Here is a 49,578-nt window from a genome sequence, read left to right as displayed (position 1 = left end):
CGTCGAGTTCCGGAGCGGCGCCGGCGGCCAGGGCGGGGACGAGCAGGGGCGGGCAGGGGCACACGGCCGCGGATACGAGCATGCTGCGCAGACTAGGTCACGGCCGCGCGCCGCCTCACACCACCGAGCAGCCGCCCGTCGCGGCGGGCAGCGGCGGCGGGACGCCGATCGACGGCAGGCCGAGCAGCACCCCGGCGGGCGCGGGCGGGGCCGCGTTGCGCCGCTCCCACGCGTCGCCGGCGCGGGTGCGCCGTATCCGCGTCGTCGGTCCCTCGGCGAGCAGATGGTGCGGAGCCGCGTACGTGATGTCGACGGTGACGACGTCGCCGGGCCGCACCTCCTGGTCGGGCGCGGTGAAGTGCACCAGCCGGTTGTCGGGCGCGCGGCCGGAGAGCCGCCGGGTGGCACCGTCCTTGCGGCCCTCGCCTTCGGCGACCATGACGTCGAGGGTGCGGCCGACCTGTGTCTTGTTCTCGTCCCAGGAGATCTCCTCCTGAAGAGCGACGAGGCGCAGATAGCGCTCCTGCACGACCTCCTTGGGGATCTGCCCGTCCATGTCGGCGGCGGGCGTTCCGGGGCGCTTGGAGTACTGGAAGGTGAAGGCGTTCGCGAAGCGCGCCTCGCGCACCGTGTGCAGCGTCTGCTGGAAGTCCTCCTCGGTCTCGCCGGGGAAGCCCACGATGATGTCGGTGGAGATGGCGGCGTGCGGGATGGCGGCGCGCACCTTGTCGATGATCCCGAGGAAGCGCTCCTGCCGGTACGAGCGGCGCATGGCCTTCAGGACGGTGTCCGAGCCGGACTGGAGCGGCATGTGCAGCTGCGGCATGACGTTGGGTGTCTCGGCCATCGCGGCGATGACGTCGTCCGTGAAGTCGCGGGGGTGCGGTGAGGTGAAGCGGACGCGCTCCAGGCCCTCGATCTTCCCGCAGGCCCGCAGGAGCTTGGAGAATGCCTCGCGGTCGCCGATGTCGGAGCCGTACGCGTTGACGTTCTGGCCGAGCAGCGTGATCTCCGAGACGCCTTCGGCGACGAGTGCCTCGATCTCGGCGAGGATGTCGCCGGGGCGGCGGTCCTTCTCCTTGCCGCGCAGGGCCGGGACGATGCAGAAGGTGCAGGTGTTGTTGCACCCGACGGAGATGGACACCCAGGCGGCATAGGCGGACTCGCGGCGCGTCGGCAGCGTGGAGGGGAATGCCTCCAGCGACTCGGCGATCTCGATCTGCGCCTCTTCCTGTACGCGGGCACGCTCCAGCAGTACGGGGAGCTTGCCGATGTTGTGCGTACCGAAGACGACGTCGACCCACGGCGCCCTCTTGACGATGGTGTCGCGGTCCTTCTGGGCCAGGCAGCCGCCGACGGCGATCTGCATGCCGGGGCGCCGGGTCTTCATCGGGGCGAGTCGGCCGAGGTTGCCGTACAGCTTGTTGTCGGCGTTCTCGCGTACGGCGCAGGTGTTGAAGACGACGACGTCGGCGTCGCCGTCGGCGTCCTCGGGGGCCCGGACATAGCCCGCGTCCTCCAGCAGACCGGACAATCGCTCGGAATCGTGGACGTTCATCTGGCACCCGTAGGTGCGCACCTCGTAGGTCCGGTCAACGCCCACTTCGTCCACTGCTCCGGCCCGGTCACTGCTCATGGTCACCCGTCAAGGGTAAGGGCGCGCCCGAGGGGGTCTGCCGACGGAGTGTCGAGGCGGGGGTGGGGCCGGCCGGTCGGCTGCGATTGCCCCATCGATTCGGCCGCCGAATGCACCCTTCACGCGGTCACTCGTGACCGTAGATTCGTCGTCATGAACACCGAGGACATCCAGAACACCCAGAACACGACGACCGACCCGGCGATCCGCACCCACCAGCCGCTCGTCACCCGTGGCGCCACCGCCGAGGCTCTGACCGACGCTCCCGGCAGCCTGATCACTCTGTTCGCCGACTCGGACACGACGGGGGGCGCGCTGACCGTGAACACGGCGCGCTTCGAGAAGGGCGCGGCCGGGGCGCCGGTGCACTTCCACACCCGCGCGACCGAGTTCTTCTTCGTCGTGGACGGCACGCTCCAGGTACTGGTCGGCGAGGAGGTGCTGACGCTGGAGAAGGGCGACTTCGTCGCCGTACCGCCGCACACGCCGCACGCTTTCGCGCCCGCACCGGACGCGACGGCCGAGGTCCTGGTCGGTTTCACGCCGGGCATGGACCGGTTCGACTACTACCGGCTGCTCGGCCGGGTGCATGACGGCGGGGCGACGGTGCAGGACATCAAGGATTCCTCGGCGACGTACGACAACCACTACGCGCGCAGCAGGGCCTGGGAGGAGCGCGCCTGACACCGGCGCCGGTCACCGGGAATCCGGGCCGTCGGTCCGGGCCCCGAAGGCAAGGCCTGGCCATTACGCCGAGTGAGCTGGCAGGATCACCGCATGTTCCCCCTTCCGCCCCGTATGAGCCGTCGCACCGCCTTCGTAGGAGGCGTGGCCGCCCTGGTGGTGGCCGGGCTGCTCTCGTGGTGGCTGGTGCCGTGGGGGGAGAAGACACCGAGCGGGTCCGTCAAGTTCAGTACGGGTGTGACGAGCGGCGTCTACCAGCGCTACGGGGACCTCCTTAAAGAGGATCTCGCCAAGGATCTGCCCGATGTGTCCATAGAGCTGCTGACCAGCGAGGGCTCGCAGGAGAACATCTCGCGCGTGGCCACCGGGAAGGCGGACTTCACCATCGCCACGGCGGACGCGGTCGCGAAGTACCAGCGCGACAACGGGCCCGGCGCCGACCGGCTGCGCGGCTGCGCGCGCCTCTACGACGACTACGTCCAGCTGATCGCGGCGAAGGACTCGGACATCACGTCCGTGCAGGACCTGCGGGACAAGCGGGTGGGCGTGGGGCAGGAGGGCTCGGGGGTGCGGCTGATCGCGGACCAGGTGCTGGCCGCCGCCGGGCTGCATCCTCAGAAGGACGTCACGGCGGTGTCGGCGGGCATCGACACCATGCCCAGCCGTCTGGAGTCGGCCGACCTCGACGCGTTCTTCTGGTCCGGCGGGCTGCCCACCGCCTCCATACAGGAGTTGTCGAAGCGCTTCGACATACGGCTGGTGCCCCTCGACGACGCCCTCGTCGACACGCTGCACCACACGGCCAAGGTCGCGACCCGCTACTACCGCTCCGCGGTGATGCCCGCGGACGCGTACAAGAAGGCGCAGGACGGTACGGCGGTGCCGACCGTGGCCGTGGCGAATCTGCTGGTCACCACGGACCGGATGGACGCCGAGCTGACCGAGGGCTTCACCCGCACCGTGATCAGGAGCCGCGACCGGATCGGCAAGAAGGTCCACCCGGCCCAGCTCGTGGATCTGCGGACGGCGATCTACACCGATCCGTTGCGCCTGCACGAGGGCGCGCTGCGCTACTACCGCTCGGTCAAGCCGTAGCGGGACGTCTCTTCAGGAGCGGGCCCCCTTCGCTTCGGGAGCGGGCCGCCTCTTCAGGAGGAGGCCGGTGAGGACCTCGGGACGGTGAGCGTCACGCGCAGCCCGCGCGGTTCCGCGTGTTCGTACGCGATCGTCCCGCCACCCGCCGCGAGCAGTGCCCGCGAGATGGACAGACCCAGCCCCGACCCCTTGACGTTCTGGTGGCGGTTGCTGCGCCAGAAGCGGTCGCCGATGCGCTCCATCTCGTCGTCGGAGAGTCCGGGCCCGCCGTCGGTGACCGTGATGGTGGTGCGGTCGCTGGCGCCGCGCGCCACCCGTACGTCCACCTCGCCGCCCTCCGGCGTGAACTTCAGGGCGTTGTCCACGACCGCGTCGAGCGCGCTGGAGAGTGCGACCGGGTCGGCCCAGCCGGTGACGGCGCCGGTGCTTCCGGTCAGCCGTACGCCCTTCTCCTCCGCGTACGCCCGCCAGGCCGCGACCCGCTCGGAGGCCAGCGCCCCGACGTCCGTGAGCCGGAGATCGGCGGGGGCGTGTTCGGCCAGCGCCAGGTCCAGGAGGTCGTCGAGCACCTGCCCGAGCCGCTTGCCCTCCGTACGTACGCTGGCGATCTCCTCGTTCCCGGCGGGCAGTTCGAGGGCGAGGAGTTCGATCCGCAGCAGCAGGGCGGCCAGCGGATTGCGCAGTTGGTGGGAGGCGTCGGCGACGAAGGCACGCTGCTGTTCGAGGACGTCCTCGACGTTGTCGGCCATCTCGTTGAAGGAGTGGGCGAGCCTTCTGAGTTCCGGCGGACCCCCGGCGGCGGCCACGCGGGATTTCATCCGGCCGGTGGCGATGTCGTGCGTGGCCGCGTCCAGTACGCGTACCGGACGCAGCACCCAGCCCGTCAGCCGGACCGCGGCCCCCACGGCGAGGAGCATGGCGGCGGCCTCGCCCGCGGCGATGTACAGCCAGCCTTCGAGGATCCGCGAGCGCATCTGCCCGGTGGGTGAGTCGGTCACGACGACGGCGACGACGTCGCCGTCCCGTACGACGGGGGACGCGACGATCAGCCGGCCGTGCGCCTGCCAGGGCCACACCTGCTGGGGGTCGTCGCTCCGGCGCCCCAGGAGGGCCTCCTGGAAGGCCTGGCGCCCCTCCCCCGTCCGGGGCACCTTCCAACCCTTCGGGGCCCGTGCCATGGCCTCTCCGTCGCGGTAGAAGACACCCGCCCGGATGCCGTAGACCTCGAAGTAGCGGGCGAGCTCCTCCTCCAGCATGGATCCGCGTTCGTCGGACCCGTTGCCCGCGCCGGAGCCCGCGGCCCCCGCCTCGCCCTCGCTGACGAACTGCGCGAGCGCGGCGACGCGTGCCGTGTCGTCGATCCGGTCGACGACGACGTCCTGCTGCTGGGCGGAGGCGAGACTCACGGCGAGCGGGAAGCCGAGCGCGAGGAGCACACCCGCCATGAGGACGATGAGCAGGGGGAGAAGTCGGGTACTCACCGGGTACTACGGTCCTTGGTGTGCGGCGGGGGCGACGAGGCGGTAGCCGACGCCGCGCACGGTCTCGATCAGCGCCGGCATGCGGAGTTTGGAGCGCAGGGACGCCACATGCACTTCGAGTGTGCGGCCGGTCCCCTCCCAACTGGTGCGCCATACCTCGCTGATGATCTGCTCCCGCCGGAAGACGACGCCCGGACGCTGCGCGAGGAGGGCGAGCAGGTCGAACTCCTTGCGGGTCAGCTGGACGGGGGCGTCGTCCACGGTGACGCGGCGCGTGGAGAGTTCGATGGTGACCGGTCCCAGGCGCAGCGAGTCGCCGCCGACCGTGCCGGCCTCCTCGCCGCCGACGCTGCGCCGGCTGACCGCGTGGATCCGGGCGAGCAACTCCCCGGTGTCGTACGGCTTGGTGACGTAGTCGTCGGCGCCGAGGTTCAGCCCGTGGATCCGGGAACGGACATCGGCGCGCGCCGTCACCATGATCACCGGGGTCGAGCAGAGTTTCCGGATCTTGCCGCAGACCGCGTAGCCGTCCTGGTCGGGCAGTCCGAGGTCGAGGAGTACGACTCCGTAAGGAGACTTCGTCCCGTCGGTCACCGGGAGCAGCGCCTGGAGTGCCTCTTCGCCGCTGCGCGCGTGTGTGACATCGAACCCGTGCCTCTTCAGAACCGCGGCGAGGGCGGCTGCGACGTGGTCGTCGTCCTCGACGAGCAGCAGCCTCATGGCCCTCCTCCGTGGTGTGGCGGTCACAGTACGTACCAGGGCATCCACGCCCATGGCTGCCGCACCAGTCAAGTCACTTCCCGTTAAGCGGGGGTTTCCGTTACCCACCCGGTACGCCGAACCGGGCCCTCTTCACACGGTGTGTCCGGTTGCGGCCGGATCGTTATGCTCAATTTCCCCTCAGATGTAATGACGCTGGTCGCAGTGCGTGACTAGGGTCCTCCCCAACCGAGGAGGACGGAGCAAGAAGCCGATGAGCGGAGTTTCAGTGACCAAGGAAACCGACGACGCCAGGCCGGCGTCGGGCGACCTGGTCGTGCTGAGCAACGTCAACAAGCACTTCGGCGCGCTGCATGTGCTCCAGGACATCGACCTGACCATCGCCCGTGGCGAGGTCGTCGTCGTGATCGGGCCCTCCGGGTCCGGCAAGTCCACACTGTGCCGCGCCATCAACCGTCTGGAGCCGATCGACTCCGGCAGTATTTCGCTCGACGGGAAGCCGCTGCCCGCCGAAGGCAAGGAACTGGCCCGGCTGCGCGCCGATGTCGGGATGGTCTTCCAGTCCTTCAACCTCTTCGCGCACAAGACGGTCCTGGAGAACGTCACTCTGGGGCAGATCAAGGTCCGCAAGAAGGACAAGGCTCTCGCCGACGAGTTCGCGCGGACCCTGCTCGACCGCGTCGGTGTGGCCAACCAGGCGGACAAGTACCCCGCACAGCTCTCCGGTGGCCAGCAGCAGCGCGTCGCGATCGCCCGCGCGCTGGCGATGGAGCCGAAGGTCATGCTCTTCGACGAGCCGACCTCCGCGCTCGACCCGGAGATGATCAACGAGGTGCTCGAAGTCATGCAGCAGCTCGCACGTGACGGTATGACCATGGTCGTCGTGACCCACGAGATGGGCTTCGCACGGTCCGCCGCGAATCGGGTCGTCTTCATGGCGGACGGCCAGATCGTCGAAGAGGCGACGCCGGAGCAGTTCTTCACCAACCCTCGCAGCGACCGGGCCAAGGACTTCCTGTCCAAGATCCTGCACCACTGAGCTGCCCGTAACTTTCGAGACACAGAAGGATGTTGACCATGAATCTCCGTAAAGCAAGCGCTGCTGCCGCGACCGTACTGGCCCTTTCCCTGACCGCGACCGCCTGTGGTTCCGGCGACAGCGACTCGTCGAGCGAGGGTGACAGCGGGGGCAAGAAGATCACCATCGGTATCAAGTTCGACCAGCCCGGTATCGGTCTGAAGACCCCGGACGGTTCCTTCACCGGATTCGACGTCGACGTCGCGACGTACGTGGCCAAGGAGCTCGGCTACGACGCGAAGGACATCGAGTGGCGGGAAACCCCGAGCGCCGACCGTGAGACCGCGCTTGAGCGCGGCGACGTGAAGTTCATCGCGGCCTCCTACTCGATCAACGACGAGCGCAAGGAGAAGGTCGACTTCGCCGGCCCGTATCTGCTCGCCCACCAGGACCTGCTGATCCGCGCCGACGACAACATCACCAAGGGCGCGGACCTCAACGGCAAGAAGCTGTGTTCGGTGACGGGCTCCACGTCCGCGCAGAACGTGAAGGACGACTTCGCGCCGAAGGCCCAGCTGAAGCAGAACGCCACGTACTCGGAGTGCATCGACGCACTCGCGAGCGGCGCCGTCGACGCGCTGACCACGGACGACTCGATCCTCGCCGGTTACGCCTCGCAGGACCAGAACAAGGGCAAGTTCAAGCTCGCCGGCCTCAGCCTGAGCAACGAGAACTACGGCATCGGTGTCAAGAAGGGCGACACCAAGCTGACCGAGGACATCAACGCCGCTCTGGAGAAGATGGTCGCGGACAAGGCCTGGGACAAGGCCGTGGCGGACAACTTCGGCCCGGCCGACTACAAGAACGAGCCCGCCCCGAAGATCGGCAACATCGTCAGCTGAATCGACGGGCCCTGAATTCCCCGGCGAGTCCCTCGGCGAATTCCTCGGCCCATTCGGCTCATTCGGCGCAGATGTGGCGCGCCGCCCCGTGAGGGTGGCGCGCCACGCCATCAACAAACGCGAGAGCGCGGGAGATCGTGTTCGACTTTCTTGAAGGTTACGACCTGCTAGGGGCGTTCTGGGTAACGGTGCAGCTCGCCGTCTTCTCCGGAATCGGCTCCCTCGTCCTGGGCACCATACTCGCGGCGATGCGCGTGAGCCCGGTTCCGCTGATGCGCGGATTCGCCACGGTGTACGTGAACGTGGTCCGGAACATTCCGCTCACCGTCATCATCGTCTTCGCCTCCCTCGGTCTCGCCGACATCTTCGGTATCACTCTGGGCGCGGCCGACGACTTCGACGCGCTCAGTTTCCGGCTGGCCATTCTCGGACTGACCGTCTACACGGCGGCGTTCGTCTGTGAGGCCATCCGCTCCGGCATCAACACGGTGCCTGTCGGGCAGGCGGAGGCGGCGCGGGCCATCGGGCTGAACTTCACCCAGGTCCTGTCCCTCATAGTCCTTCCGCAGGCGTTCCGCTCGGTCATCGGGCCTCTCACCAACGTGCTGATCGCCCTGACGAAGAACACGACGGTGGCCGCGGCCATCGGCGTGGCCGAAGCGGCCCTCCTGATGAAGGAGATGATCGAGAACGAGTCGCAACTCATCCTCATCTCGGCGATCTTCGCCTTCGGGTTCGTGGTCCTGACACTGCCGACCGGTCTCATCCTCGGCTGGGTCGCCAAGCGAGTGGCGGTGAAGCGATGACTTCCGTTCTGTACGACGCGCCGGGTCCCGGCGCCAAGCGCCGCAACATCATCTACTCGGCGCTCTTCGTGGTCGTCCTGGCCCTGGGTGTGTGGTGGATCTACTCCGCCATGTCGGACAAGGGACAGCTGGAGTGGGCGAAGTGGAGCCCCTTCACCGAGTCCCAGGCGTGGACGACGTATCTGCTCCCCGGTCTCGTCAACACCCTCAAGGCCGCGGGTCTCGCGCTGGTGATCGCGCTTCCTCTCGGTGCTCTCTTCGGTATCGCGCGGCTCTCCGACCACCGTTGGGTCAGGGTTCCGTCCGGTGTGGTCGTCGAGTTCTTCCGCGCGATCCCCGTACTGATCCTGATGGTGTTCGCGAACCAGCTGTACGCGGAGTACACCGACATCAGTACGGAGATGCGCCCGCTGTACGCGGTCGTCACCGGCCTGGTGCTGTACAACGCGTCGGTGCTCGCCGAGGTCGTCCGCGCGGGCATCCTGTCGCTGCCCAAGGGGCAGACGGAGGCCGCCAAGGCGATCGGTCTGCGCAAGGGCCAGACGATGCGCAGCATCCTGCTGCCGCAGTCGGTGACGGCGATGCTGCCCGCGCTGGTGAGCCAGCTCGTGGTCATCGTCAAGGACACCGCGCTCGGCGGGGCGCTGCTCAGCTTCACCGAGCTGCTCAGCGCCCGGAAGACGCTCGCCGCGAACTACGGCAATGTCATCCCGAGCTTCATCGTCGTCGCGGTGATCTTCATCGTGCTGAATCTGCTGCTCACGACGTTCGCGTCCTGGCTGGAGAAGCGGCTGCGCCGCGCGAAGCGGAGCACCGGGGCCGTGCTGACGGGCGGGGCGATGGACGATCTGAGTGTCACGGGTACGCCGATCAGCAAGACGGACGGCGCCACCGGCGACGAGGGTGGCGGCGGCGGCTAGCCCCTCGGCCCTCGCCCCTGAAACGGGGCCGAAGTACCTGACGGAGGCAGCGGCGCGCGGCGTCGCTGCCTCCGTCACTTGACGCAAGCACCCGCAGTAGGTTGCATACGTTCTGTGATCGCTCCCCGGGTGCCAACCGCCAATCGCCACTTGACCGTACGGGCCGGAGGGGTCGCGCCGTGGACCCGGTGATCGTTGTCGGCGCGGGCCCCGTGGGGCTCGCGCTCTCGCTCTGCCTGGCCACCCAGGGCGTCGCCGTCGTCGTGCTGGACGAGGGGGCGGGCACCGACGACCCGCGCCCGGCCCGTACGGCGGTGCTGCGGCCCGACACGGCCGCGCTGATGGCACGGCTGGGCTGCTCCACGCTCCGTGACGAGGGAGCCCGGTGGGTCGGTTGGCGACAGCTGCGGCGCAAGCAGCAGATGCGGCAACTGCCGCTCGGTGAGGCCGACGAGGTACGTGGCGCGGGTGGGGCCGGTGGTGCCGAGACCGGGTTCGGTGCCGGGGCGGACGCGGGTGCGGTCGCCGGTGCGGGAGGCACCGTCGGTGACGGCGAACGTGCCGAGCCGGTCCACCCCTCGCCTTTACATCTCCCTCAGCACGCCCTGACGCGTGGTCTCAGGGACGCCGCCGCGCGCCATGATCTCGTGCGGCTGGTGACGGACAGCCGGCTCGACTCACTGGAGCAGGACGCGCGGGGCGTCACGGTGCACACGCGCGGCCCCGGGGCGACCTGGTGGCGCGGAAGCCATGTGGTGGGCTGCGACGGGGCCAGGTCGACCGTCCGCAAGCTGCTGGGCGTCCGTTTCCCGGGGCGTACGGCGGTGGAACGGCACGCGGTCGCGGCGCTCCGTGTCGAACTGCCCTGGCCCGGCGAGGCCGTGCTGCACCGTCAGCCGCCGTGGCGGGGCGGCGGCCAGGAGGTGTCCGCCAGGCCGCTCGCCGACGGTGTGTGGCGGCTGGACTGGCTGCTGCCGGCCCGGGGGGACCTGGTCACGCCGGAGGCGCTGGTGGCGCGGGTGCGGGACACCCTGGCCGGCTGGTGCGGCGTGACGCCGCCGTACGACCTGCTCGACACCGGCGTGTACACGCTGCACCACCGGCTGGCGCGGCGCTGGCGCGTCGGGCGGGCGTTCCTCGCCGGGGACGCCGCGCACCTGCTGGGCGCCCTGGGCACACAGGGCCTGGACGAGGGGCTGCGGGACGCCGAGAACCTGGGCTGGAAGCTGGCGCACGCCTGGCACCACGGGGCGTCGGAGACGCTGCTGGACAGCTATCAGGCGGAACGCCGCACGGCCGTCGCCGCACGGCTGCGCGCCGCCGACCAGTCGCTGACGATACTTCGGGGCGGCGGAGGGCTGCGCACATATCTGCCGGGCACCGCGCGCGGCCACGACTCCCTGCTCGCCGACGGACATCTGGGCAGCGGGCCGCTGGGCGCGCCCCCCGCGTACCCGCACTCGCCCCTCGCGCCTCCGTACGCCGAGGCGCACACGACGGTCGACACCCGGACGGGGGCGCCCGTCGAGGATGTGGTCGTGACGGCGCCCGACGGCACGACCGTACGGCTGCGGGACCGGCTCGGCAGGGGCAAGGTGCTGGTGGTGCTGGTCGCGCCGGGGACTGGGGTGTGGGACCGGCGGCACTGGCTGACCGCGGGCGTCATGCCGAGGCTCGCCAAGGCGGTGGCGGGGCTGCCGTCACCGGCCGAGCTGCTGGTCACCGAGAGCTACCCGGGGGCGTCCGCGCACTCGGTGCTGCTCGTACGGCCCGACGGGCACCTGGTCGTGGCCTTCGGCGGCGTGCGTCCCGACGAGCTGTACGCGGCGGCCGACGCCGCACGTGGGGGCGCGCCCGAGATCTCTTCGTCCAGGGATCGCTCCGACCGGTCGGACCGCACTGCGAACATCAATTGACCGTCGTCGCGATCACATGGTGTACTCCGGAACGTGACTGACACCGACGTGCGCCTGTGGCGGAGGGTCCATATGGACCTGGTCCGCTATGCGGGCTGTGTGTGTCGTCCGTCCTGCTGAATTCGCCCCCCTTCTCGTAGCGCTCGTCGTGTCGGCACATGGCGGCGCACCCCCGCGAACTTCCAGGACGGTCTTCATGTCTTCCTCTCTCGACACCCCCGCACCGGCCGCCTCGGTGTCAACTCCCCTTTCTTCCAAGGCTGTTGACGCCGCGCCGCCCGGGGCGCCGGCCGCGCCGAAGAGCGTGCCTACGCAGGCCGAGCTGCTCGCCTTCGTACGGCGTACGGCGGCCGACAGCGAACTCGTCGCCACCCTCCCCCTCGACCCCGAGGGCCGTACCTGGATCCGTCTCGACGGCCCCGCCGGCAGCGAGGCGTGGATCATCGCCTGGCCGCCCGGCACGGGGACAGGCTGGCACGACCACGGTGGCTCGTACGGCGCCTTCGCCACGGCGGGAGGCGCGCTCCAGGAGGACTCGCTGGCCGCCCGGCTGCCCACCGAGGGGTGGAAGACGCTGGAGCTGGCCGAAGGGGTCGACCGGGAGCGGACGTTGACGAAGGGCGACGCCAGGGCGTTCGGCAGTCACCATGTGCACGAGGTGCGCAACGAGTCGGAATCGGAGCACGCCGTGTCGGTGCACGCCTACTATCCGCCGCTGCCGCTGATGCGCCGCTACAGCCGTACCGGCGCGGTGCTCCGTCTTGAGCAGGTCGAGCGCCCGCAGGAGTGGCAGTGAGCGGCGGGCCGGGCGAACAGACGCCGGTGGGGATAGACGAACTGCTCGACCAGGTCCGCGAGGGACTTGACCGGGTCGAACCGCATGCGGCTTTCGCCGCCGCCGAGGCCGGGGCGCTGCTGGTCGACATCCGGTACGCGGAGCTGCGGGACCGGGACGGGCTGATCCCCGGCGCGCTGGTCGTCGAGCGCAACGAACTTGAGTGGCGCCTCGACCCGCAGGGCAGCCACCGGGCGGTGGAGGCCACGAGCCACGATCTGCGGGTCGTGGTGATCTGCAACGAGGGGTACGCGTCGAGTCTCGCGGCGCTCTCGCTGCGCCAGCTGGGGCTGCACCGGGCGACGGACCTCGTCGGCGGTTTCCAGGCGTGGAAGGCGGCGGGCCTGCCGGTCTCGCGCTGAGCCGGTCTCGGTCACACAGGCCCGGATCCGGCCGCCCCCGCGTGGGCCGGATCTCATGCGGCGTCCCGCCGGCTCTGCCGACTCTTTTGGTCGCCCCCGTGGCTCTCGGTTTCCCCGGGGTTCAGTAGATGCCCTCGTCCAGTCCTTCCGTGTCCTCGCCCTCCGCCTCCAGTGCCTGCTTCACCACGCGCAGGGCCACGCCCTGCGGGTATCCCTTGCGGGCCAGCATCCCCGCGAGCCTGCGCACCCGTCTGTCCCGCTCCATGCCACGGGTGGAGCGGAGCTTGCGGGCGACCAGCTCCCGTGCGGTCGCCTCCTCCTGTTCGGAGTCGAGCTGCCCGACCGCCTCGTCGATCAGCTCGGAGTCCACGCCCTTGGTGCGCAGTTCACGCGCCAGGGCGCGGCGGGCCAGACCCCGGCCGTGGTGCCGGGACTCCACCCACGCGTCGGCGAACGCCGCGTCGTTGATCAGTCCCACGTCTTCGAAGCGGGAGAGGACTTCCGCCGCGACATCCTCGGGGATGTCACGCTTCTCCAGCGCGTCCGCCAGTTGTTTCCGGGTGCGGGGGGTCCCGGTGAGCAGGCGCAGACAGATCGCCCGCGCCCGCTCCGCCGGGTCCTGGGGCGGCAGCTCCTTCTCGGCCCTCGACGAGTCGGGGCTGCCGCCCTGCCCTTCAGTTCGCCGCCTCTTCGCGTAAGGCACGGCGCCGAACTAGCTCTTTGCCGCCGCCGCCTTGGCCGTCTTGGCCTTGGTGGCGGGAGCGGGCACCGTCTTGGCCGTGTCGCCGGCCGGCGCACCGGCCGCGGCGGCGTCACCGGCCGCGCCCCCTGCGGGCTCGGTCGCGGGCTCGTCCGGCTTTACTCCGACGCCCAGCTTCTTCAGGATCTTCTGCTCGATCTCGTTGGCGAGATCGGGGTTGTCCTTGAGGAAGTTGCGGGCGTTCTCCTTGCCCTGGCCGAGCTGGTCGCCCTCGTACGTGTACCAGGCGCCGGCCTTGCGGACGAAGCCCTCCTCCACGCCCATGTCGATCAGACCGCCCTCGCGGCTGATCCCCTGGCCGTAGAGGATGTCGAACTCGGCCTGCTTGAAGGGCGGCGCGACCTTGTTCTTGACGACCTTGACGCGGGTGCGGTTGCCGACGGCGTCGGTGCCGTCCTTCAGCGTCTCGATACGGCGGATGTCGAGCCGCACCGAGGCGTAGAACTTGAGCGCCCGGCCACCGGTCGTGGTCTCCGGCGAACCGAACATCACGCCGATCTTCTCGCGGAGCTGGTTGATGAAGATGGCCGTGGTCTTGGACTGGTTGAGCGCACTGGTGATCTTCCGGAGCGCCTGGCTCATCAGCCGCGCCTGGAGACCCACGTGCGAGTCGCCCATCTCGCCCTCGATCTCCGCGCGCGGCACCAGGGCCGCGACGGAGTCGATGACGATGAGGTCGAGCGCCCCGGAGCGGACCAGCATGTCCACGATTTCCAGGGCCTGTTCGCCGTTGTCGGGCTGCGACAGGAGCAGGCTGTCGATGTCGACGCCGAGCTTCTTCGCGTACTCCGGGTCGAGCGCGTGCTCGGCGTCCACGAAGGCCACCGTGCCGCCCGCCCGCTGGGCGTTCGCCACCGCGTGCAGCGTCAGCGTCGTCTTGCCGGACGACTCCGGCCCGTACACCTCCACCACACGGCCGCGCGGGATGCCGCCGACTCCGAGCGCGACGTCGAGCGCGGTCGATCCGGTGGGGATGACCTCGATGGGCTCGTTCGGCCGCTCGCCGAGGCGCATCACCGCGCCCTTGCCGAATTGCCGTTCAATCTGGGCGAGAGCGGCGTCCAGCGCCTTCTCGCGGTCGGATCCTGCCATGGGTTCCACCCGATTTGCTTGTGTCGATCGCTTCACATCGAAGACGCTATCCCCTGCCACTGACAATGGGCCTCGACGTCCTCCCGGCCTGTGGAAAACTCCGGCTCCCGGGGACCTCGGCCAACCGGTCCGAACTCCATGAGAATGCTTGTTCGATTTTGATGTCAAGCGCATCCCGCAGGCGTGTCACGGAACGGGCGGGGTGTCCCGTGTCACCGAACCTTGATCAGCGTCAAAGGCCGCGAGGAGCTGCGTGGCGCCGGAAAAGGCGGTACGGCCGGGCGATGAGTTCGCGAGCCCGGAACGGTCTACCCCAGTAACAATCGGATCAGACGGCTCACCACGAGGGCGACGTGAGGTCGCCACCAGGAGGACGGCTCAGTGAACGACCATGTGGGCAAGGTGACCTGCGATCTCTCGATCTCCGTCGACGGGTACTCGGCCGGGCTCGACCAGTCCGAGCAGCGCCCGTTCGGCGACGACGCCGGCGATGGCTGGGGCGGCAGACTGCACGCCTGGATGTTCGAAACCCCGGAGCAACGGCAGGCTGAGCTCGACCGGCTGACGATGGTCGGCGCCTTCATCATGGGGCGCAACATGTTCGGCCCCGTACGCGGCGCGTGGGACCGACAGTGGAAGGGATGGTGGGGCGACAATCCGCCGTATCACGCACCGGTCTTCGTGCTCACCCACCACCCGCGCGATCCACAGCCGATGGACGGCGGCACCACCTTCCACTTCGTCACCGACGGCATCGAATCCGCGCTGCGGCAGGCTCGCGAGGCGGCAGGGGGCCGCAACGTGTCGATCCACGGGGGCGCGACCACCATCAACCAGTACCTCGCCGCAGGTCTGGTCGACGAGTTGCGGCTACACATCGTGCCGTTCACGCTCGGCGCCGGTACGCGGCTGTTCGACGGCGTGCCGTCACTGAATCTTGAACAGGTGGAGTCGCGAGCAGCGAACTCGGTCACCCACGTGACCTATCGCATGCAGTCCTGAGCGAAGGGCGGTGCCACTCACAACGACCGCCCAAGGTTCGGTGGCACGCACTCAACGTTCAATGACACGGGACAGGCTGTCCGCGTTCCTCGGCCCGGCGCTGACGGCCTTCGGCGTGTGGAACATCGCCGGCTCGATCCGCCCGTGGCCGTCCGGGGTCGTCGAGAACGATGAGGACGTTGTCCATCCGCCGGATCGGCCCGCCGTGATCGACGACCTCCCGATCGGCGGGGACGTGCTGGAGCGTTCCACGACGCGGACGCACTTGCGGGCGACCTCACGGCGCTGGGGTGAACAGTCATCGTCCGGCGCGTCCCGCAACCGCCGCCCGGCCCCGCCTGACCCGTGTGACCGCACCCCCGAGGTCGGTCGCCGTTCACCACTGACACCCCCAACTCGTCGGTACGGTGCGGCTACTCGCGCGTCCCCGCGTGGTCGACCGGTCGCGCGCGCAGGGCGGTCAGCGCGGGTACGACGGCGGCCGCCACCGCCAGTACGGCGCTCGCCGCCACCATCGCCCCCAGGCCGCCCCAGGGCACCACCAGGGGCGACCGGACGGAGAGCAGCGCGAGGGCACCGCGCAGCCCCAGGAGGTTCAGGCCTGCGACGGCGGCGCCGAGGAGGGAGCCGACGGCGACGACCACCAGGGCCTCGGCGGCGACCAGGCGGAGCACCTGTGGCTTGGTCGCCCCTGTCAGCCGGAGCACCGCGAGGTCGCCGACGCGGTCGGACGTCGCCATGACGAGGGTGTTCGCCAGCGCGATCCCCGTGTACAGCAGTGCGATCCCCAGAATCAGCAGCAGTCCCAGACGGGTGCTCTCGCTGGAGCGGGGATGGCTCCGTGCCAGCCACTCGTCCTTGGTGAGGACGGTCGTCCGCGTCGCCGCTCCCGCCTCCCGCAACGCCGCCTCGACAGCGCCGGCGTCCGCGCCGTCACGCACCGCGACGTCGACGCGGTCGACCGGGGCGCCGGGGGCGTTGCGTGGGGTCACGTACACACCGTTGCCGCCGGTTCCGGTCCGGAGGACCGCCACGATCCGCAGAGTCACCTCGCGGCCGTCGCCCAGCCAGACCCTGACCCGCTGTCCGACCGTCCGGGTCAGCCACTCCTCGTTGACGACGATGCCGCCGTCGTCGAGGTCGGCCACCCGGCCGGACGCCACCGGCAGCCGGGACACCGCCGCGAGAGCGGCCGGGTCGACGGCCCTGGCCTCGGACCTGACGAGCGCGACGCCTTCTTCGAGGACGGTCACGGCGGTGGAGCGGGAGGCGCTGACGGCGGCGCCGGGGATGCTCCGCGCCCGGGTCACGAACGGGGCGGGCAGCACGCTCTTCTCTCCCGGCGCGGCCACGACGTAGTCGGCGGTGGTCTGTGACGCGGCCTCGGTGGCCTTCGCCTCGTTGATCGTCGCCGTCGTCCCCAGAAGGGAGGCGGCGAGCGCCACGGTGATCAGTACGGGTGCGGCGACGGCCGCCGTACGGCGCACGCCGGTGGCCGCGTTCTCCCGCGCCAGCAGGCCGGTGGCGCCCGGCAGCCGGGCGGGCAGCCAGGTGACGAGCCTGACCAGCGGCGGCACGAGCACCGGCGCGTACAGGGCGAAGCCGACGATCAGCAGCATCGGCCGGGTGATGTAGGTCTTCCTCTTCAGGGCCTCGCCGGGATCGGTGGCCAGCGACCATACGAGCAGTCCCAGTCCCGCCAGCAGGAGGAGGGCTCCGAGCAGCCAGCGGCTCGGGGGCATTGTCCCGTTGTCGAGCGCGGCCTCGCGCAGCGCCTCCGTGGGCTTGATCCGTCCCGCCCGCCAACTGGACGTCAGGACACCCGCCATCGCCACGCACAGGCCCGTCCAGAAGGCGGTGTGCAGCGGCCAGGTCTGGTCGCCGATCGCGAACCAGGACGGTGCGACGCCGCTGTCGACCATCCACGCGGCGAGCGGCGGCGCGCCGACGGCGCCGAGCAGACAGCCGGCGGCCGAGGCCGGTACGGCGACGAGGACCGCCTCGGCGAACACGGTCCGCCGTATCTGCCGCGCCGTGGCGCCCGCCGTACGAAGGAGACCGAACTCGCGTCTGCGCTGGGCCACGGCGAAGGCGAAGGTCGACGCCACGACGAAGACGGAGACGAAGCAGGTGATGCCCGCCGCCGTGCCCAGCAGGGCGTTGACAGCGACCAGGGCCTCGCTGTCCCGGTCCGGGTCCGGATCGGCCCGGCGCCGTTCGTCACCGGTCAGGACGTCGATCCCGGATCCGGTGCCGCGTACGGCGTTCTGGACGGCCTTCCGTACGGCTGTGGCGTCCGCGTGCACCACCAACGCGTCGATACGGGGCGAGAGTTGGGCGGCTTCGGCGTCGGTGAAGAACACGGCGGTCTCGAAGTCCGTCGCGGCCACGGTGCCGACGACGGTGCGGCTGTCGGCCCCCGCCGGGGTGACGACGCGCACGCGGTCGCCGACCGCCACGCCGCCGCCGGACCGGTCCCGCTCACGGGCCGCCACCGCGACGACGACCTCGCCGGGTGCCCGGGGCGCGCGACCGTCCGTGAGCCGGTACGGCGTGGCCGCCGCGACCGACCAGGGATGCCCGGCCGCCGCGGCACCCTCGCCGTCCTCGCCTCCCACGGAGGCGTACGACACCGGGAACGTCCGGTCCTCGACCGTCCTGCCGAGCCGCGCGAGCTCGGCGGCCACCTCGGCGGGCACCGCCCGTGGATCGGCGAGGCGCTGCGTACGCTCACCGATCGTTGTGGAGACCCGCAGGGTGTCGGTGGCCCTGACGACCACCGGGGCGGCGGCGAAGCGCTCCGGGCCCCGGTGCGGGGCCTGGAAGGTGGCCGCCAGCGCGAGTCCGGTGGCGGCGATGAGCCCCACTCCGAGGGCGAGGGCGACGAACGACCCGGTGAAGGTGACCCAGCGGGCCCGCATCCCCTGGAGAGTCAGCCTCAGCACGGGGCCACCGCCAGTGCGGTCATCCGCTCGGCGACCCGGTCCGCGGTCGGGGAGTCGAGGTCGCCGCGGATCCGGCCGTCCGCCAAGAACAGCACCCGGTCCGCGTACGACGCCGCCGTCGGGTCGTGCGTCACCATGATCACTGTCTGGCCCCCGTCGACCATGCCCCGCAGCAGTGTCAGGACCTCCCGCCCGGTCCGGGAGTCCAGCGCCCCGGTCGGCTCGTCGCCGAAGAGCACGTCGGGGCGGGTGACCAGCGCCCTGGCGAGCGCCACCCGCTGCTGCTGCCCGCCGGAGAGCTCGCTGGGCCGGTGCCCCGCGCGCTCCCGCAGCCCCACCCGCTCCAGCACGTCGAGCACGGCGCCCCGTTCGGGTCTCCGGCCGGCCAGGCGCAGCGGGAGCGCCACGTTCTGTTCGGCGGTGAGCGAGGGCAGCAGGTTGAACGCCTGGAAGACGAAGCCGATGCGTTCGCGCCGCAGCAGCGTCAGCTTGTTCTCGCTGAGCGCGGTCAGGTCGCGGTCCCCGAGCAGCACGGTGCCGCTGGTGGGCCGGTCGAGGCCGGCCGTGCACTGGAGCAGGGTGGACTTGCCGGAGCCGGAGGGCCCCATGACGGCGGTGAAGGTGCCCTTGGGTATGTCGAGCGTGACCCGGTCGAGGGCGGTCACCGCCGCCGCGCCCTTCCCGTAGGACCGGGTGACGGAGCTGAGCCGGACCGCCAGGCCGGCCGTGGCGATACCGGGCGGGACGACGCTGTTCGTCGCTGCGTTCTTCATGCTGATCACTCAAGCCGCGCCGGACGCCGCGCACATCACAGCTGTGTACGGGGCGAAAGGTGGAGCTAGCTGGGTGGTCGCCCCGTGCGGCGCCCGCCTACCGTGCGTGCATGCACTCCCCCAGTCTCTGGCAGGCCCTCCGGTCGCCCCGTTATCTCCTCAGCAGCTGGCCGTGGCGCTCCGCGGCGTATCTGCTGAGCGGTGTGCTGGTCGGTCTCGCGACCCTGGTCTCGCTGCTCCTGCTGGCGGTCACGGGCGGCGCGCTGGCGGTGGTCCTGATCGGTGTGCCGCTGTTGCTGATGTTCGCGCTCGCGGGTATCCCGCTGGCCGCGCTGGAGCGTCGCCGGCTGCGGCTGGTCGACCCCGTCGTGCTGCCCGATCCGCACCGCGAGCCGGACGGCACCGGGCCCGCCGCCTGGGTCCGGGTCCGCCTCAAGGAGCCTGCCACGTGGCGGGAGTTGGGCTACGCGCTGCTGTTCGCGTGCGTGCTGTGGCCCCTGGAGGCGCTGGCCGTGGGCACCGTGCTCGTCGTCTGCGGCGGGCTGCTGGCCACGCCCGTCGTGATGGCCACGGCCGGCGGCGGAGAGGAGGCCCGCGTCCTGAAGATCTGGCTGGCCGGCTCGTATCCGCAGGCGTTCACGGCGGCGCTCGTCGGTGCGCTCCTGCTGCCCGTCCTGGTCTATCCGCTGGGGCTGGTGGCCGTCGGACGCGCGGCGCTGACCAGGGCGCTGCTGTCGCCCCGGGACGCCGCCGTCGATTCCCGGATCCAGGAACTGGGCCGGTCCCGGATGCGGCTCGTCGACGCCTTCGAGGCGGAACGCCGCCGGATCGAGCGCGATCTCCACGACGGGGCGCAGCAGCGGCTGGTGGCCCTGTCGATGACGCTCGGCCTGGCGAGGCTGGAGAACCCCGGCGAGCCCCTGGGCGGCCTCCTCACCAAGGCTCACGACGAGGCGGGCACCGCCCTGGTGGAGATCAGGGAGCTGATCCGGGGCATCCACCCCCAGGTGCTCACCGACCGGGGGCTGAAGGACGCGGTCGAGGACGTCGCCGACCGGTCGACGGTGCCGGTCGACGTACGGTTCGAGCTGCCGGGGCGGCTGCCCGAACCGGTCGAGACGGCGGCGTACTTCGCGGTCTCGGAGGCACTCGCGAACGTCGCCAAGCACAGCGGGGCCGACCGGGCGGAGGTGTCTGGCGGGATCGCCGGCGGCGATCTGGTCGTCGAGGTCAGGGACGACGGGGCGGGCGGAGCGGACTTCGCGGGCGGCACGGGCCTTCAGGGGGTCGCGGACCGCATCTCGGTGCTCGACGGCCGGCTGCGGATCTCCAGCCCCGTCGGCGGCCCGACGGTCTTCCACGTGCGGATACCCTGCCGGCCCGCCACCGCCACCGCCGCCCCTCCCACTCCGACCCGGAAGAGGACCTGATGTTGCGCATCGTGCTGGCCGAGGACAGCGTGCTCCTGCGGGACGGGCTCACCGGCCTCCTCGAACGTTTCGGGCACCGGGTCGTCGCCGAGGCCGGGACCGCCGACGAGCTGACCGAGGCGGTGGCCGCGCACCGGCCCGACATCGTGGTGACGGACGTTCGCATGCCGCCCGGCTTCTCCGACGAGGGGCTACGGGCCGCGCTGGCGCTGCGCGAGCGACAGCCGGAGCTGCCCATTCTCGTGCTGAGCCAGTACGTGCAGCGCGCGTACGCCGAGGAACTGCTCGACTCCTCCGACGGCACCAGCGTCGGCTATCTGCTCAAGGAACGGATCGGGCACGTCGAGGAGTTCGTCGACGCCGTACGCCGCGTCGCCGAGGGGGCGACGGTGGTCGATCCGGAAGTCGTACGGCAACTGCTCAGGCACCGGCGCGACCCTCTTTCGAGGCTGACGCCGCGCGAACAGGAAGTACTGGCGCTGATGGCGGAGGGCAGGTCCAACGCGGCCGTCGGTGCGGCGTTGCACGTCAGTGAGGGCACGGTGAGCAAGCACTTCGGCAGCATCCTCACCAAGCTCGACCTGTCACTGACCGACGCGACGAACCGCCGTGTCCTGGCCGTCCTCGCCTATCTGCGCGGTTAGGGCGTGCCCGCGAAGCCCGCCTCCTGAAGAGGACATCGCCTCGGTCAGGCGCCGCCCTCCGCGCGGGGCGGCCTCACCCGCGCGCTGCCGCGTCGCACCGCACGCCGTATCCGGGCCAGCGTGCGCCCGCTGCCGCGACGCCGGTGCCCGTGCACGCGCGGGTCGTCCGTCACGTCGTAGCGCTTCACGTACGCCCCGAGGAACGCCTGCAACGTCGCGACCGCGGGGATGGCGATCAGCGCGCCGACGGCGCCGAGCAGCGCCGTACCGGCGACGACCGAGCCGAAGGCCACGGCGGGGTGGATGTCGACGGTCCTGGCGGTGAGTTTGGGCTGGAGGACGTAGTTCTCGAACTGCTGGTAGATCACGACGAATCCGAGCACCCAGAGCGCGTACCAGGGATCCACCGTGAAGGCGATCAGCATCGGCAGGGCGCCTGCGAGATAGGTGCCGATGGTCGGCAGGAACTGCGAGACGAGGCCCACCCACACCGCCAGCACCGGTGCGTACTGGATCCCGAGGATCTCCAGCAGGATGTAGTGCGCGATACCGGAGACGAGCGCCATGAGGCCGCGTGAGTAGAGGTAGCCGCCGGTCTTGTCGACCGCGATCTCCCAGGCCCGCAGCACCTCGACCTGCTTGGCCGGGGGCAGGACGGAGCACACGGTGCGCCGCAGCCTCGGCCCGTCGGCGGCGAAGTAGAACGAGAACAGGAAGATCGTCAGGAGCCGGAAGAGACCGCCGAGGACGGTGGTCGAGATGTCGAGCACACCGCTCGCGCTGTTCTGGACGTATCTCTGGAGCCAGTCGGAGTGCAGCAGGCTGTCCTGGACGGCGACCCGTGACAGCTCGGTGTGGAAGCTCAGGTTGATCCAGTTGATGACGGAGTCGAGGTACTTGGGGAAGTCCTCGACGATCTCGATGATCTGCCCCGCGAGCATCGAGCCGAGCAGCACCACGAAACCGACGGACGCGATCAGGACGGCGAAGAAGACCAGGAAGGTGGCGAGTCCGCGCCGCATGCCGCGCGCCGCCATCCGGCTGACGACCGGCTCGACCGCCAGGGCCAGGAAGAAGGCGATCAGGATGTTGATCAACAGCCCGATGAGCTGGTGGAACGCCCAACTGCCCAGCTGGAAGCAGGCAACGAGTGTCAGTGCGAGCACCATGGCACGGGGCAGCCAGCGGGGCATGCGGGCGGAGTCACCGCCGCTGCCCGCCGCGGGAGGCGGGGGCGGTGGGGTGGACGGCTGAGGTTCCTGGGTTGCTTCGTCGGTCAGTGCCACGGAGCCAGTGTCGCGTACGCGGATGTCACCGTTTGTCGGCGGGCACTCCCATGGCGGTGCAGACCGCCCTCCAGACGTCCTTGGCCTCCCAGCCGGCGTCGAGTGCCTCGTTCACCGTACGGCCGCCCAGCTCGGCCATCACATGGTCGCGCGCGAAGGAGTCGGCGTACGCCGAGCCGAAGTGGTCCGCCATCCGTTCCCAGAAAATCGTCAACCGCATGAAGCCAGTATCCCGCTCATGGGAGTGCAGCCGGGGCCGGTCCGCCCCGCGCGGGGCACCGCGCGTCCTACGGTCGGTGGATGGCCGCGACCACAGCATCCCAGCCGAGTCCTCTCGCCCGCGCGGAGCGTTTCGTGTGGCTGACGGCGCGGGTCCTCGAACAGCGACGGTTCGCCCATCACTTCACGGGCGGCGGGGCGGACGCCGTCGAGACGGCGCTCACCGCGTACCGCAACGAGGACGGCGGTTACGGCCACGGTCTGGAGCCCGATCTGCGCGGCCCCGTGAGCCTCCCGTCGCACACGGCGCACGCGCTGTACGTCCTGGACTCCACCGGGCGCTGCGGCGGGCCCCGGGTGGAGCGGGTGTGCCGGTATCTCACGCTGGTGTCCACCGCGGACGGGGCGCTTCCGGCGGTCGACCCGCCGGAGCGGGCCGCCTCGGGGAGTGCCACGCCGCCCGTACGGGGCGAGCTGCTGACCACCGGGCCCGTGGTGGGGCTGCTGCACCGCAACCAGGTGTGGCACGCGTGGCTGTTCCGGGCCACCGACTTCTGCTGGGCCGCCGTCGACGCGCTGGAGAAGCCGCATCCTTACGAGGTCGTGGCGGCTGTGGCCTTTCTGGACGGGGTGCCGGACCGGGCGCGCGCGGCCGGCGCCGCCGACCGGCTGGGACGGCTCGTGAGGGAGCGGCGGATGGCGGTCCTGGATCCGGGGCGCCCGGACGCGTACCCGGGCGCCGTCACGTACGCCGTCGGAGACCCGCCCGGCGGCGAGCGTCTGTTCCCGCACAACTACGCGCGCGTGCCCGAGTCGGTCGCCCGCCGCTGGTTCACCGACGAGGAGATGAACGGCTCACTGGGCTGCCTCGCGCGGGCGCAGCGCGCGGACGGCGGCTGGCCGCCCGGCCGCCCGGCGTGGACGCCCCTCGCGACGACGGAGCGGCGTCCCATGGCGACGATCGAGGCGCTGCGGACGCTGCGGGCGTACGGCCGGGACATCGACTGAAACCGCGCCGCCGGGGACGGTGCCCCGCCGGTGTCAGCCGCCCAGGGCGCGTACCCCGGCGGTCACCGCGACGGCGGCGGCGATGACGACCAGGAACGGGGCGCGGAACACCAGCGCGAGCCCGGCGGTGGCGACCCCGGCCACTCTGGCGTCGACCACCAGTGCGCCGTTGCCGTCGCCGAAGACCTGCTGCGCCGTGAGCGCCGCCAGCAGGGCGACGGGCAGCAGCGCGGAGAGCCGCTGGACGAGGGGGCGCTCCAGGGCGCCCGCGGGTACGAGGAGACCGAGCAGCTTGACGAGGTAACAGCCGACCGCGGTCAGCCCGATGGCGATCCAGACGCTCAACGGTCCGTTCCCTTCCGGTCGGTGGTCCCACGGCCGGACTCCCCGGCGCTCTCGGCCGCGGTGCCGCGCCCCGCCCGGCGGCCCTCGAACCAGAGCACGGCGGGCGCGGCGAGCGCGGCGATGAGCACCGGCACCCCGGCGGGCAGCAGCGGCAGGAAGCCGAGTCCGAGGACGACGGCGATGGCGGCGACCGCGCGTTCCCTCGTCGTGCGCAGCATGGGCGCGAGCAGTGCCAGGAAGCAGGCCGGCCCGGCCGCGTCGAGGCCCCACGCGTCGGTGTCCCCGATGGCCTCGGCGCCGAGCGCGCCGAGCAGCGTGGTGAGGTTCCACAGCACGTAGAGGGTGAGCCCGGTGACGGTGAAGCCGATGCGTACGCCGCGTCGCGTGGGCTGCGCGAGAGCGACGGCCGTCGTCTCGTCGATGACCCACTGGGCGGCGAAGGGGCGTACGTAGCGTGGCAGCGCCAGCAGTTGGGACAGGCGCAGTCCGTAGAAGGTGTTCCGTACGCCGAGGAAGAAGGCACCGGCCGCGGCGGTGAGGGGGTTGCCGCCCGCGGCGAGCGCGCCGACGAGCGCGAACTGCGAGGCGCCGGTGAAGACCAGCAGGCTGAGCGCGCAGCTCTGTAGGAGGGTGAGGCCGGCCCCGGCGGACGTGACCCCGAAGGCGAAGCCGGAGAGGCCGACGGCTATGCCGACGCCCAGTGCGTCGCGGACGACGGCCGAGTCCGGCTTCGGCTCACCGCCGGGGGCGGGTGCCGGCTCCGTGCGGGATGTCGCCCCCTGTACGGCCGTCCCGTTCTCGTCCCTGGTCTCCGGGGCCGACCGGGCGGGTATCCCCGCCGTGCCGGGCCTGTCTGCGGATGCTGTCTGTTCTGCCACGTCAGGGACGTTACGGGGCGGGCCCGGCCCCCGTCTTGTACGTTCTTGCGCGCCCGCCCCGTCGCCCCGCGCGCCCGGGACCCGCGCTCAGGCACCCCTGCCCGGCGCCCGCTCCTTGCGGTACGCGCCGGGCGGCACCCCCACGATCCGGGTGAAGTGCCGGTTGAGGTGCGGCTGGTCGGTGAAGCCCACGAGAGAGGCCACCTCGGCGGGCGCCGTCCCCGCGTCCAGGAGATGACGGGCCCGGCGCACCCGCGCGTCGGTGAGCCAGGTGTGCGGCGGCATGCCGTACGTGTCCCGGAAGGCCCGCAGCAGGGCGAACGGGCTGGTGCCCAGCCCGGCGGCGAGGCGCTCCAGCGACGGCGGGTCGGCCAGCCGCCCCTCCAGCACGGCACGCGCGCGTGCCGCCGTCCTGGCGCCCGCGCCGCGCACCGTACGTTGCGGCAGCGTCCCCCCGTTCACCCGCAGGAGGCGGGTGACGGCGACCCGCAGCAACGTGTCGGCGGCGAGGGCGTTCCCCTCGTCGGCGGCCCGCAGGACCTGGTGGACGAGGTGGACGGCGTACGGGTCGTCGACGACGGGCGTGACGAAACCGGGGGTGCCATTGATGCGTGTCGTCTCGGCCGCGATCTCGGCGACGAGGTCGGTCGACGGGTATACGGCCCCGTACTGCCAGCCCTCGGGCCCCTGCGCGTGCCCGGTGTGCGGGGTCTCGGGGTTGACCAGCGCGAGGGAGCCGGGGCCCGCGTACTGGAGGCTGCCGCCGTGGTGGAACACGTCCACGCCGTGGGTGATCGCGGCCATGACGAACGTCTCGTGGGTGTGCTTGACGAACGTCTTCCTGATGTACCGGGCCCGCAGGAGGTCGACACCGGGCAGCTCCGGGTAGCGCCAGTGCCGTGCCTGCTCCCGTGCCGCCATGGCTCCAGTCTGCACCGGCCGCGCCCCGCCCCACCTCCCGGTTTCCCCGCGCTGCGGTCCCACGCCCCTCTCGCCGCCCCCGGCTCGCCGAGCCCCCGCTCTCCGCCGCGTCCGGTGCCCCGTTTCCGCAGGTCCGGGCGATTGTCAGTGGTCGGGTGCACGATGGGGGAATGTCCGGCACCGCACTCGACTCGTTCTCGCCCGCGACCCGCAGCTGGTTCAGCGGGGCCTTCTCCGCGCCCACCGCCGCGCAGGAGGGTGCCTGGCGTGCCATCGCCGAGGGCTCGGACGTGCTGGTGGTGGCCCCGACCGGCTCCGGGAAGACCCTGGCCGCCTTCCTCGCCGCCCTGGACCGGCTGGCCTCGGTGCCCCCGCCCGCCGAGGCGCGCAAGCGCTGCCGTGTGCTGTACGTGTCCCCGCTCAAGGCCCTGGCGGTGGACGTGGAGCGCAATCTGCGCAGCCCGCTCACCGGCATCCGGCAGGAGTCCGTCCGCCTCGGACAGCCCGAGCCGGAGATCCGGGTCGGCATCCGTTCCGGCGACACCCCGGCCGCCGAGCGCCGCTCGATGGCCACCAAGCCGCCGGACATCCTGATCACCACCCCCGAATCCCTCTTCCTGATGCTCACGTCGTCGGCGCGCGACGCCCTGGCCGGAGTCGAGACGGTGATCCTGGACGAGGTCCACGCCGTCGCGGGGACGAAGCGCGGCGCCCATCTCGCGGTCTCCCTGGAACGGCTCGACGAGCTGCTGCCGCGCCCGGCCCGCCGTATCGGCCTGTCGGCCACGGTGCGTCCGGTGGACGAGGTCGCCCGCTATCTCTCCCCCCAGCGCCGGGTGGAGATCGTGCAGCCTCCTTCCGGGAAGGAGTTCGACCTGTCGGTGGTCGTCCCCGTCGAGGACCTGGGCGAGCTGGGCGGGTCCCCGGCGGCCGACAGCGGGAGCGGCGGCGCCGGGGGCGACGGCGACAAGCCGTCGATCTGGCCGCACGTCGAGGAGCGCATCGCCGACCTCGTCCAGGCGCACCGTTCGACGATCGTCTTCACCAACTCCCGGCGCCTGGCCGAGCGCCTCTGCAACAGGCTCAACGAGATCGCGTACGAACGGGCCACGGGCGAGGCCATGCCCGAAGCCCACTCCCCCGCCGAGGTCATGGCCGAGTCGGGCGCCGCCAAGGGCGCCCCGCCCCTCCTGGCCCGCGCCCACCACGGTTCGGTCTCCAAGGAGCAGCGGGCCCGGGTGGAGGAGGACCTGAAGGCGGGCCGGCTGCCCGCCGTCGTCGCCACCTCCAGCCTGGAGCTGGGAATCGACATGGGTGCGGTGGACCTGGTCGTCCAGGTCGAGTCACCTCCGTCGGTGGCCTCCGGTCTCCAGCGGGTGGGCCGCGCGGGCCACCAGGTGGGCGCGGTCTCCACGGGCGTCGTCTTCCCGAAGTACCGGGGCGATCTGGTGCAGGCCGCCGTCGTCACCGAACGGATGCGTACCGGCTCCATCGAGGCGCTGCGGATCCCGGCCAATCCGCTGGACGTGCTGGCGCAGCAGCTCGTCGCGACCGTCGCGCTCGACACCTGGCAGGCCGACGACCTGCTGGCGCTGGCCCGCCGCGCGGCGCCGTTCGCCTCGCTCCCCGAGTCCGCGTTCACCGCCGTCCTCGACATGCTCGCGGGCCGCTATCCGTCCGACGCGTTCGCCGAGCTGCGCCCCCGTGTGGTGTGGGACCGCGTGACGGGCACGGTCACCGGCCGCCCCGGTGCGCAGCGCCTCGCCGTCACCTCGGGCGGCACGATCCCCGACCGCGGTCTGTTCGGAGTGTTCCTCGCCGGTGCCTCCGGGGCCGGTTCCGGCGACGGCAAGGGCCGCAAGGGCGGCGGCCGGGTGGGCGAGCTGGACGAGGAGATGGTCTACGAGTCGCGCGTCGGCGACGTCTTCACACTCGGCACGACCTCGTGGCGGATCGAGGACATCACCCGCGACCAGGTGCTGGTCTCCCCCGCCCCCGGAGTGCCGGGCCGGCTGCCTTTCTGGAAGGGCGACCAACTGGGCCGCCCGCTCGAACTGGGCCGCGCGGTGGGGGCGTTCCTGCGCGAGGTCGGCGCGCTGTCCCCGGAGGACGGCCGGCTTCGGTTGCTGGCCGCCGGCCTCGACGCCTGGGCGGCGAACAACGTCCTGGCGTATCTGGACGAGCAGCGCCGCGCCTGCGGTCATGTCCCCGACGACCGCACGATCCTCGTGGAGCGGTTCCGGGACGACCTGGGCGACTGGCGGGTCGTCATCCACTCCCCGTTCGGCGCCCAGGTGCACGCGCCGTGGGCGCTGGCCCTCGGCGCCCGCCTCGCCGAGCGGTACGGGATGGACGCCCAGGTCATGCACGCCGACGACGGCATCGTGCTGCGGCTGCCGGACGCCGACCTGATGAGTCTGGACCTCCTCGACCAGGACCCGGTGGCGCTCGATACGACGTACGACGACCAGCAGGCGCCGGTCGGCGCCGGTGATGTCGCCTTCGAGGGCGGCGAGATCGGGCAGATCGTCACCGATCAGGTGGGCGGCTCCGCGCTGTTCGCCGCCCGCTTCCGTGAGTGCGCGGCGCGCGCCCTGCTGCTGCCGCGCCGTAGCCCCGGCAAGCGCACCCCGCTCTGGCAGCAGCGTCAACGCGCCTCCCAACTCCTCCAGGTGGCGAGCGAGTTCGGCTCGTTCCCCATCGTCCTGGAGGCCGTGCGGGAATGTCTCCAGGACGTCTTCGACGTGCCGGGCCTCACGGAGCTGATGGGCGACATCGAGTCCCGTCGGGTCCGTCTTGTCGAGGTCACGACCACCGAACCGTCCCCGTTCGCCCGCTCGCTCCTCTTCGGCTATGTCGCGCAGTTTCTGTATGAGGGTGACTCCCCCCTCGCGGAGCGGCGCGCCGCCGCCCTCTCCCTCGACTCCCGGCTGCTGGCCGAACTCCTCGGTCAGGCCGAGCTGCGCGAGCTGCTGGACGCCGACGTCCTGGAGGAGCTGGAGCGCGAGCTGCGGTGGCTCACCGACGACCGACGCGTCAAGGACATCGAGGGCGTCGCCGACCTGCTGCGGGTCCTCGGGCCGCTCACCGACGCCGAGTTGACGGAGCGCGGGTCCGAGGCGCGATGGCCTGCCGACCTCGCCGCGTCCCGCCGCGCCATCCAGGTCCGGATCGGCGGCGCCGAGTACTGGGCGGCGATCGAGGACGCGGGCCGGCTGCGTGACGCCCTCGGCACCGCCCTGCCGGTCGGCGTCCCCGAGGCGTTCACCGAGCCCGTCAAGGACCCCCTCGGCGATCTCCTGGCCCGTTACGCGCGCACGCACGGCCCGTTCACCTCCTCCGCCGCCGCCGCCCGCTTCGGGCTCGGCCCCGCGGTCACCGAAGGCGCGCTCCAACGCCTCGCCGCCGGCGGCCGGGTCGTCCAGGGCGAGTTCCATCCGTCCGGGATCGGCCAGGAGTGGTGCGACGCCACGGTCCTGCGCCGGCTGCGCCGCCGGTCGCTCGCCGCGCTGCGCCACGAGCTGGAGCCGGTGCCGCCCGCCGCGCTCGCCACGTTCCTGCCGCAGTGGCAGCATCTGGGCAGCCACGGTCTGCGCGGCATCGACGGACTGGCCCGTGCGATCGAGCAGTTGCAGGGCGCGCCCATCCCGGCGTCCGCGCTGGAGAAGCTGGTGCTGCCCTCCCGCGTCATGGGGTACACCCCGACGCTCCTCGACGAGCTGACCACCACCGGCGAAGTCCTCTGGGCGGGCGCCGGGGCCCTGCCCGGCAAGGACGGCTGGATCTCCCTCTATCCGGCCGACTCGGCGCCCCTGTTGCTCCCGCCGCCGCATCCTCTTGAACTGACGGCGCTGCACGAATCGGTCCTCACCACGCTCGTCGGCGGCTACGGCCTGTTCTTCCGTCAGATCGCCGACCAGGTACGGGCCACCACCCACCCCGACGTCACCGATCCCCAACTGGCCGACGCCGTCTGGGACCTGGCCTGGTCGGGGCGGCTGACCAACGACACCCTGGCACCGCTGCGCTCGCTCCTCGGCTCCGGGCGTACGGCGGGCTCCACGGCGCACCGCGCCAAACGGACCGTCCCACGCGGCCGTTACGGCACCCTCACCGCCGCCGCCCGGCCCGCCTCCCGTACGGGCCCGCCGACCGTGAGCGGACGCTGGTCGCTCCTTCCTGCCGCCGATCCGGACACCACGCGCCGCGCCCACGCGCTGGCCCGCACCCTCCTGGACCGGCACGGCGTGGTGACCCGTGGCGCCGTCGCCTCGGAGGGCGTCGAGGGCGGCTTCTCGGCCGTGTACCGGGTGCTGTCCGCCTTCGAGGACAGCGGGCAGGCACGCCGCGGCTATGTCGTCGAAGGCCTCGGCGCCGCCCAGTTCGCCATGGACGGCGCGGTGGACCGGCTCCGCGCGGCCTCCACGGCCCGTGACCGCGCCGCGTCCGACCCGTCGCCGCGCGCCGTGGTCCTGGCCGCCGCCGACCCCGCCAACGCGTACGGAGCGGCGTTGCCCTGGCCGGACCCGCCGGCCGGCGCCGGGCACAAGCCGGGCCGCAAGGCGGGCTCCCTGGTCGTCCTCGTCGACGGCACGCTGACGCTGTACATGGAACGGGGCGGCAAGACCCTTCTCGCCTGGCCGGGCGAGGAAGCCACCGGACCGGACCGTCCGGACGCGGCCGACGACACGGCGCTGCGCGCGGCTGCCGAGGCCCTGGCCGCCGCCGCCCGCGCCGGCGCGCTCGGTACGGTCACGGTGGAGCGGGCCAACGGGGAACAGGCACTGACCTCACCCGTGGGCCGTGTCCTGGAGTCGGCGGGCTTCCACGCCACCCCGAGGGGTCTGCGTCTGCGGGCCTGAGACAAGGCACGGGCAGCCTCGGCGCCGTACATCCGCGCACGCCACACCCCGTACGCCGCCCGCCGCGGCGGCCCTCTCGCGCATGATGGAAACATGCCCGAAGGTGACACCGTCCTGCAGACCGCCCAGCGCCTGCACACCGCCCTCGCCGGGCGGCTGCTGACCCGGTCCGACCTCCGCGTCCCCCGGTTCGCGACCGCCGACCTCACCGGCCGGACGGTCCTGGACGTCACCCCGCGCGGCAAGCACATCCTGACCCGCGTCGAGGGCGGCCTCACCCTCCACTCACATCTGCGGATGGACGGAGCCTGGCGGGTGTACGGCCCCGACGAGCGCTGGCGCGGCGGTCCCGGCCACCAGATCAGGGCCGTCCTCGGCAACGCCGAACGCGTCGCCGTCGGCTACCGGCTCCCCGTACTCGAACTCCTCCAGACCGCGGACGAGGAGAGCGTGGTGGGCCACCTGGGCCCGGACATCCTCGGGCCGGACTGGGACCCGGACACCGCCCTGCGCAATCTGCTCGCCGACCCGGCCCGCACCGTCGGGGAGGCGCTGCTGGACCAGCGCAATCTCGCGGGCATCGGCAACGTCTTCCGGTGCGAGACCTGCTTCCTCGCCCGTACCACTCCCTGGCTGCCCATCGGGGACCTGCCGGCCCCCCAGCAGCTGGTGACGGCCGCGAAGAAGCTGCTGGAGGCCAACCGGGCACGATCGCGCCGTCATCTGTACGTATACGGCCGCGGCGGCCTCCCCTGCCGCCGCTGCGGCACCCCCATCAGCAAGACGACCGAGGACGACCGCCCCGTCTACTGGTGCCCCCGCTGCCAGCTGGGCCCCGTCCCCTGAGATCCGTCCCGGCGGCCGTCCGGACCCTCCGGGATCTCAGGTACGGATCCCTCGACCGCCGCGACGGCGCCCTTCCCGGATCTCACCGACGTACGGGCCGCCGCGTGCACCGGCAGCAGGCTCAGCCCCCAGCCGCCCGCCGCCACCGCCCCCTCGATGACCCCGGCGTGCTCGGGCGCCAGCGCGAGCCGCAGTACGGCCCACCACCACAGCCCGCCCAGGGCGAGAGCCGGCAGAAGGATCCGTCGCCGTGCCATGGCCGCCTCCTCAGACCGAAGCTAGACCGGCCCGCGTATCCGGCGGAAGGGCGCATCGGAGGCGTGCACGGCGCATGGGCGACCCTTACCGGGGCACACCACGCGACGTACCCGCACCCGGCTCACCCGCCTCAACCGCTCTCCGCCTGGAACATCCACGCGTGCTTCTCGAGATCCGCCGTCAGGCCGATCAGGATGTCCTGGGTGATCGGGTCGGGCTGGTCCGTGGCCCTGATCCGCTCGCGCATGCGCACGACCACCGCGCTGAGGGCGTCCACCAGCGTCCGTACGGCGTCCGTGTCCTTGATCCAGCCGCTGGGAACGGTGCCGATCGCGCTCTGCGCCGCCACCGTCGCCGCGCGGCCGTCCGGGGTCACGCCGATCGCCGCGGCCCGCTCCGCCACCGTGTCCGAGTGCTGGCGGGCCGTGGTGACGACCTCGTCGAGCTGGAGGTGTACGGACCGGAAGCGCGGCCCGACGATGTTCCAGTGCACCTGCTTGGCCACCAGTGAGAGATCGAGCAGATCCACGAGTGCGCCCTGCAGCGCCTCGCCGACCAGCTTCAGATCCGCCTCGGGCAGTGAGCTCTTGACGACAGACATGGGGCGTCCTCCAGTTCCGTTCACACGTACGCCCACCATGGCACAAGACCCCAAAAGGCTCATTTCGGAAAAATTGCCAAGGTTCACCCGTGAGAGGTCACCCGAGAGGTGAACCGCGCCCCCGCCGGCCGCGAACGGGCAAAGCAGAAGCCCCGGCCGGTCACTGGGACCGTCCGGGGCTCAGGCCTCGGTCACGCCGTGCGGATCAAGCGGCGACGACATTCACCGCTTCCGCAGGCGCCTTGATGGTCACCCGCTCCGTCGGCACACCTGCCACCGACGTCACGGAGACGGAATTGAGCATCGGGCGTACCGCCGCGGGCACCGGCTCGGCGGCCGCTGCGGACGCGGCCAGTTCGGCCAGCGACAGTTCGTCGCTCACTTCGCGCATGAGCTCGGACATCCGTACGTCAAGCGCGTCGCAGATAGCGGAGAGCAGCTCGGAAGAAGCCTCCTTCTGCCCCCGCTCCACCTCGGAGAGATAGCCGAGCGAGACTCGGGCGGACGAGGAGACTTCGCGCAGAGTACGGCCCTGGCGCTGGCGCTGCCGACGCAGTACGTCACCAAGCAGGCGACGGAGCAGAATCATCGGTGGCTCCCTCCTCGGACCGCGTAGCCGCAACCTTCTCGCCCCACCGTACCGCCTCGCGCTGCGGCCGTGCGGGGAGCGATGTCGTGTTCACTCAGGGCTGCAAACATCAAATCCCCCCGTTCCGTTCCGTATCCTGTGTCCGCCCGTTCCCGGTCAGTTCGCCGGAGAGCAGGTCCAGCACGCTCCGCACACTCTCTCTACGGATTTCCGCCCGGTCACCGTTCAACCGCAGTGCGGCCACTTTCCCGGCACCGTGCGGACCGCTGACAGCCACGTAGACGGTGCCCACGGGCTGTCCGTCCTGTGCCTCGGGGCCCGCGACCCCCGTGGTCGCGATGCCCCAGCCCGCGGCCAGTGCGTCCCGTACGCCGGCGGCCATCTGCCGTGCGACCTCGGGATCCACCGCGCCCCGCTCGGCCAGAAGTGTTCCGTCCACGCCCAGGACATCGCGCTTGACGTCCGTCGCGTAGGCCGTGACTCCCCCGCGAAGCGCCCGGGAGGCGCCGGGGACGGACGTCAGCTCTGCGGCCACCAGACCGCCGGTCAGCGACTCCGCGACCGCCAGCGTCGTGCCCTGGCGTACGAGCAGATCCAGCACCCGGGCTGCGACCTCTTCAAGGAGAACGCCGTCGGCCGCCGCATCCTTCCCCGCACCGGGTACGGCCCCGTCCCGCATCGCGAACGCCCCCTCCGTCCCGGATGTCACGAAGCGCGCTCCGCCCGGCCCCGCTCGGCGGCCAGCCCCGCCCTCCGTAGGACGATCGCCTGGCGTACGTAGTCCAGGCCGGTCAGCACGGTCAGCACGACCGCGACCGCCATCACCCAGAACCGCAGCGTCGCCAGCGGCCCCGTCAGCGCCAGCACGTACATACCGACCGCCGTGCCCTGCGCCAGCGTCTTCATCTTGCCGCCGCGGCTGGCCGGAATGACCCCGTGCCTGATCACCCAGAACCTCATCAGCGTGATCGCCAGCTCGCGGAAGAGGATCACGCCGGTCACCCACCACGGCAGGTCCCCGAGCGCGGAGAGACTGATCAGCCCGGCCGCCATGATCGCCTTGTCGGCGATCGGATCGGCGATCTTCCCGAAGTCGGTGACCAGGTTGTACGTACGGGCCAGATGCCCGTCGAAGATGTCGGTGATCATGGCTACGGCGAACGCGGCCCACGCCCAGGCGCGCCAGGCCGGGTCGTAACCGCCGTCCTGGAGGAGCAGCGCCACGAAGGCCGGTACGAGCACCAGCCGCATCATCGTGAGGATGTTGGCGATGTTCCACAAGCTGGCCTGATTGACGGCCGCAGCCCCGAGCTTGCCACCGGGCGCCGGCCTACTGCCCTGGCCGCCCTCGGCCGATGCCGGGACTCCGGTCATCTGGCTGCCTCCTCGCCGGGGCTCCGGGGCTCGTCCCCGGTGAAGCCGCAGTACTCGGCCACCAGGTCCACGCCCTCGGTGCCGACCACCTTCGCCTCGACCATACGACCGGGGCGCAGGCCCTCGCTCGACGTGAAGACGACCTGGCCGTCGGTCTCGGGCGCCTGGTGGGCCGCCCGGCCCACGGCGCCCTCCTCGGGGTCGTCCACGGACCCGAGGGACTCCACGAGTACCGTCAGGGTCTCCCCCAGGCGCTCCTCGGCCCGCTGCGACGTCAGCTCGTCGGCCAGCCGCGAGAGCCGCGCCAGCCGCTCGGCCACGACGTCCGGGTCCAGCTTGTGCTCGAACGTCGCCGCCTCGGTGCCGTCCTCGTCCGAGTAGCCGAACACACCGATGGCGTCGAGCCGGGCGCCGGTGAGGAACCGTTCCAGCTCGGCGAAGTCGGCCTCGCTCTCGCCCGGGAAGCCCACGATGAAGTTGGAGCGCACCCCTGCCTGGGGTGCCTTGCCCCGGATCGTCTCCAGCAGCTCCAGGAAACGGTCGGTGTCCCCGAAGCGGCGCATCGCGCGTAGCACTGCGGGCGCGGAGTGCTGGAAGGACAGGTCGAAGTACGGGGCGACGCCCGGCGTCGACGTCAGGACGTCGATGAGTCCGGGACGCATCTCGGCGGGCTGGAGGTAGCTGACCCGTACGCGCTCGATCCCGTCGACCGCGGCGAGTTCGGGCAGCAGCGTCTCCAGGAGGCGGATGTCGCCGAGGTCTTTTCCGTAGGAGGTGTTGTTCTCGGAGACGAGCATGACCTCCTTCACGCCCTGCTCGGCCAGCCAGCGCGTCTCACCCAGCACGTCGGAGGGGCGGCGCGAGATGAAGGAGCCACGGAAGGAGGGGATGGCGCAGAAGGTGCAGCGCCGGTCGCAGCCGGAGGCCAGCTTCACCGAGGCGACGGGGCTGTTGTCGAGGCGTCTGCGCAGCGGGGCGCGCGGGCCGGAGGCGGGCGCGAGTCCCTGCGGCAGGTCGGCGGGGGCGGGGACGATCACCGTCTCTGTAAGAGGTGTCGCCGCGCCGCCGTGTCCGGGTAGTGCCACACCGGTGGCGCCCTGCCGGTCGGCCGGGCTCAGCGGGAGCAGCTTGCGCCGGTCGCGGGGGGTGTGCGAGGCGTGGATACCGCCGTTGAGGATGGTCTGGAGGCGGTCCGAGATGTCGGCGTAGTCGTCGAATCCGAGCACGCCGTCCGCTTCGGGGAGCGATTCCGCGAGTTCCTTGCCGTAGCGCTCGGCCATGCAGCCGACGGCGACGACGGCCTGGGTTCTGCCGTGATCCTTCAGATCGTTGGCTTCCAGCAGGGCGTCGACGGAGTCCTTCTTGGCGGCTTCGACGAAGCCGCAGGTGTTGACGACGGCGACGTCCGCGTCGGCGGCTTCCTCGACGAGCTCCCAGCCGTCCGCTGCCAAGCGGCCTGCAAGCTCCTCCGAGTCCACCTCGTTACGGGCGCAGCCAAGCGTGACAAGGGCGACGGTACGGCGTTCGGGCATGGGCTCAAGACTACTTTGTCCTGGCCGCCCTCCTGCCGTGCAGGGTTGCCCGGCCCGCCCGAAGACGACGGGCCACTCCCAGGGCCGACCCCGCGCCCCGCCGTACGACGGTGCGTCCGATGCCCGCCGACGCCGTCGGTTCCCGTCCGGCGCCGGCCGCGGCATCAGCCTGCCTCGGGGTCGCCCTTCGTGTACGACGGCCGCTCCACCTGGCCGGGCTTGAAGTCCTCGTCGACCTGCTTGCCGTTGACGAAGATGTCGATCACCCCGGCGTTGCCGAGGATGAAGTCGATCTGCTCGTCGTCCTGGAAGGTCTTGGACTCGCCCTTGAGGAGCAGTCCGTCGAAGATCAGTTCACCGTTGGGGGACTTCGCGGAGATCCAGCTCTTGTCCTCGACGGCGGAGAGCTTGACGGTCACCTTGTCGGCCGGGGCCGCCGCGATGGCGCTGTCCGACGGGTCGGGCTTCGGGTCGGCGGGCTTCGTGGTGCTCGGCGCTGAGGTCGTCTTCTCCGGCGCGGGGCCTTCGGCGACCTGCTTGCCCTGCCCCTCGTCCTCGGTGCCGTTGAACATGGTGAAGCCGACGAAGCCGATCACCGCGACGATCGCGGCGACCATGGCGGCCGTCCAGTTCGGACGGCGCCGCTCCGGGCGGATCCGCTCGGCCTCGAACAGCGGGGCGGCGGGCGTCGGCGCCGGGCGCCCGCCGTGCTCGGAGTCGTACTGCCGGACCAGAGGTTCGGGGTCGATCCCGACGGAGCGCGCGACCATACGGATGTGACCGCGCGCGTAGACGTCGCCGCCGGAGCGCGAGAAGTCGTCCTGCTCGATCGCTTGCACGATGGGAACGCGCACCCGGGTGGAGGCGCTGACCTCTTCGACGGTCAGTCCTGCGGCGGTGCGTGCTTCTTGTAGGACGTGACCGACCGAAGGCTTGTCCTTTTCGGTCGCGGGCCGCTCGTCCTCAGCGGGGTCGACGGCGGAAGGCTGGTCGTCTTCGGGGGAGTTGCCGATGGACACGGGAGTGCCTTTCGAGCGTGTAGCCACCTGCTGGATGTTCAGTCTATGGGTGGTACGAAAGGGTGGGGCAACCGGGCGGACGCACTTTGTACGCCATCTGAATGGCCGGGCGGCGTGTCGACGGGACACCGGGGTGTCTCTCTCTCCACGTTGACGTCCGGCCGGCCGAAAGGGTTGCCCCGGATATCTCTCGGATCGCCTCAGTCGTCGTCAATTCCCGTCAGCTCCTTCGGGAGCGGGCTCGCCACGGATCACCGCGAGCACCCCGTCCAGCTCGTCCGCCTTCACCAGCACGTCACGCGCTTTGGAACCCTCGCTCGGACCGACGATGTTCCGCGATTCCATCAGATCCATGAGCCTTCCCGCTTTGGCGAAACCCACGCGCAACTTCCGCTGAAGCATCGATGTCGATCCGAACTGAGTGGAGACGACCAACTCGGCGGCCTGGCACAACAGATCGAGATCGTCGCCGATGTCCTCGTCGATCTCCTTCTTCTTGGCCGTGCCGACGACGACGTCCTCCCGGAAGACGGGCGCCATCTGGTCCTTGCAGTGCTGTACGACGGCGGCGACCTCGTCCTCCGTAACGAAGGCGCCCTGCATACGTGTCGGCTTGCTGGCCCCCATCGGGAGGAAGAGCCCGTCGCCCTTGCCGATCAGTTTCTCGGCACCGGGCTGGTCGAGGATGACCCGGCTGTCGGCGAGCGAGGACGTCGCGAAGGCGAGCCGGGAGGGCACGTTCGCCTTGATCAGACCGGTGACGACGTCGACCGATGGGCGCTGCGTGGCGAGCACCAGATGGATGCCGGCGGCGCGGGCCAACTGGGTGATGCGCACGATCGCGTCCTCGACGTCGCGCGGCGCGACCATCATCAGGTCGGCCAGCTCGTCAACGATCACCAGCAGGTACGGATACGGCGTCAGCTCGCGCTCGCTGCCCTCGGGGGCCTTGACCTTGCCGTTGCGTACGGCCTGGTTGAAGTCGTCGATGTGGCGGTAGCCGTACGCCGCGAGGTCGTCATAGCGCAGGTCCATCTCGCGCACAACCCACTGAAGCGCCTCGGCGGCCCGCTTGGGGTTGGTGATGATGGGCGTGATCAGGTGCGGGATGCCCTCGTACGCCGTGAGCTCGACCCGCTTGGGGTCGACGAGGACCATCCGGACGTCCTCCGGGGTCGCCCGGACCATCACGGAGGTGATCAGGCAGTTGATGCAGGAGGACTTGCCGGATCCGGTGGCGCCGGCGACCAGCAGGTGCGGCATCTTGGCGAGGTTGGCCATCTCGTAGCCGCCCTCGACGTTCTTGCCGAGCGCGACGAGACGACCATCTCCCGGTCGGAGTTCGGGATCTCGATGCCGACGGCGGACTTGCCGGGGATGGGGCTGATGATCCGGACGTCGGGGCTGGCCACGGCGTAGGCGATGTTCTTGGTGAGCGCGGTGATGCGCTCGACCTTCACGGCGGGGCCGAGCTGGACCTCGTAGCGGGTGACGGTCGGACCCCGGGTGAAGCCGGTGACGGTCGCGTCGACCTTGAACTCCATGAAGACGTTGGTCAGTGAGTCGACGACCGCGTCGTTGGCGGCACTGCGGGTCTTGCCGGGGCCGCCGCGCTCCAGCAGGTCCAGGGACGGCAGGGAGTAGGTGATGTCGCCGGCGAGCTGAAGCTGCTCGGCGCGCGGCGGCAGCGACCGGTCCTGCGCGGGGGCGGGCTTGGTCAGGTCGGCGACGCCTCCGGACCGGGACTGCGCGGCGTCGGCACGCGCCTCCGGCTCGCGCGCCGTGGGTACGGAGTGCTCGCCCGACCCGGATCCCACGCCGACCGGCCCGCGCTTACGCTCCCCCGGCCGCGCCTTCGCGGCGTCCCGCGTGCGGTCGGCCGAGACGCCCTGCGTGAGGTCGGCGACGATCGGCGAGGGCGGCATCCCGTTGAGTACCGCTCCGTCCAGCGCGGCGGCAGCGGCGGCGGCCACGTCGACGGCGTCCAGGGGCCGCTGCCTGCCGGGCCCCGCCGACTGCCTGCGCGGGCGCCGGCGGCGGGCCAGCGCCTCGGCCTCGGCCTGGTCGGAGTCGTGGTCGTAGTCGTCGGGCGCCGCGCCGCGCCGGGCCGTCGAGCGCCGCCCCCGCGCGGGCAGGGCCTCACGCCACTGCTCGTCGTACCGCTCGTCGTCGCCGTCGTACTCCTGCCGCTCCTCGTCGTCGCGGTCGGCCGGGGCGGGATCGAGGATCCCGAGCCGGACGGCGAGCTGCCGCAGCCGCTGCGGGATGGCGTTGACGGGTGTCGCCGTGACGACGAGCAGCCCGAAGACGGTCAGCAGGACCAGCATCGGTACGGCCAGCACCTCGCCCATGGCGAAGATCAGCGGCATGGACGCGCCCCAGCCGATGAGCCCGCCGGCGTCCTGCATCGCCTCCGTACCGGCGTCCCGGCCCGGGGAGCCACAGGCGATGTGCACGAGCCCCAGGACGCCGATCACGAGCGCGGAGAGGCCGATGACGATGCGTCCGTTGGCCTCGGGCCGCTGCGGGTAGAGGATCAGCCGGACGGCGACGGCGCCGAGCAGTATCGGGACGAGCAGGTCGAGCCGGCCGAAGGCGCCGGTGATGAGCATCTCGACGAGATCGCCGACCGGGCCGCGCAGGTTCGACCACGTACCGGCGGCGACGATCAGCGCGAGCGCGAGCAGCAGGAGCGCGACGCCGTCCTTGCGGTGCGCCGGGTCGAGGCCCTTGGCGCCCCGGCCTATGCCGCGGAACATCGCGCCGACCGCGTGCGCGAGACCCAGCCAGAGGGCGCGTACGAGGCGGTAGACGCCGTTGGTCGGGGACGGCGCGGGCTTGGGTGCAGGTTTGGCCGCGGACTTCTTCGCGGGGGCCTTCTTGGCCGGTGCCTTCTTCGCGGGTGCGGTCTTCTTCGCCGCGGCCTTGGCGGCGGGGGCCGCCTTCTTCGCGGCACCGCTCGCACGGCCGGCACGCGGTTTCGCGGTGCCCGCCGCGCCCTGGGAACCCTTGCCGGACGTACGTGAGGCCATGGAGGTGAGGTTACCGGTGTGAACGGCGACGGACACGTGTGCCCACTGCTTCACCCGATCGTGTCGCCCGCCGCCGACCGGAAACTGACGCGCTCTCAGCTCCTCGGTCCGGACTGCGGACCGGACCGCGGAACGGTCCTCGGAAGGTCAGTTGGGCGAGGGGAGCGGGGAGCCGCCTCCGCTGCCCGGCTCCAGGGCGTCGAGCGCCCGGCGGAGTCCGGTCAGTTTGCGCTCCAGATGCGCGGCCGTGGCGACGGCCGCCGCGTCCGCGGACTCGTCGTCCAGCTGCTTGGAGAGCGCCTCGGCCTGCTCCTCAACCGCGGCGAGCCGGGCGGACAGTTCGGCCAGGAGACCCGTCGGCTCCTTTACCTCGCCCGCTCCCGCCAGTTGCAGTCTGAGCAGTTCGGCCTGCTCCTTCAACTGGCAGTTCTTCATGTACAGCTCGACGAAGACCGAGACCTTCGCGCGCAGCACCCACGGGTCGAACGGCTTGGAGATGTAGTCCACCGCGCCGGCGGCATAGCCCCGGAAGGTGTGGTGCGGACCGTGGTTGATGGCCGTGAGGAAGATGATCGGGATGTCGCGCGTCCGCTCACGCCTCTTGATGTGCGCGGCGGTCTCGAAACCGTCCATCCCCGGCATCTGGACGTCCAGCAGAATGACCGCGAAGTCGTCCGTCAGCAGCGCCTTGAGCGCTTCCTCCCCTGACGATGCCCGCACCAGCGTCTGATCGAGCGCGGAGAGAATGGCCTCCAGCGCCAGCAGATTCTCCGGCCGGTCATCGACCAGGAGGATCTTGGCCTTCTGCACCATGGCCCGCCCTCCTCGCCCCGGCTGTGCACCGGGCGCCGCCCCAGGGGACGACTCCCTTACGCCGTCCGTCCTTGTGCCGGTCATGGTAGCCGCACCCCGCCTGTCGCCACACCCTGTCACCGCGATGTCACTGTGCACGTAGCAAAAACGTCACAGGAGCTCGGAAAGTTCCCCGATTACCTGCGGCCCACACGTGATGGACCACAAGAACTCACCTTCTCCCACAGGTTCGCACAGCCGCCGGTCACTTACGAAGCCGCTCCCGGCGTCACTTATGTGTCACTTCTGATGCATCCACTGCTCCATCACCGACAGAAGATGATCTGGATCGACCGGCTTTGTCACATAGTCAGATGCGCCGGAGTCGATCGCCTTCTCCCGGTCGCCCTTCATCGCCTTCGCGGTGAGCGCGATGATCGGCAGCCCGGCGAACTGCGGCATCCTGCGGATCGCCGTCGTCGTCGCGTAACCGTCCATCTCCGGCATCATGATGTCCATCAGCACCAGCGTCACGTCGTCGTGCTGCTCCAACACCTCGATGCCCTCACGGCCGTTCTCGGCGTACAGCACCGACAGACCGTGCTGTTCCAGGACGCTGGTCAGCGCGAAGACGTTGCGGATGTCGTCGTCCACGATCAGCACCTTCTCGCCGCCGAAGGAGAACGTACGCCGCTCCTCCGGAGCGTCCTGCGCGTCGGGCGCCCAGGGCTCCTGCGCCCCCGAAACACCTGCCGGCCGCGCGCCGTTGGCCGTACCCGCCGAACCGTTGCCGCCACCAGGCAGATCACCTGACGCACCCCCAGGGCCCCCAGGGCGTCCGGACAACGAGTTCAGCTGCTCCGGACCGCCCAGGGCCTTGCGGCGGCGCCGGAACAGCGCGGCGGGCCCCGTACGGGCCTCCGACGGAGCCGCGGGCCGGTCCAGGTGCGCCCGCTCCGCCGACAGGGACGAGTAGTCGCTGCCGCCGCGCTGCGGATCGATGCCCGGCGCGAGCTGCGGGTAGCCCTGCGGGGGCAGTTCACTGGCGTGCAGCGGCAGGTACAGCGTGAACGTCGAACCGCGGCCCGGCTCGCTCGCCGCGTGGATCTCACCGCCCAGCAGCCGGGCGATCTCCCGGCTGATGGACAGGCCCAGACCCGTACCTCCGTACTTACGGCTCGTCGTACCGTCCGCCTGCTTGAACGCCTCGAAGATCACCCGCATCTTGCTCGCCGCGATCCCGATACCGGTGTCGGTGACGGAGAAGGCGATCAGATCGGCGTCCGCGTCACGCAGCGAGCCCGCCTCCAGCAGCTGCTCCCTGATCGCGTTGGGCACATCCGCCCCCGCGGGCCGGATCACCAGCTCCACGGCGCCCGTGTCGGTGAACTTCACCGCGTTGGACAGCAGGTTGCGCAGCACCTGGAGCAGCCGCTGCTCGTCGGTGTGCAGCGTCGCAGGCAGCTCCGGGGAGACCCGTACGGAGAAGTCGAGCCCCTTCTCCGCCGTCAGCGGCCGGAACGTCGCCTCGACGTAGTCGACGAGCTGCACGAGCGCGATCCGCGTCGGGCTGACGTCCATCTTGCCCGCCTCGACCTTCGACAGATCGAGGATGTCGTTGATGAGCTGGAGCAGATCGGAGCCCGCGCCGTGGATCGTCTCGGCGAACTCCACCTGCTTCGGCGAGAGATTCATCTCCGCGTTGTCCGCGAGCAGCTTCGCCAGGATGAGCAGCGAGTTCAGCGGCGTACGCAGCTCGTGCGACATGTTCGCGAGGAACTCGGACTTGTAGCGCATCGACACCGCGAGCTGCTCGGCGCGCTCCTCCAGCACCTGCCGCGCCTCTTCGATCTCGGTGTTCTTCACCTCGATGTCCCGGTTCTGACGGGCCAGCAGCTCCGCCTTCTCCTCCAGCTCCGCGTTGGAGGACTGAAGGGCCTTCTGCCGGTTCTCCAGCTCCGCAGAGCGCTCCCGCAGCTGCTCGGTCAGCTCCTGCGACTGCTTGAGCAGCACCTCGGTCTTGGTGTTGACGCTGATCGTGTTGACGCTCGTCGCGATCATCTCGGCGATCTGGTTCAGGAAGTCCCGCTGGATCTGGGTGAAGGGCTGGAACGACGCCAGCTCGATCACACCGAGGACCTTGCCCTCGAACAGCACCGGCAGCACGATCACGTACGCCGGTGACGCCTCGCCGAGCCCCGAGGAGATCTTCAGATAGCCCGGCGGGACATTCACCTGGATCGTGCGCTTCTCCTCGGCGGCCGTACCGATCAGGGTCTCGCCCGGCCGGAAAGAGGTCGGCATCGAACCGGCCGAGTAGCCGTAACTGCCGCGCATGCACAGCTCGTACGAGCCGTCGCGCCCACCGCCCGTCCCCAGCTCGGAGACGGTGCCGGTCGGCATCGCGAGGAAGAACGCGCCGTGCTGCGCCGCGACCACCGGCGTCAGCTCGCTCATGATCAGCGAGGCGACGTCGTCGAGGTCGCGGCGGCCCTGCATCAGTCCGGAGATACGGGCCAGGTTGCCCTTGAGCCAGTCCTGCTCCTCGTTGGCGAGGGTGGTGTCGCGCAGGTTGGCGATCATGGTGTTGATGTTGTCCTGGAGGACCTGGATCTCGCCCGCCGCGTCGACGTCGATCTTCAGATTCAGATCGCCGCGGGTCACCGCGGTGGCGACGGCGGCGATCGCCCGCACCTGACGGGTCAGGTTGCCGGCCATCTCGTTCACCGACTCGGTGAGGTCGCGCCAGGTGCCGTCGACGTCCCTGACCCGGGCCTGGCCGCCCAACTGCCCGTCCGTGCCCACCTCACGGGCCACCCGGGTGACCTGGTCGGCGAACGACGACAGCTGGTCGACCATGGTGTTGATGGTGTTCTTCAGTTCCTGGATCTCACCGCGGGCGTCGATGTCGATCTTCTTGGTGAGATCACCCTTGGCGATGGCGGTGGTGACCGTGGCGATCTGGCGCACCTGACCGGTCAGGTTGGACGCCATCGAGTTCACCGACTCGGTGAGGTCCTTCCAGGTCCCCGAGACGCCCGGCACGCGCGCCTGGCCGCCCAACTCGCCCTCGGTGCCCACCTCGCGGGCGACGCGCGTCACCTCGTCGGCGAAGGACGACAACGTAGTCACCATGATGTTGACGGTGTCGGCGAGTTCGGCGACCTCGCCGCGTGCCTCGACGGTGACCTTCTTGGTGAGGTCGCCGTTGGCGACCGCCGAGGAGACCCGCGAGATGTTCCGCACCTGACTCGTCAGGTTGTTGGCCATCGTGTTGACGTTGTCGCTGAGGTCCTTCCAGATGCCGGTCACGCCGCGTACCCGCGCCTGGCCGCCGAGGATGCCCTCGGTGCCCACCTCACGGGCCACCCTGGTCACCTCGTCGGCGAAGTTCGACAGCTGGTCGACCATCGTGTTGACGGTCGTGACGAGGTCGAGGATCTCGCCCTTGGCGTCGACGGTGATCTTCTTCGACAGATCGCCCTTGGCGACGGCCGTCGTGACCTCGGCGATGTTGCGGACCTGCGAGGTCAGGTTGTTCGCCATGAAGTTGACGGACTGTGTGAGGTCCTTCCAGGTGCCCGAGACACCCTGTACTTCCGCCTGACCGCCGAGCATGCCCTCCGTACCGACCTCGCGGGCCACGCGGGTCACCTGCTCCGCGAAGTTCGACAGCTGGTCCACCATCGTGTTGAGGGTGTTCTTCAGCTCCAGGATCTCACCGCGCGCGTCGACGTCGATCTTCTGAGACAGGTCACCGCGCGCCACCGCCGTGGCGACCTGGGCGATGTTGCGGACCTGGGAGGTCAGGTTCCCCGCCATACCGTTCACGGAGTCCGTCAGATCGCGCCAGACACCGGCGACGCCCGGCACCTGCGCCTGGCCGCCGAGCCTACCGTCCGTGCCCACCTCGCGGGCCACGCGGGTCACCTGCTCGGCGAAGGCCGAGAGCTGGTCGACCATCGTGTTGATGGTGTTCTTCAGCTCCAGGATCTCGCCACGGGCGTCGACGTCGATCTTCTGCGACAGGTCGCCACGCGCCACGGCCGTGGTCACCTGGGCGATCTGACGCACCTGGTCGGTCAGATTGCCGGCCATGAAGTTGACGGAGTCGGTCAGTTCCTTCCAGGTACCGGAGACGCCGTCCACCCGCGCCTGACCGCCCAGCCTGCCCTCCGTACCCACGTCACGCGCCATCCGCGTCACCTGGTCGGCGAACGACGACAGCTGCGCCACCATCGTGTTGACCGTGTTCTTCAGTTCGAGCATCTCGCCCGCGACGTTGACGGTCACCTTCTGGGAAAGGTCACCGTTCGCCACCGCCGTCGTCACCTGCGCGATGTCGCGCACCTGGCCGGTGAGGTTGTGGAACGCGGTGTTGACGGAGTCGGTGAGGTCCTTCCACGTACCCGCCGCGCCCGGCACCTCGGCCTGGCCGCCGAGTTGGCCCTCGACACCGACCTCGCGGGCGACCCGCGTGACCTCGGAGCCGAACGAATTGAGCTGCCGCACCATCGTGTTGACGGTGTTCTTCAGTTCCAGCATCTCGCCGGCCACGTCGACGGTCACCTTCTGGGAAAGGTCACCGTTCGCCACCGCCGTCGTCACCTGGGCGATGTCCCGCACCTGGGTGGTCAGATTGCGGAAGACGGTGTTGACCGAGTCCGTCAGGTCCTTCCAGGTGCCCGCCGCGCCCGGCACCTGAGCCTGACCGCCCAGCACACCCGAGCCGCCGACCTCGCTCGCCACCCGGGTCACCTCGTCGGCGAACGTACGCAGCGTCTCGGTCATCTGGTTGATCGTCTCGGCGAGCTGCGCGACCTCGCCGCGCGCGCTCACGGTGACCTTCTGAGAAAGATCGCCGTTCGCGACGGCGGTGGTGACCTCCGCGATGCCACGCACCTGACTGGTCAGGTTGCCGGCCATCGTGTTCACCGAATCGGTGAGGTCCTTCCACACACCGGCCACGCCGGGCACGGTGGCCTGGCCACCCAGCTCGCCCTCGGTGCCCACCTCGCGGGCCACTCGCGTCACCTCGGACGAGAACGACGACAGCTGGTCCACCATCGTGTTCACGGTGTTCTTCAACTGAAGCATCTCGCCGGCCACGTGCACGGTGACCTTGCGCGACAGATCACCCTTGGCGACGGCCGTCGTAACGAGAGCAATGTCACGTACCTGAGCGGTGAGCCGGTACGCCATCGTGTTGACGGAATCCGTGAGATCCTTCCACGAACCCGACATTCCGCGCACCTTGGCCTGACCGCCGAGCTTGCCCTCGGTACCGACCTCCAGCGCCACCCGCGTCACCTCGTCGGTGAACGCGGACAACTGGTCGACCAGGCTGTTCACGGTCCTGGCGACCTTCAGGAACTCGCCGCGCAGCGGGCGCTCCGTCCCCGCCGAGCCCTCGTCGAAGTGCGAACGCAGCTCCATCCGCTGCTCCAGGTCGCCCTCGGCGACCGCCGACAGCACCCGCCCGACCTCGGACACAGGGCGCGCCAGGTCGTCCACCAGGGCGTTCGACGCGTCGATGGCGGTGGCCCAGGACCCCTCACAGGCGCCTGTCTCCAGCCGCTCGGTGAGCTTGCCCTCACGCCCGACCATGCGGCGTACGCGGGCCAGCTCGCCCGTGAGGTGCAGATTCCGGTCCGCCACCTCGTTGAACACGGCGGAGATCTCCGCCATCACATCGTCACCGGAGACGGTCAGGCGTTTACGGAAGTTGCCGTCCCGCATCGCCACCAAGGCCGTCAGCAGTCTGTTGAGAGCCGCCGCATCAACCTCGATGGCCCCGTTGTTCCGGGACCGTCCGCCTTTCGCGCGCGTGCTGTTGCCACGCGCCGCCACGCCAGACTCCACCGTGTCCCTCCCGCGGGGGTTGACCGTACTGACTGCTCAGACCTGTTACTCGGACTGTCTCTGGAATCCTGCCCAGTGTTTCACCACGGCTGAACCTGGCGATAACAGATCGGCAGCTTCGCATAGCGTCCCCACCCCCGGTAGGCGGAAACAGTGGCAACCGGCATCCACCCTGCCAGCGAAGGTAAGTAACCTGGCATCCGGCTGTCCAACCGTCCCGGTCCGCCCGGCGGGGGCGGTGTGGCGAACGTACTACCACCGGGCTTCTGGAGGGCGGGGCCGAATCATGGCGGAGCCGGGCGTCGAGACGCGTACGAGGAGTTCTGTGATCACCGCGCGGGCGGCTGCCAGCTTCGACCCTGTCGGGCGGTCCGTCGCGACCGCCCGCGCCTTTGTCCGTGACACGCTCCAGGGCTGGGGGTACTCCGACGTCGTCGACGACGCCGTGGTCCTCACCAGCGAACTCGTCACCAACGCGGTCATCCACGCCGGCACGTCGGCGGACGTGCTCTGCCTCCGTACGGAGGGCGCCGTCCGCGTCGAGGTCTCCGACCGCTATCCCGAACGTGAGATCCCCATGCAGGGCACGGGGCTGTCCCTGGGCAGCCCCGACCGGGAAAACGGCCGCGGACTGCTCCTCTGCGCGGCCCTGGCCTCCCGCTGGGGCGTCGACTACACCCCGACGCACAAACAGGTCTGGTTCCAGCTCGACCTGCCGGACCGCCCTGTCGGCGCGCGGTCCGCCGGCCCCGTCATCCCGAACGCGCTCCTCCCCGTCACCGACGAACGGGTCAGGGTCGCCGTCGTCCAGATCGACAGAACCGGCGCCGTCTCGACCTGGAACGAGGACGCGGAACACCTCTTCGGCTACCCCGCCGACCAGGTCATCGGCAAACCCCTCACCGACTTCGCCGCCTGGCCGCACACGCCGGGCATCGGCACCGGCATCGCCGAGGCGCTGCTGCTCTCGCGCTGGGAGGGCAGTTACGGAATCCGCGGCAGCGACGGCCGAGTCATCCCCGTGTACGCCTCCCACCTCCGGGTGCGCGACACCGAGGGCGAGCCGTCCACCGTCTGCCTTCTCGTACGCGACGACGAACGCGCCGTCATCCAGACCCCGCAGCGCGCCCCCGCCACCGAGGCGGGCGCCGAGAGCCGCACCGTGGACCCCTTCGAGGTCTTCATCGGCTCACCGGCCCCGGAGGATCTCGACGGTCTGCTCCAGCGCACCGTGGAGCGCGCCCGCGACATGCTCGAAGGCGACTCCGCCTTCCTCCTGCTCGCCACCGACGACGAGACGGAGCTGGAGGTACGGGCCACCACCGGGCTCCCCTCGGCGCGCCAGCGCTTCGCCCGCGTCCCGGTGGAGGCCGGCACGGGGCGGTACGGCTCCGCCCGGATGCCCGCCGTCCACGAGGACCTGGTGATCGTCCCCGGCGCCGTCCCGCTGCTCAACGGCACCGGCATGCGCTCCGTCGTCACCGTCCCGCTCAAGGTGGAGGGCCGGCTCACCGGCTCGCTGGGCGTCGCCGCCGAATCCGCGGGCCGGTACTCCAACGAGGAGGCCCTGCGACTCCAGTTCGCCGCCGACCGCATCGCCCTGGCCGTCGAGTCCGCCCGGCTCGGCGAGCTCGAACGCCTCCGGCGCGGTTCGCTCTCCTTCCTCGTCGAAGCCTCCGACCTGCTCGCCGGCACACTCGACCGGGACCAGACACTCGCGCTCATGGCACAGATGACGGTGCCGACCCTCGCGACCTGGTGCGCCGTCTACACGATCGCCGACCAGGCGTCGGACCCCTACCTCTCGTACGTACTGCACGAGGACGAAGAGCGCATCGACGGCCTCAAGGCCCTGCTCTCCACGATCGATCCGCCCGAGCCGGTGCCGACTCCGGGCGCCCGCGTGTGGACCGGCCCGGCCGACGCCGCGCACCAGGCGGCGCTCCGTACGTCCATGAGGGAGCTGGGAGGGGCCTCCACGCCCGTCTCCTCCGGAATCGGCACCACGCTGGCTACAGCGGCCGCGGTGGGCGGAGAGACCGTCGTACTGCCTCTCGTCGCCCGTAACCGGGTCATCGGGATGCTCACCCTCGGCAAGCCGTCCGACGACCACTTCCGCCAGGAGATCCTGGAGCTGGCCGAGGACCTGTCCCGGCGAGCGGCGCTCGCGCTCGACAACGCGCGCCTCTACTCGGAGCGCATGGCGATCAGCCAGTCTCTTCAACGCAGCCTGCTGCCGCCGGAGTTGCCCCAGGTGCCCAACGTCGAGGTGGAGGTCATCTACCGCGCGGCGGGCGAGGGCAACGAGGTGGGCGGCGACTTCTACGACATCTTCCCGATCCACGACGGCGCGTACGGCTTCGCGATCGGCGACGTCTGCGGCACGGGCCCGGAAGCCGCGGCGGTGACGGGCCTCGCCCGGCACGCGCTCCGCCTCCTGGCCCGCGAGGGCTTCAGCGGCCCGGCGGTACTGGAGCGCCTGAACGCGGCGATCCTCGACGAGGGCGCGCGCAGCCGCTTCCTGACGCTGCTTTACGGGGAGTTGTGGCCCCAGGAGGACGGCAGCGCCGTCCTCAAGGTCGTCTGCGCCGGCCATCCGCTGCCGCTGCGCCTGCGCCAGGACGGCACGGTGGAGGCGGCGGCCGACCCGCAGCCGCTGCTCGGCGTCATGGACGACCTGGAGCTGTACGAGCAGATGGTCACCCTCGACCCGGGCGACGTCCTGCTCTGTGTCACCGACGGCGTCACCGAACGCCGTGAGGGAACCCGGATGCTGGGCGACGACGGTCTCGTCGATGTCCTGACGGGCTGTACGGGCCTGACGGCCGGCGCCGTCGCGTCACGCGTGCTGCGAGCGGTGGAGAGGTTCGCGGCCGAGCCGGCGTCGGACGACATGGCCATCCTGGCGATGCGGGTACCGGAACCGCAGTAGGAACCGCCGAACGAAAGAAGGGCCCCGCCAACAGGCGGGGCCCTTCTTCGTGTTGGAGCCCCAATACGGAATCGAACCGTAGACCTTCTCCTTACCATGGAGACGCTCTACCGACTGAGCTATTGGGGCGGGACAACAAGAGAGATCATACCCGAAGCTCGGCTGTGCTGGAAACCGTGGCCTGAACGCAGAAATGCCTCA

At 70.8% G+C, this 49,578-nt stretch carries 38 protein-coding genes, 1 tRNA gene and 1 pseudogene; 17 read left to right on the top strand and 23 right to left on the bottom strand.

Annotated elements, in window-relative coordinates; translation table 11 throughout:
* Positions 1 to 115: 115 nt before the first annotated feature.
* Positions 116 to 1,636: a tRNA (N6-isopentenyl adenosine(37)-C2)-methylthiotransferase MiaB gene (miaB, locus tag BHU15_RS16120; RefSeq protein WP_069627822.1), complete on the bottom strand. Its 1,521-nt coding sequence runs from the start codon at positions 1,634 to 1,636 to the stop codon at positions 116 to 118.
* A 153-nt stretch (positions 1,637 to 1,789) separates the two neighbouring features.
* Here miaB and BHU15_RS16115 point away from each other — a divergent pair, with 153 nt between their 5' ends.
* Both BHU15_RS16115 and BHU15_RS16110 read left to right on the top strand, forming a co-directional pair.
* A complete protein-coding gene (locus tag BHU15_RS16115; protein WP_079128171.1) occupies positions 1,790 to 2,320 on the top strand; it encodes a cupin domain-containing protein in 531 nt (176 codons plus the stop codon).
* A 93-nt stretch (positions 2,321 to 2,413) separates the two neighbouring features.
* Complete coding sequence (locus tag BHU15_RS16110; protein ID WP_069627821.1) at positions 2,414 to 3,415, top strand: TAXI family TRAP transporter solute-binding subunit; 1,002 nt, start codon at positions 2,414 to 2,416, stop codon at positions 3,413 to 3,415.
* Positions 3,416 to 3,468: 53 nt separating this feature from the next.
* On the opposite strand, the gene BHU15_RS16105 is transcribed toward BHU15_RS16110, so the two are convergent.
* Positions 3,469 to 4,896 (bottom strand): sensor histidine kinase, encoded by a 1,428-nt coding sequence (locus BHU15_RS16105; protein WP_069627820.1) that lies wholly within the window; start codon positions 4,894 to 4,896, stop codon positions 3,469 to 3,471.
* A gap of 6 nt (positions 4,897 to 4,902) precedes the next feature.
* Positions 4,903 to 5,616 (bottom strand): response regulator transcription factor, encoded by a 714-nt coding sequence (locus BHU15_RS16100; protein WP_069627819.1) that lies wholly within the window; start codon positions 5,614 to 5,616, stop codon positions 4,903 to 4,905.
* A gap of 253 nt (positions 5,617 to 5,869) precedes the next feature.
* Between BHU15_RS16100 and BHU15_RS16095 the strand changes: the two genes are divergently transcribed.
* The 8 genes from BHU15_RS16095 to BHU15_RS16065 all read left to right on the top strand — a co-directional run bounded on the left by BHU15_RS16095 (position 5,870) and on the right by BHU15_RS16065 (position 12,375).
* The gene (locus tag BHU15_RS16095; RefSeq protein ID WP_031229326.1) at positions 5,870 to 6,655 is read left to right on the top strand and encodes an amino acid ABC transporter ATP-binding protein; all 786 of its coding nucleotides are present in this window, start codon (positions 5,870 to 5,872) and stop codon (positions 6,653 to 6,655) included.
* A 38-nt stretch (positions 6,656 to 6,693) separates the two neighbouring features.
* Positions 6,694 to 7,536: a glutamate ABC transporter substrate-binding protein gene (locus tag BHU15_RS16090; RefSeq protein WP_069627818.1), complete on the top strand. Its 843-nt coding sequence runs from the start codon at positions 6,694 to 6,696 to the stop codon at positions 7,534 to 7,536.
* A gap of 137 nt (positions 7,537 to 7,673) precedes the next feature.
* Entirely contained in the window at positions 7,674 to 8,342 is a 669-nt protein-coding gene (locus BHU15_RS16085; RefSeq protein WP_069627817.1) for an amino acid ABC transporter permease, read from the top strand.
* Positions 8,339 to 9,262: an amino acid ABC transporter permease gene (locus tag BHU15_RS16080; RefSeq protein WP_069627816.1), complete on the top strand. Its 924-nt coding sequence runs from the start codon at positions 8,339 to 8,341 to the stop codon at positions 9,260 to 9,262. Before BHU15_RS16085 ends, BHU15_RS16080 begins: the two co-directional genes overlap by 4 nt.
* 179 nt (positions 9,263 to 9,441) lie before the next feature.
* Positions 9,442 to 11,178, top strand: a complete 1,737-nt coding sequence (locus BHU15_RS16075; protein ID WP_069627815.1) for an FAD-dependent monooxygenase — start codon at positions 9,442 to 9,444, stop codon at positions 11,176 to 11,178.
* 33 nt (positions 11,179 to 11,211) lie between these two features.
* Entirely contained in the window at positions 11,212 to 11,298 is an 87-nt protein-coding gene (locus BHU15_RS42270; RefSeq protein WP_311605579.1) for a putative leader peptide, read from the top strand.
* A 76-nt stretch (positions 11,299 to 11,374) separates the two neighbouring features.
* Complete coding sequence (locus BHU15_RS16070; RefSeq protein WP_079128170.1) at positions 11,375 to 11,974, top strand: cupin domain-containing protein; 600 nt, start codon at positions 11,375 to 11,377, stop codon at positions 11,972 to 11,974.
* Positions 11,971 to 12,375, top strand: coding sequence for a rhodanese-like domain-containing protein (locus tag BHU15_RS16065; protein WP_171908379.1), 405 nt, complete (start codon positions 11,971 to 11,973; stop codon positions 12,373 to 12,375). The genes BHU15_RS16070 and BHU15_RS16065 overlap by 4 nt, the downstream gene beginning before the upstream one ends.
* A gap of 121 nt (positions 12,376 to 12,496) precedes the next feature.
* On the opposite strand, the gene recX is transcribed toward BHU15_RS16065, so the two are convergent.
* Both recX and recA read right to left on the bottom strand, forming a co-directional pair.
* The gene (gene recX, locus BHU15_RS16060) at positions 12,497 to 13,078 is read right to left on the bottom strand and encodes a recombination regulator RecX (protein ID WP_069627812.1); all 582 of its coding nucleotides are present in this window, start codon (positions 13,076 to 13,078) and stop codon (positions 12,497 to 12,499) included.
* Positions 13,079 to 13,087: 9 nt separating this feature from the next.
* Positions 13,088 to 14,227 (bottom strand): recombinase RecA, encoded by a 1,140-nt coding sequence (gene recA / locus BHU15_RS16055; RefSeq protein ID WP_069627811.1) that lies wholly within the window; start codon positions 14,225 to 14,227, stop codon positions 13,088 to 13,090.
* Between the two features lie 381 nt (positions 14,228 to 14,608).
* Between recA and BHU15_RS16050 the strand changes: the two genes are divergently transcribed.
* A complete protein-coding gene (locus BHU15_RS16050; RefSeq protein WP_069627810.1) occupies positions 14,609 to 15,229 on the top strand; it encodes a dihydrofolate reductase family protein in 621 nt (206 codons plus the stop codon).
* A 413-nt stretch (positions 15,230 to 15,642) separates the two neighbouring features.
* On the opposite strand, the gene BHU15_RS16045 is transcribed toward BHU15_RS16050, so the two are convergent.
* Entirely contained in the window at positions 15,643 to 18,174 is a 2,532-nt protein-coding gene (locus tag BHU15_RS16045; protein WP_069627809.1) for an ABC transporter permease, read from the bottom strand.
* Complete coding sequence (locus BHU15_RS16040) at positions 18,168 to 18,947, bottom strand: ABC transporter ATP-binding protein (protein ID WP_069627808.1); 780 nt, start codon at positions 18,945 to 18,947, stop codon at positions 18,168 to 18,170. The genes BHU15_RS16045 and BHU15_RS16040 overlap by 7 nt, the downstream gene beginning before the upstream one ends.
* 110 nt (positions 18,948 to 19,057) lie before the next feature.
* Here BHU15_RS16040 and BHU15_RS16035 point away from each other — a divergent pair, with 110 nt between their 5' ends.
* Positions 19,058 to 20,377, top strand: coding sequence for a sensor histidine kinase (locus BHU15_RS16035; RefSeq protein WP_069627807.1), 1,320 nt, complete (start codon positions 19,058 to 19,060; stop codon positions 20,375 to 20,377).
* Positions 20,377 to 21,021 (top strand): response regulator, encoded by a 645-nt coding sequence (locus BHU15_RS16030; protein ID WP_023538243.1) that lies wholly within the window; start codon positions 20,377 to 20,379, stop codon positions 21,019 to 21,021. Before BHU15_RS16035 ends, BHU15_RS16030 begins: the two co-directional genes overlap by 1 nt.
* A 44-nt stretch (positions 21,022 to 21,065) precedes the next feature.
* On the opposite strand, the gene BHU15_RS16025 is transcribed toward BHU15_RS16030, so the two are convergent.
* Complete coding sequence (locus tag BHU15_RS16025; protein WP_247748727.1) at positions 21,066 to 22,307, bottom strand: AI-2E family transporter; 1,242 nt, start codon at positions 22,305 to 22,307, stop codon at positions 21,066 to 21,068.
* Positions 22,308 to 22,332: 25 nt separating this feature from the next.
* Entirely contained in the window at positions 22,333 to 22,527 is a 195-nt protein-coding gene (locus BHU15_RS16020; RefSeq protein WP_069627805.1) for a DUF3046 domain-containing protein, read from the bottom strand.
* Between the two features lie 80 nt (positions 22,528 to 22,607).
* On the opposite strand from BHU15_RS16020, the gene BHU15_RS16015 reads away from it, so the two are divergent.
* On the top strand, positions 22,608 to 23,534 hold the full coding sequence (locus BHU15_RS16015) for a hypothetical protein (protein ID WP_069627804.1): 927 nt from the start codon (positions 22,608 to 22,610) through the stop codon (positions 23,532 to 23,534).
* A gap of 33 nt (positions 23,535 to 23,567) precedes the next feature.
* Here BHU15_RS16015 and BHU15_RS16010 read toward each other — a convergent pair whose 3' ends face one another.
* The 3 genes from BHU15_RS16010 to BHU15_RS16000 all read right to left on the bottom strand — a co-directional run bounded on the left by BHU15_RS16010 (position 23,568) and on the right by BHU15_RS16000 (position 25,678).
* Positions 23,568 to 23,879 carry an AzlD domain-containing protein gene (locus BHU15_RS16010; protein WP_069627803.1) on the bottom strand — a complete coding sequence of 104 codons (312 nt, stop codon included), beginning with the start codon at positions 23,877 to 23,879 and terminating at the stop codon, positions 23,568 to 23,570.
* Positions 23,876 to 24,580, bottom strand: coding sequence for an AzlC family ABC transporter permease (locus tag BHU15_RS16005; RefSeq protein ID WP_247748732.1), 705 nt, complete (start codon positions 24,578 to 24,580; stop codon positions 23,876 to 23,878). The genes BHU15_RS16010 and BHU15_RS16005 overlap by 4 nt, the downstream gene beginning before the upstream one ends.
* 264 nt (positions 24,581 to 24,844) lie before the next feature.
* Positions 24,845 to 25,678, bottom strand: coding sequence for a helix-turn-helix transcriptional regulator (locus tag BHU15_RS16000; protein ID WP_069627801.1), 834 nt, complete (start codon positions 25,676 to 25,678; stop codon positions 24,845 to 24,847).
* Positions 25,679 to 25,848: 170 nt separating this feature from the next.
* Between BHU15_RS16000 and BHU15_RS15995 the strand changes: the two genes are divergently transcribed.
* Both BHU15_RS15995 and BHU15_RS15990 read left to right on the top strand, forming a co-directional pair.
* A complete protein-coding gene (locus BHU15_RS15995; protein WP_069627800.1) occupies positions 25,849 to 30,540 on the top strand; it encodes an ATP-dependent helicase in 4,692 nt (1,563 codons plus the stop codon).
* A gap of 93 nt (positions 30,541 to 30,633) precedes the next feature.
* On the top strand, positions 30,634 to 31,386 hold the full coding sequence (locus BHU15_RS15990; RefSeq protein ID WP_069627799.1) for a DNA-formamidopyrimidine glycosylase family protein: 753 nt from the start codon (positions 30,634 to 30,636) through the stop codon (positions 31,384 to 31,386).
* On the opposite strand, the gene BHU15_RS15985 is transcribed toward BHU15_RS15990, so the two are convergent.
* The 10 genes and pseudogenes from BHU15_RS15985 to BHU15_RS15940 form a co-directional block, all read right to left on the bottom strand.
* Entirely contained in the window at positions 31,347 to 31,643 is a 297-nt protein-coding gene (locus tag BHU15_RS15985; protein ID WP_069627798.1) for a hypothetical protein, read from the bottom strand. The genes BHU15_RS15990 and BHU15_RS15985 overlap by 40 nt on opposite strands.
* A gap of 131 nt (positions 31,644 to 31,774) precedes the next feature.
* Positions 31,775 to 32,245: a Dps family protein gene (locus tag BHU15_RS15980; protein ID WP_023538253.1), complete on the bottom strand. Its 471-nt coding sequence runs from the start codon at positions 32,243 to 32,245 to the stop codon at positions 31,775 to 31,777.
* 205 nt (positions 32,246 to 32,450) lie between these two features.
* Positions 32,451 to 32,834: a helix-turn-helix domain-containing protein gene (locus BHU15_RS15975; protein WP_023538254.1), complete on the bottom strand. Its 384-nt coding sequence runs from the start codon at positions 32,832 to 32,834 to the stop codon at positions 32,451 to 32,453.
* 109 nt (positions 32,835 to 32,943) lie between these two features.
* Complete coding sequence (locus BHU15_RS15970) at positions 32,944 to 33,435, bottom strand: CinA family protein (RefSeq protein WP_069627824.1); 492 nt, start codon at positions 33,433 to 33,435, stop codon at positions 32,944 to 32,946.
* 104 nt (positions 33,436 to 33,539) lie between these two features.
* Positions 33,540 to 34,208 (bottom strand): CDP-diacylglycerol--glycerol-3-phosphate 3-phosphatidyltransferase, encoded by a 669-nt coding sequence (pgsA, locus tag BHU15_RS15965; RefSeq protein WP_023538256.1) that lies wholly within the window; start codon positions 34,206 to 34,208, stop codon positions 33,540 to 33,542.
* On the bottom strand, positions 34,205 to 35,740 hold the full coding sequence (gene rimO / locus BHU15_RS15960; RefSeq protein ID WP_069627797.1) for a 30S ribosomal protein S12 methylthiotransferase RimO: 1,536 nt from the start codon (positions 35,738 to 35,740) through the stop codon (positions 34,205 to 34,207). Before rimO ends, pgsA begins: the two co-directional genes overlap by 4 nt.
* A gap of 164 nt (positions 35,741 to 35,904) precedes the next feature.
* Complete coding sequence (locus BHU15_RS15955; protein ID WP_069627796.1) at positions 35,905 to 36,759, bottom strand: helix-turn-helix domain-containing protein; 855 nt, start codon at positions 36,757 to 36,759, stop codon at positions 35,905 to 35,907.
* A gap of 210 nt (positions 36,760 to 36,969) precedes the next feature.
* Positions 36,970 to 39,791 (bottom strand): annotated as a pseudogene (locus BHU15_RS15950) (DNA translocase FtsK).
* 147 nt (positions 39,792 to 39,938) lie between these two features.
* The gene (locus BHU15_RS15945; protein ID WP_023538261.1) at positions 39,939 to 40,604 is read right to left on the bottom strand and encodes a response regulator; all 666 of its coding nucleotides are present in this window, start codon (positions 40,602 to 40,604) and stop codon (positions 39,939 to 39,941) included.
* A 279-nt stretch (positions 40,605 to 40,883) separates the two neighbouring features.
* Entirely contained in the window at positions 40,884 to 46,445 is a 5,562-nt protein-coding gene (locus BHU15_RS15940) for a HAMP domain-containing protein (RefSeq protein WP_255293122.1), read from the bottom strand.
* 286 nt (positions 46,446 to 46,731) lie between these two features.
* Here BHU15_RS15940 and BHU15_RS15935 point away from each other — a divergent pair, with 286 nt between their 5' ends.
* Positions 46,732 to 49,377: a SpoIIE family protein phosphatase gene (locus tag BHU15_RS15935; protein ID WP_069627795.1), complete on the top strand. Its 2,646-nt coding sequence runs from the start codon at positions 46,732 to 46,734 to the stop codon at positions 49,375 to 49,377.
* Between the two features lie 53 nt (positions 49,378 to 49,430).
* Here BHU15_RS15935 and BHU15_RS15930 read toward each other — a convergent pair.
* Positions 49,431 to 49,506 (bottom strand) — tRNA-Thr (locus BHU15_RS15930).
* Positions 49,507 to 49,578 lie beyond the last annotated feature (72 nt).

It is taken from the genome of Streptomyces niveus, from assembly GCF_001723055.1.
Classification (GTDB): Bacteria; Actinomycetota; Actinomycetes; order Streptomycetales; family Streptomycetaceae; genus Streptomyces; species Streptomyces niveus.
The sequence above is the reverse complement of the archived record's forward strand: the minus strand, read 5'-3'. Positions and strand labels throughout refer to the sequence as shown.

Excerpts from the sequence above, each read along its gene's own strand:
- BHU15_RS15990 (WP_069627799.1), top strand. The coding sequence starts at position 30,634 with ATGCCCGAAGGTGACACCGTCCTGCAGACCGCCCAGCGCCTGCACACC.
- BHU15_RS16090 (WP_069627818.1), top strand. The coding sequence starts at position 6,694 with ATGAATCTCCGTAAAGCAAGCGCTGCTGCCGCGACCGTACTGGCCCTT.
- BHU15_RS16000 (WP_069627801.1), bottom strand. The coding sequence starts at position 25,678 with ATGGCGGCACGGGAGCAGGCACGGCACTGGCGCTACCCGGAGCTGCCC.
- BHU15_RS15945 (WP_023538261.1), bottom strand. The coding sequence starts at position 40,604 with ATGGTGCAGAAGGCCAAGATCCTCCTGGTCGATGACCGGCCGGAGAAT.
- BHU15_RS15975 (WP_023538254.1), bottom strand. The coding sequence starts at position 32,834 with ATGATTCTGCTCCGTCGCCTGCTTGGTGACGTACTGCGTCGGCAGCGC.
- rimO (WP_069627797.1), bottom strand. The coding sequence starts at position 35,740 with ATGCCCGAACGCCGTACCGTCGCCCTTGTCACGCTTGGCTGCGCCCGT.
- recA (WP_069627811.1), bottom strand. The coding sequence starts at position 14,227 with ATGGCAGGATCCGACCGCGAGAAGGCGCTGGACGCCGCTCTCGCCCAG.
- BHU15_RS16080 (WP_069627816.1), top strand. The coding sequence starts at position 8,339 with ATGACTTCCGTTCTGTACGACGCGCCGGGTCCCGGCGCCAAGCGCCGC.
- pgsA (WP_023538256.1), bottom strand. The coding sequence starts at position 34,208 with ATGACCGGAGTCCCGGCATCGGCCGAGGGCGGCCAGGGCAGTAGGCCG.
- BHU15_RS16015 (WP_069627804.1), top strand. The coding sequence starts at position 22,608 with ATGGCCGCGACCACAGCATCCCAGCCGAGTCCTCTCGCCCGCGCGGAG.
- BHU15_RS16040 (WP_069627808.1), bottom strand. The coding sequence starts at position 18,947 with ATGAAGAACGCAGCGACGAACAGCGTCGTCCCGCCCGGTATCGCCACG.
- BHU15_RS16020 (WP_069627805.1), bottom strand. The coding sequence starts at position 22,527 with ATGCGGTTGACGATTTTCTGGGAACGGATGGCGGACCACTTCGGCTCG.
- BHU15_RS16030 (WP_023538243.1), top strand. The coding sequence starts at position 20,377 with ATGTTGCGCATCGTGCTGGCCGAGGACAGCGTGCTCCTGCGGGACGGG.
- BHU15_RS16035 (WP_069627807.1), top strand. The coding sequence starts at position 19,058 with ATGCACTCCCCCAGTCTCTGGCAGGCCCTCCGGTCGCCCCGTTATCTC.
- miaB (WP_069627822.1), bottom strand. The coding sequence starts at position 1,636 with ATGAGCAGTGACCGGGCCGGAGCAGTGGACGAAGTGGGCGTTGACCGG.
- BHU15_RS16110 (WP_069627821.1), top strand. The coding sequence starts at position 2,414 with ATGTTCCCCCTTCCGCCCCGTATGAGCCGTCGCACCGCCTTCGTAGGA.
- BHU15_RS15980 (WP_023538253.1), bottom strand. The coding sequence starts at position 32,245 with ATGTCTGTCGTCAAGAGCTCACTGCCCGAGGCGGATCTGAAGCTGGTC.
- BHU15_RS15985 (WP_069627798.1), bottom strand. The coding sequence starts at position 31,643 with ATGGCACGGCGACGGATCCTTCTGCCGGCTCTCGCCCTGGGCGGGCTG.
- BHU15_RS16100 (WP_069627819.1), bottom strand. The coding sequence starts at position 5,616 with ATGAGGCTGCTGCTCGTCGAGGACGACGACCACGTCGCAGCCGCCCTC.
- BHU15_RS15935 (WP_069627795.1), top strand. The coding sequence starts at position 46,732 with ATGGCGGAGCCGGGCGTCGAGACGCGTACGAGGAGTTCTGTGATCACC.
- BHU15_RS16115 (WP_079128171.1), top strand. The coding sequence starts at position 1,790 with ATGAACACCGAGGACATCCAGAACACCCAGAACACGACGACCGACCCG.
- BHU15_RS16070 (WP_079128170.1), top strand. The coding sequence starts at position 11,375 with ATGTCTTCCTCTCTCGACACCCCCGCACCGGCCGCCTCGGTGTCAACT.
- BHU15_RS15995 (WP_069627800.1), top strand. The coding sequence starts at position 25,849 with ATGTCCGGCACCGCACTCGACTCGTTCTCGCCCGCGACCCGCAGCTGG.
- BHU15_RS16095 (WP_031229326.1), top strand. The coding sequence starts at position 5,870 with ATGAGCGGAGTTTCAGTGACCAAGGAAACCGACGACGCCAGGCCGGCG.